A 56,101-nucleotide genomic window follows, 5' to 3' on the forward strand; every position below is an offset into this window, starting at 1 on the left:
CTAGTAGTTTATACTGAGCTGAGTAGAATGTATAGCGCTTTTCAAAGGCCTTTTCACCTGAATATTCATATCGTCTAATCCACTCGCGAAGTAAAACAGGAGTAACTCCTATAGATTTAGCAATTGTTTCTCCACTTTCTGAACCATCTAAATATCGTTTCACCGCTTGGATTTTTTCTTTTGAAGAAAATTTAGCCATAAAAAATGCACCTCCAATTGTTAGACCGTGTCTAACAATTGGGGTGCACTTCACTTTTTATGCTGACTGTTTTTACTTAAATTATTATAAAGACACTTTATTTAGAGAGTGAAATATTAAAAGTTTGCGGTTCTTTAACAGCTTCATTTGTGTCTCCTGCTGCTAAATCATCTGTCGTAAACTTAATATCCTTTACTTTTTCTTTTCCATCATCAAGTATTAAACCGATAATTCCTTCTCGTGTCTCACCAGGCCTATAATCTTCCCTTGAAACACTCTTTGTACCAACGAGCGTATCTTCATCATATAAAAAGTTTTGAGTCGCTACATTAAAATGTTGTTTGTCATTTATAGCAACATCATTCATAGAGAAAAATTGCATGTTCTTATCTCCACTATTCTCTACCTTATATGTAATTTCAACATACCGAATCGTATCGCTAATCTCTGTTCCACTTAACGATGCATATAATTCAGCATCTTCTTGACTCACTTTATCTCCCAATCTACGCTTTACTTCTTCAGGAGTTAATGCAGTATACACTTTCAATGTATTTTTTGCCTCTTTGCTCATTTGTGATAATGAGATAACTTTAACATCTTGTACGTGAATTTTCATTGGGGCTACTTCAAATGTCTGATTCACAGAATGAATCTGTTCTAATTCAAATGTCCCCCACCCTTTTTCTTTCACTTTTTGTCCTACTTTTTTAAGCTCACGCCCACCATACTCTTTTGTTTCTGGAATAGATTCTTTCTTTTTAGGTTCTGCCTTCTTTTCTTCTTGCTGGAAGCAACCACTTAACATAAGAAGAAAACTGCATAAAACAAAAATACTTTTCCATGCTTTCATCATTTAATTTCTCCTAACACTATCATTCATTAATATAAATTAGTCCCTTGATTTGTAAACTATAGAAACAATAAGAAGTCCACAAAACGAACTTGTCAGTCCAGATACTATTATACCTCCTATTTGGAAAATATGAAAATAGGGGTCTAATAACGCGTGAACGATAAATATAATGGCCGCCACAACGATAGATGAAGCCCAATATTTCTTTTTTTCCGCAGTTAAACTAGTATCTTGATCAGTTTCCCTCCTATATTTCCATAGTACTATATTAGTAATAGTAGACCAAAACATGTACTCCCATGCTGTAAAAATTTATAAATTGGAATACTATATACTTCTTGCTGTAACAGCGGCATTTCCATAACAAAATAGCCTGTCTTATGAGTAAAAGCATCCCAAACGACATGAGTCACCATACCGAATAAAGCAGAATAGCAAAATACAAAAAAATTCTTCCAAGTATACAGCCCCCACTTCGCATCTACTACATATTTATAGTAACTAGCAAAAGGCTTAGGTAAATGTGTTATAAACGGTCCTTTTAAAATACGATGATATGCATATGCTAATAAAAAAACGAGTGGTAAATTCAAATAGAAGAAACCAGCCCATGTATGGCCAATAATACCGTATGGCCTAAAATATAAAAAATATTCAAAATCAGGTGCCATACTACCTAATATAAGAGCCGTCACCGAAATATAACTAGAATGTTTCTTAGCAAAAGGGAGAACAGCTGCTGGATGTGCAAATGTAAACGGCATATTTAAACTCCTTTTCATATTTCCAATAGAATACATATTATCATAACGATATGAACAATCTCTATGCAATATTTATTTTCACATTGGAATATGATAGTTTAAATGTTATAATCCACATGAAATATTCAGAAAATAAGGAGGAGTTCCTGTGTCGTTAACACTAGTCTTTTTTCTTGTTCTGTTTATCTTGTTTTTAAGTACATACATCGGCTTCTTTCTATGGAAGCACTTAAAAATTATAAAATATATGCCTGCTCTCGTTGGCTTTATAAGTGTTCTTTTCATTTTTATATGGAAGAGAATTTCTTTCAGTTGGGAAGCCCTTGGTTTTGGTACACTTCAATATACAACTTTATCCCGCTATTTGCGGGCAATAAGACTCCCACCTCAAAATTTGGCTAGAACAAAAAAGTTAGGTGGGAGTCGTGCTGCCCGTAGACGCCCGATTGGTGAAGGCTAATAATCAGTGGGAGATGAACAAAACCCCCACTAATTATTAGCAAGCTATCTTACACTTGTATTCGCTGCTTTTTTAGAAACAAAATCCGTTATGAATTGAGGTTTATATATTGATTGACGTACCCTTTTTAAAAAGTGTCACATTAAAAAAAGAAAATATCCCTAGCTTTTCCGCATATCCATACTGCTTACCGGCTATACGAACATTACAATCACTCCTTTTCCATCCGAATGTAACATTCATTATTGGAGAAAACGGAACGGGGAAATCAACATTACTCGAAGCGATTGCAGTTGCTTTAGGTTTTAATGCAGAAGGTGGAACGAAGAATTTCCGTTTTAGCACCAACGATTCACATTCATCTTTACATGAATATCTTCGAATTTCAAAAAGTTTCAATACACCAAACGACGGCTTCTTTCTTCGTGCTGAATCATTTTATAACGTCGCTTCTTATATTGATGAAATGGATGCTGATCCAGAAGCACGTGGAAATCCAGTTATTGACTCATATGGTGGTATCTCATTACACAAACAATCACACGGCGAATCATTCTTCTCATTATTTATGAACCGCTTTTCAGGACAAGGTTTATATATTTTAGATGAGCCTGAGGCAGCATTATCACCGATGAGGCAACTTTCAATGCTCATTCGCATGCACGAGCTAGCTGAACAAGGTTCACAATTTGTTATCGCGACGCATTCTCCCATTTTAATGGCTTATCCTGAATCTACTATATACTCTTTAACTCAAGAAGGGATTCACGAATCGACATTAGAAGAAACGGAGCATTACCAAACGACGAAACTTTTCTTTGAAAATCGCGATCGATTATTTCATCACTTATTTGAGTCATAAAAAAAGAGGCAGCAATAGCTGCCTCTTTTTTATAATGCTTCTATAAATAAAGCTACTCCAATACCGCCTCCAACGCATAGAGAGGCAATACCTTTCTCTAATCCACGTCTTTTTAATTCGTGAATTAAACTTACAGTAATACGAGCTCCTGTACAACCAATTGGATGTCCAAGTCCTACACCACTACCGTTTACATTCACTTTCTCACGGTCTAACCCTAACTCTTTCTCTACAGCTAAATATTGTGCAGCGAAAGCTTCATTAATTTCAAGTAAATCTGCATCTTCTAATGACCAATCTACTTTTTCTAATCCTTTACGAATTGCTGGTGCTGGTCCAATACCCATAATTTTCGGATCTACACCCGCTACTGAGTATCCAACAATTCGAGCTAACGGTTGTAAGCCCTTTTCTTTTGCTTTTTCTTCGCTCATTAATACTAGAACTGCACTTCCGTCATTAAGACCAGATGAATTCCCTGCAGTTACTGATCCGTCTTTACGGAAAGCTGGTTTTAATCCTGCTAATTTTTCCGCTGTAATATCTGCACGTGGATGTTCATCCTTCGCAAATACAACTTCTTTTCTACGTTCTTTTATTGTAATAGGAACAATTTGATCGTCAAAGTATCCAGACTCCATCGCTTGCAACGCTAATGTATGACTACGAAGCGCAACTTCATCTTGTTCCTCTCTTGTAATTTCATATTGTTCAACTAAATTTTCCGCTGTTTCACCCATCATAATATGGTGAATCGGATCTTCTAAAACTTCCCACACCGTATCACGAATTTCTCCGTGCTGTAGACGTTGTCCCCAGCGGTGTTGTTTTAATGCATAAGGGCTCGAGCTCATTGCTTCTACTCCACCTGCAACAACAATATCACTTACACCTAATTGGATTTGCATTGCAGCAGACATAATTGCTTGCATACCTGAAGAACATTGACGTTGAATTGTATAACCAGTAACTGTGTCAGGAAATCCTGCCGCTAATGCAGCTGTTCTTGCCGTATTTGCTTCATCAGTTCTTTGAATACAATGACCTAAAATTACTTCATCAACTTCATGTGGCTCTACTCCGCCTCTTTTTACAGCTTCCTGAAGTACAGGAACAGCTAATTCTACTGGTGTTATATTTTTTAGTGCTCCTCCGAAAGTTCCAATTGGTGAACGAACTGCAGCTGTAATGACAACATCATGCATTTTGTACTTGCCCCTCTCTTATGTACCCTAGTAAGTTTTTAGGTGAAATTCCATAAGTTGTATGTCTAAAATTATCATACTATAAACATACCAAAAAATCAAAATATTTAATATAATAAAAATAGAAGGAATTAACCTTCTATTCTGTCAATGCGTATAAGAATTTTTGTAATATCTTCTCTGTCGTTTCATTCAATTTTGGTAACTTATCTACTGGAAAATATTGAAGTTCTAACCCTTCATGATCGAGCTTTAATTCTCCGCTTACATGATGTGCCTGATACAGATGAATCACATTAAAAATTTCATCTCCATTTGGATAACGGAAATAAACTTCCTTTCCTGAAAGAACGCCAAGAAATTGCATAATTTTCGCGTTTAGTCCCGTCTCCTCGAATAATTCTCTACGAGCAGTTTCTTCTGTCGTTTCTCCCAGTTCCATTGCCCCACCAGGTACGCCCCAATCATATGTATCTGAACGATATTGAAGCAATACTTCTTGATTATCATTTAATATAATAATTGCTGATCCTACTAAAATAAGTGGTCTTGTACCAACTACTTTGCGTAACTCTTCAATATACCCCAATATGTAAACTCCCCTTTCCTCACCCTTCCTTATCATAACAAAATTCTCTTTCTTTTGTTGCTGTAATTTTCAATAAAAAAGGAAGCTTCCGCTTCCTTTTTTTACCGTTATTTCTTAAAGCTTTCGTATTTTACAACTTCAAAAGCTTCTTCAATTTCCTCATTATGATAATGGACATATGTAAAACGCCCTAATTCTACTAACCTAGCTATTTCTTGCAATGCTTTATGCTGATCATATGTTTCTTCAATTGTAATATGTACATAAAACTTCATTAATGGATGTTCATATAAAGGTTCTCCCACCTCTACATATACATCTTCAACCCCTTGTACAACTCTTACATAGCTCGCAAATTGATACAGAGCTTCTCTGTCTGAAACGATTTTTAATGTATACATATATTCTCCCCCTTTTCTTTACTATATCAAAAAGCAGACCATACTACGTTATAGAACTATGAAATTTTTTCGACTTATAGTCTATATATTCGTGTAATAAACAAGGCGTTTATCCATACATAGGACCTTTCCCCCACATATATTATAGAAAGAATTTTTTCATTTGAGGTGTTCCTTATGAATTCATACGTTAATATATGTGTTTGCATTACTCCAGGCGCCGATATTTCTGACGACCGTATTGCAAAAGATTTAGCAGTTGCAGAATCAATTTGGCATCCCATTACATTTCAAATTAAAGAAGTAATTGTACTAAACGAACTTTTCCGTTTTTCTAATCGGGAAATTAGTTATAAAAACTCCATTCAAAGTCAGGAAAAATTATCATCCTTTTTTCAAACTTGTGTTAACGAAGCTCCTGAATGTGACCTTTATATTTGTTATATTGGCAGTGATTATTTCAAAGAAACCGCAGTAATCGCTTGCGCTTACTCTTTAGCGAAACAACAGCAACTTACTGGTTACATCGTTTTAACAAACTCAGCTGCTCCAATGAAAAATATATACACCCTCGCTCACGAAATTGGTCATATTTTATTTACAAGACGAATTCATGGAAAACTTACGCACGCAGATCCCCACTCTCCAACCGGTTCTGAACATCACCATTCACCATCGAACCTTATGTACCCTATAGTCCCTAGCCCTAATAACGTTCACATCAATTCATTATTAACAAATGAACAAAAAGCGCTCTCTTTACAAAGCTCTTTATTACAAAGAAAAAAACAGTAACGATCTTGTTACTGTTTAAAATAATCTATTCAAATCAACAAACCAAATTTCGGCTGCAAAGAATGCAAATATCCAACTAAACGTAAATGTAATTCCTCTAAAAATCCCTATATAATATTTCTTTGGAAATAATTTTTGCATATCCAGAGCAGCCCTTTTCCTATTAAGCCGAAGAACAAAACATATCCTGATGTGTCATCTAATAAAGTATTAAAATATTCATCATGTATTCTTTTTGCGAAAGCGGTATAGTTAACCTTAGAAAACTACTACTCCATATACATAACTATTCCTCTTTTTTATTCGTATACTTCTCTTTTTTCTAATTTCGTATGAATTTTTAGAAGCATATAAATAACAATGAAAAGAATTACTTGTTGTACATACATTCCAATAATGTTTGATAAATCTATCGTTACAAATACAAATTCTAATGCAATTGGAACTAGTAAATAAGACAAAGTAAACCAACCACCAACTTTAATATTTACAATAGCTGCAAAAATAACTACTACGCCAACAAGAGTGAAGCTTTCTGTTGCAGTAAATTTAATAAATGTTGTACCATAAAATTCATTTAATAATGCAATACTAAAAATTGATAAAAACCATATTGCACCAGTTATATACATAATTAAAAATTCAGTTCTTTTACGTTTAAAGACCGCTGTTCTCATCCCCCATATTAATACACTAATCCCTACAAAAATCATAATTGGATATCCAATTAATTCAATTAAAGAATAAGACAAGCGATGGTCGGCTTCACTAAAGAATACACTCTTCATCATCGTGAATGCTAATAAATTTATAATAAAGTAAAGCAATAAGTTATAATTCCCTGTTTTATCTACTTCCATCTCTTTCGCAAGTTGATTAGCATATTCCTTTGGATCATGACCGAATATATCATTTACACTCTTCCCTCTTTTTTCTCCTTCTACTAAATGAACTTCCGCATCTTCTATAAAAGAAATAATATCCGCTTCTCTAATGCCCCTCGTTCGTAAATACCCTTGGGTATCATCTAAAAATTTTTGTGCTTCATTCGATAACACTTTTATCCCTCCCTTATTTAACCGTTTCTCTTCTATTCGTCTTCATCATAATTTCAAGGAAAATTAAAATAAACAAACTTCCGTATAAACATATAATTTGAAATAACATTGGCACGAGATCTTCTGATGTAAATGTTTTAAACACTAACATAATAGAAAGCGGAATGATTAAATATAAGTTTTTAAACCATCCTTCAAAATACATATTTATCGCTACTGTGATAATAAAAATCCCACCACCTAATATATAACTTTGCACTTGAGTGAATGTAACCATCTTTGTAGGATATAACACATCCAATATCGTAACCGCTCCTAATAAAAACATTGGCGCTATCATGACTAAAAACCACATTGAAAACCATGTTTTTGTAAAGCTTGTTACAAAGGTCATTTTACGAAGTAGAAAATTAGGACCCATTACAGCTACAATCAATGTAAAACTATAGCCAATACATTGAATAAGCGAAATCTGTAAAATCCCATTATTAACTATTAAAATAGAAGCAATAATCCAAAACGAAACGATATTCATAACCGTAAACCCAATTTGCTTCCACGTTTCCTGTCTATCTCTTTCCATCACTTTTACAAGTTCATTGGCATATTCTTTCGGTGAACTTCCGAAAATTTCTTCTACACTTTTTCCGTCACTCTCACCTTCTATTAAATGCAACTCTGCATCTTCTAAAAACCTTTCAATATCGCTTTCTTTCACACTCTTTGCTGTCAAAAATAATCTCATATCTAATAAAAAATTTCGCGCTTCACTTGATAGCATTATTTTCTTCTCCCCTTCCCTTCAAGTAGACGTTCTACACTACTTTGCATCGCTTCCCAGCGACCCATAAATTCATCTAGTTCATCTTCTCCCTTTTCTGTTAACGTATAATACTTCCGTTTCGGGCCAGATGGAGATTCCTTCATTACACTTGTGATTAATCCTTCCTTTTGCATTCGTATTAATAACGGATAAATACTTCCCTCACTCGCCATTGTAAAACCATACTTTGCTAGCTTTTCACTCATTTCGTAACCGTATATTTCACCTTCAGAAATAATAGCAAGTAAGCATCCTTCTAAAATCCCTTTCAGCATTTGACTTGTCGACATAATTGAAATCCTCCTGCTATCTTGTTTTACAAGATAGCTAAGCGTAAGTATCTTGCTTACAAAATAGTATAGCAAACGCTACTTTGCAAAACAAGATAGCTAGCAATATTTTTCCAAATGTTTGCAGGGATTTTATTATCGCCTCTCTAAATAGAGCAATAAGAGAACTTTTATTATGAAGGAGTGTTTTTCATCATGGTTACAAATCGAGTTGTCTTTTTAACAGGTGCTGCAAGTGGTATTGGTTATGAAATGGGAAACACATTTGCAAAAGAAGGTGCAAAAGTTGTCATTAGTGATCGTCTTGAAGAACGTGCGAAAGAAGCTGCTGAACAATTACAAAAAGAAGGCTATCAAGCTATCGGTTTAAAATGTGACGTTACAGCTGAAGAAGAAATTGCAGTAGCAATTTCTCAAACCGTTAGTCATTTCGGTTCATTAGATGTATTAATTAACAACGCAGGAATGCAACATGTTTCACCGATTGAAGATTTTCCAACTGATAAATTCGAGCTTCTTATTAAAATTATGCAAATCGCTCCATTTATCGCCATCAAACATGCTTTTCCTATTATGAAAAAACAAAAATACGGCCGTATTATTAACGTCGCTTCTATTAACGGCCTTGTCGGATTCGCTGGAAAAGCTGCCTACAATAGCGCAAAACATGGCGTAATTGGATTAACAAAAGTTGCCGCTTTAGAAGGTGCTACCCATGGTATTACTGTAAATGCCCTTTGTCCTGGTTATGTCGATACCCCTCTTGTACGTAATCAACTAGAGGATTTAGCTACTACACGAAATGTACCACTTGAAAATGTTTTAGAGGATGTTATTTATCCACTTGTACCACAAAAGCGCTTATTACAAGTACAAGAAATTGCAGATTATGCTATGTTTTTAGCGAGTGAAAAAGCAAAAGGCATAACTGGTCAAGCTGTTGTTATCGATGGTGGATATACTGCTCAATAAAAAATAAAGTTTGCTCACGAAGAGCAAACTTTATTTTACTTTCTATCGCGAGGATCTTCCTACTTTAGTAATTGTTTAGGGAGTTTCTCAATTGCAACAATCACTCCGTCTAATTTACTTTCAATGCGATGTAGTAAATATAGCGTTACAACAATCGGAAATCCCACATTACCTATCATCCTGATCCACTCTTCCATCTTTCTCTCCTCCCTTCATTACATAAATAAGAGGAAAAGAGAATCTTAGGCATAAAAAAACAAGCTATTTGTGATTAGCCTGTTTTTTCAAATAATAATGTAATTTTTTGCTTATAATCTCCACGTAAAATACCTTTCTCAGTAATAATCCCCGTAATTAATTCATGCGGTGTTACATCAAATGCAGGGTTAAATACAGGCGTTCCAAGTGGCGCCACTTGTTTCCCAAAAATTTTCGTAACTTCTGTTTCATCTCTTTCTTCAATGACAATTTCAGCACCTGTTTGTTTCGTAGTATCAAATGTAGATAACGGTGCTGCAACGTAAAATGGGATACCGAAATACTTTGCTAATATAGCTAAATTTAATGTTCCTATTTTATTAGCAGTATCACCGTTTTCAACGATTCGATCTGCCCCTACGATAATCGCATTAATTTCTTTCGTTCGAATTGCATGTGCTGCAGTATTATCCGTAATAAGCGTTACATCAATGTCTGCTTGTTTCAATTCCCATGTCGTTAAACGACCACCTTGTAAAACCGGCCTCGTTTCACACGCATACGCATGTAAACGCACACCCTTCTCTTTCCCAATATAAAATGGGGCTAATGCTGTTCCATATCTAGCAGTTGCAATACTTCCAGCGTTACAAATTGTTAAAATTTTATCACCGCCTTTAAAACATGTTAAAGCATGTTCTCCAATACTTCGGCACACCATTTCATCCTCTTGCTGAATATGAAGCGCTTCTTCTTCTAATATTTTTTGAGCTTCTTTTATTGTAGTAATCTCTCGAATAGATTCTCTCATACGATCGATTGCCCAAAATAAATTGACTGCTGTCGGGCGTGATGTTCCTAAATAGTTACAATCTCTATTAAACTTCTTCTGAAACTCATAGATATTTATAGCATCGTATTTCTTCGCCGCAAGCGCCAAACCAAACGCAGCTACAATTCCAATTGCAGGCGCTCCTCGTACTTCTAACATAATGATACTTTTCCATACCTCTTCAATATTCGTTAATGTTTTGTATTCAGTGACATGCGGCAACTTTGTTTGATTTAATACTGCAATTGCATCGCCTTTCCAACTTACAGATCTCGGAATAGTAATAATTGTACTCATGCTTTTACGCCTCCAACTGTCTGTTGAAATAATGTTCGAAACAGTTGAATATCAGCACACTTGGCTTCATATTTTATTAGTTCTCTACCTAAGGATAACGCTTGTTTTTTAGCTTGAATTCTATTTTCTTTATTTGCTATCCCATCTAAATCCGCTACATGAGCTAAACCAATTGTTCTACGAATCAGTTCACATCCGGCAAATCCGACGGCATCAGTAAAGATATTTTGCAAAATAATTGGTAACCATTGTTTTTCTTTCGTATATGCTTCTACACCTTCTCCAATCCATAACTTCGTAAAGTTTTCTACAAAATAACTCCATGTCTTTTCTATATGGAAAAATAGTACACTTCTCTTTTCTTCTTCTCTAGATACAGCATTTAATAATAGATTTGCAATAAATTGACCGATATCAAATCCAAATGGACCGTACGTTGCAAATTCTGGATCAATCACTTTCGTTTCAGAAGGTGATGAAAAAATACTACCAGTATGTAAATCACCATGAATAAGCGCTTCTTTTCTCGTTAAAAACTTATATTTATATTGTGCTACTTTTAGTTTTAAAGTTTTGTCACTCCAAAGTTCATCAATCACTGACTGTAAATCTGACTCATAATCATTCGTATCATAATGTCCAAATGGATCCGTAAAAACTAAATCTTCTGTAATTTTACTAAGGTCTGGATTTACAAATGTACCTTCTAATACCCTTTTCTCTTCTGACTGTAAACCGAAATCTGAAGTATAAAACAAAACATGTGCTAGAAAACGACCGATATGCTGGGATAAAAGTGGATATCCTTCTCCATCTATTAATCCTTTTCTTGTAATTGTTAGTCTTGATAAGTCTTCTATTACTGTAACTGCTAACTCTTCATCATGACTGTACACTACTGGAACATAATCTGGCACATACTTCGCAAAAATTTGTAATGCTTTACTTTCAATCGTCGCTCTTTTTATAGACAGTGGCCAGCTCTCACCAACTACTTTCGCATATGGCAGTGCTTGTTTTATTATAATAGACTTCTCTCCATCATCTAATTTGAACACGTAATTTAAATTTCCATCTCCAATTTCATGACAAACTACATTTGCTTTCTTTTCAAAATAACCGTGTTCTTTCGCATATTGTATAGCTGTTGTTTCAGTTAATGAATAATATCCCATCGTCTTCTCCTCCTTTTCATTCAGAGGTTTTTCTAAAATAGAAAAACCCCTTTCCACAAAGAAAGAGGTTTGAAGTTTATCTTCTCCCCTCTTATCTGCCAGAAAGTTTACTTTCTGCTGGAATTAGCACCGTGCCTTTTGGCGTCATAAACGCCCCATTTCACAATGGTATTACGGTCGGTTGCTGGGCTTCATCGGGCCAAATCCCTCCACCTGCTCTTGATAAGAGTTTTATAATTTTTAGAATTTTTAACTTTATGATGAAGACTATACCAAGAATAAAAATCACTTGTCAACATTTTATTTGTATAATTCTGGACGACGATCTGCAAAAACTGGAATTCCTTTACGTACCTCTTTAATTTTCTCGAATTTAAGTTCTCCAAATAAAATTGATTCCTCTTCATTTGCCTCTACCACAACTTCACCCCAAGGATCCACAATTAGAGAATGACCTGCAAACTCATTATTCGGATCCTTTCCTGCTCTATTGCACGCAACAACATAACACTGATTTTCAACTGCTCTCGCCTGTAAAAGCAAACGCCAATGTGCTAAACGTACTAATGGCCATTCTGCTACAACAAATAAAACTTTTGCACCTTTAGCAGTATGAACGCGCATCCACTCTGGAAAACGAATATCATAACAAATTGTACCAGCACACTCTACATCATCTAACTTAAATTCACCTGTTTCATTACCAGCAACTAAATATTTATGTTCATCCATCAGCTGAAATAAATGTACTTTACTATATTCATTGACTAGATTCCCTTCATTGTTTACAACATACATTGTATTTGTAACCCCTTGCTCTGTTTGCTTTGCTATGGAACCACCAACAATATGTACACCATATTGCTTCGACCATTCTTTCAACTTTTCTTTCGTTTCTAATCCATCCGTATCTGCAATTTCAGAAASTCTCGTTAAATCATATCCTGTTGTCCATAGTTCTGGTAAGACGATAACATCTGGTCTTTCTTTCATCGCTTCACTTATTTTTTTTTTAGCGTTCTCAATATTTTTTTCTACATCTCCAAAGACAATATCCATTTGAATACATGCGACTTTCATTTTTTCAGCCCCATTCTCATTTTTTTCTTTACAAAATACTGGAAAGATTATATCATTTGTCACTAGAATTGTAACAACTTTCAAAAGAGGTGGAAAGTATGAAATTATTTCAACCTTCTGAGATAGTAACATCATTGCCAACACAATTTTTCGCTTCACTTGTTGCAAAAGTTAACAAATTCGTTGCAGCTGGTCACGATGTTATTAATCTAGGTCAAGGTAATCCAGATCAACCAACACCGCAGCATATCGTTAAAGCTTTACAAGATGCTGCTGAAAAGACCATTCATCATAAATATCCGCCATTTCGCGGACACGAAAGCTTAAAAGAAGCCGTGGCAACATTCTATCAACGTGAATATGATGTAGTAGTAAATCCAAAAACTGAAGTTGCTATTTTGTTTGGCGGAAAGGCTGGATTAGTAGAATTACCAGTTTGTTTTACAAACCCTGGTGATACTATTCTCGTTCCAGATCCAGGCTATCCAGATTATTTATCAGGAGTTGCTTTAGCAAAAGCACAATTTGAAACAATGCCGCTTATTGCAGAAAATAATTTTTTACCGGATTATACAAAAATTGATGACTCTGTTGCGGAGCGAGCAAAGTTAATGTTTTTAAACTATCCAAATAACCCTACCGGTGCTACTGCATCAAAAGATTTTTTTGATGCAACCATTCATTTTGCTAATAAACATAATATATTAGTTGTTCACGATTTTGCTTACGGTGCTATCGGATTCGATGGTCAAAAGCCTGTTAGTTTCTTGCAAGCAGACGGAGCTAAAGATACAGGTATTGAGATTTACACTTTATCGAAAACTTTCAATATGGCTGGATGGCGTATTGCTTTTGCAGTAGGAAATGAAAGTGTCATCGAAACTATTAACCTATTGCAAGATCATATGTATGTTAGTATTTTTGGTGCAGTTCAAGATGCTGCCCGCGAAGCACTATTAGGCTCGCAGTCTTGTGTGGTAGATCTTGTTAATAGTTATGAATCTCGGAGAAATGCTCTTATTTCAGCTTGTCACTCAATTGGTTGGAAAGTAAACATTCCAACAGGATCATTCTTTGCATGGCTTCCTGTTCCAAAAGGATATACATCTGAGCAATTTTCTGACATTTTACTAGAAAAAGCACACGTTGCAGTTGCTCCTGGTGTTGGATTTGGTGAGCACGGCGAAGGGTATGTCCGTGTTGGTCTCTTGCATACGGAAGATAGATTACGAGAAGCAATTAATCGAATTGATAAATTAAATTTTTTCAAAAAGTCATTGACAACATAAAAAATATCTGACAAAATTCAGTTATCTTAAAAATTTAAACATTTCTAAATACTTCTTATCAAGAGCAGGTGGAGGGACGAGCCCGACGAAACCCGGCAACCGATCTACAATTGTAGACACGGTGCTAATTCTCGCAGCATTATGCTGACAGATAAGGAGCTGGTTGTAAAAAAACCTCTCCTTAGCTGAGAGGTTTTTTTATTTAACTAGGAGGGTATAACAATGAGCGGAATTATAGCGACATATTTAATCCACGATGATTCTCACAACTTAGAAAAGAAAGCAGAACAAATTGCAATCGGTTTAACAATTGGTTCATGGACTCATTTACCACACTTATTACAAGAACAATTAAAACAACATAAAGGCAATGTCATTCATATTGAAGCGTTAGACGAACAAGAACATATTAACTCTTACCTTGGCAAAAAAGTATCACGTGGACTCATTAAAATTCATTATCCATCGCTGAACTTTAGCCCTGACTTACCAGCCATTTTGACAACAACATTTGGAAAACTTTCGTTAGATGGAGAAATTAAACTAATTGATTTAACATTCTCAGACGAATTAAAGAAACAGTTCCCTGGACCAAAATTTGGAATTGAAGGCATCCGAAACCTTTTACAAGTTCAAGATCGACCTCTTCTAATGAGTATTTTCAAAGGGATGATAGGACGGAATATTGGATATTTAAAAACTCAACTACGCGATCAGGCAATTGGAGGCGTAGATATTGTAAAAGATGATGAAATTTTATTCGAAAACTCATTAACACCACTTATAAAAAGAATTGAATCTGGTAAAGAAGTTTTACAATCTGTATACGAAACTTACGGGCATAAAACTTTATACGCAGTAAATTTAACAGGTCGAACTTATGATTTAAAAGAAAACGCGAAACGTGCGGTGGTAGCTGGAGCAGACATTCTTTTATTTAATGTATTTTCTTATGGATTAGATGTACTGCAAGCACTTGTAGAAGACGATGAAATCCCAATTCCTATTATGGCACACCCTGCTGTAAGTGGCGCATATTCATCATCGAAACTATACGGTTTCTCTTCTCCATTACTACTTGGAAAATTACTACGTTACGCTGGTGCTGATTTCTCTTTATTCCCATCACCATACGGCAACGTTGCATTAGAAAAAGAGGAAGCTCTTCTCATTACAGCAGCATTAACTGAGGAAGACCACTATTTCAAGAAAAGTTTTTCTGTTCCATCTGCTGGAATTCATCCTGGTTTCGTTCCCTTTATTTTACGAGATTTTGGTAAGGATGTTGTTATTAATGCCGGCGGTGGGATTCATGGGCATCCAAATGGAGCTCAAGGTGGTGGCAAAGCTTTCCGTGCTGCAATTGAAGCTACTTTACAAGGTAAACCACTCCATGAAGTGGATGAAATAAATTTGCATAGCGCACTACAAATATGGGGAAATCCTTCTCATGAGGTGAAATTATGAGTATTCAAGTATTTTGTGATTTCGATGGTACGATTACAAATAACGATAATATCATGTCCATTATGGAAAAATTCGCACCACCAGAAGCAGAGGAAATAAAGCAAAAAATTTTATCGCAAGAACTTTCTATTCAAGAAGGTGTTTCTCAATTATTTCGATTAATACCTATTAATCTACACGATGATATTATTCAGTTTTTACAAGAAACTGCTGAAATCCGTACAGGTTTTCATGAATTCATACAATTCATTAATGAAAATAACATTTCCTTTTACGTTATATCAGGTGGAATGGATTTCTTCGTCTATCCACTCTTACAAGAAATAATCCCTAAAGAACAAATTTATTGTAATGCAACTGACTTTTCAGGAGAATTTGTTGAAGTGAAATGGCCGCACCCTTGTGACGAGCAATGTCAGCATAGTTGTGGTCTCTGTAAATCATCATTAATTCGTAAACTAAGCTCTAAAGATGATTTTCATATTGTGATTGGAGATTCTATTACTGATTTACAAGCAACAAAACAAGCAGATAAAGTATTCGCCCGTGACTTCCTTATTACAAAGTGTGAAGAAAATCGTATTGCTTATACACCGTTTGAAACATTTCACGATGTTCTAGCTGAACTAAAACATTTGTTGGAGGTGAAATTATGAAACAACTTTTTCGTCAATGGTATGACTTAAGTGAAATTAAAAAAGAATTAACAACTCGGAATTGGTTTCCAGCAACGAGTGGAAATATTTCTATAAAAGTCAGTCATGATCCCCTTACTTTTCTTATTACAGCAAGTGGCAAAGATAAAACAAAAACCACTCCAGATGATTTTTTATTAGTAAATCATCAAGGAATTCCCGTTTTAGAAACTGAGTTACGCCCTTCGGCAGAAACAATATTGCATACACATATTTATAACAATACGAACGCCGGGTGCGTACTTCATGTTCATACAACTGATAACAATGTCATCACAAATTTGTATAGTGATGCAGTCACCCTTCAAAATCAAGAGATTATTAAAGCTCTTGATATTTGGGAAGAAGGTGCAACGATTAACATTCCTATTATCGAAAATGATGCTCATATCCCGACGCTTGGAGAGAAATTCCGAAAGCATATACAAGGAGATTCAGGAGCAGTATTAATTCGAAACCATGGCATTACCGTATGGGGCCGTGATAGCTTTGATGCAAAAAAAAGATTAGAAGCTTATGAGTTTTTATTCCAATTTCATATAAAATTATTATCAATTCAAGGAGGCGTTTCTAATGGCGCAAATTCGTATTCATGAGGAAAATACTCGTATTGAAAATGAAGTAGAAGTATCAAACTTTCTACAAGGAGAAGATGTTTTATATGAGAAATGGAATATTTCTAAACTTCCTACTCATTTAAAAGAAAATTACTCCTTAACAGATGAAAACAAAGCTGAAATATTAACGTTGTTTTCAAAAGAAATTGCTGATGTTTCAGAGCGCAGGGGTTATAAAGCATATGATGTGATTTCACTTTCAAATAGCACACCTAACCTTGACGAGTTATTAATTAATTTCCAAAAAGAACACCATCATACTGACGATGAAGTTCGCTTTATTGTCAGCGGTCATGGCATCTTCGCTATTGAAGGAAAAGATGGTCGATTCTTTGACGTTGAACTCGAGCCTGGTGATCTTATATCTGTGCCTGAAAATGCAAGACACTATTTCACCTTACAAGATGATCGCCAAGTTGTAGCTATTCGTATTTTTGTTACAACAGAAGGTTGGGTTCCAATTTATTAAGGTAGCTAGTTGAATAAAAGAACTTGGAACCCCTTTTCCAACCTTTTATTCACTCTACATATATACATCCTCCTATGGAACAGGCTTATTTCATAACATTGAAGTAAGCCTGATTTTTTATTTACTAAAATGATTTGTCCCTTTCGCTTGTTCAAATCAAATATCTCGAATCATAATTCCACTTTATCAAGTACATTCCGGAATATTTTTTGAACATTTATTGAACTTTTTTTGAATTTTTTCTGAAAATTCTGTTTTGTGTATGATATACTACAACTAATAAGAAGGAAATGAATATTGCAAACAGAGGGGGATAATCATGAGTTTACTTATCGCACTTATACTAGGAGTTACATGCGGAGCTATTCCTGTCATTTTAGGAGCTATTATGGAAGAATTAGAAGTTGGTGTTTTAGGTTTTGCTGCATCATGTGTAAGCGCTTTATTTTTTGGTTTATATGGTGCTATTCCTGTTTCTATTCTGTGCGCATTTTATATACTACGCCATGCTCGCGCAAAACAGCTCGGCCCTAATCACATTGCCCAAGTTATTCCATTCCCAATTGAACGATGCCGCCGCGCTTCCAGCCTATAAAGTGAAACTTTAATCAGTGGGAGTTTTACTGCACACAAATAGCGGGATAAATTATCCAACTTAAATATTATGCCTGCCTAAATAAATAAAAAGTCCTCATTTGAGGACTTTTTATTTATTTTCTTCTAGAAATTGAAACAATTCTTGCAAATGAAGTGCATCTTCACTGTAGCTAACGGATACATGACATGTCCCTTCAATCTCAGCATGCATATAAAGGACAATTCCATCCCGATCATATTTCAATGCCAAATAAAACTCCATTTCCTCTAACATCTTTTTCGAGCTTCGGATAACATAATGTCCTTTCTCATCTCTTCCATATTCAAAATCTGGTCCAAAATCGTATTTTTGTTTAAAAGCTTCTTTTTGCTTATCATTAATCTGTACACAAGTTGCTCGCTGCACAGCATCAATCATCTCGTCAAACTTTTGGAGATCCATTCCATTTACCCCCTTATATACTTTTTGTATAATACTTGTGTTCCGCTATTCTCTTTTCCATCTGCGATTAGCTCTTCATACAATTCCTTCGCTAGGGTTAAACCCGGTACTGGTAATTGTAATTTTTCAGCTTCATCTAAAGCAATCTTCATATCTTTCATAAAATGCTTTACATAAAAGCCAGGTTCAAAATCTCCTTTTAACATTCGAGGAGCTAAATTACTTAATGACCAGCTACCTGCTGCTCCTGTCGAAATACTCTCTAATACTTTATCTGCATTAAGTCCAGCCTTTTTCGCATATGCTACCGCTTCACATACTCCTATCATGTTAGAAGCAATTGCTATTTGATTGCACATTTTTGTATGTTGTCCACTCCCAGCAGGGCCTTGCAACTGAATATTTGTTCCTAGTTTTTCAAATAGAGGTAAGCAAATATCATATATTCTGTTCTCTCCACCGACCATAATTGCTAGTCTTGCTTCTTTAGCCCCAATGTCCCCGCCAGATACTGGTGCATCTAATGTATATATATTCTTGCTTTTCGCAACTTCATTAATACGTTTTGCCAATGTTGGTGTAGATGTTGTAAAGTCAATTGCTATCGTACCTTCATTTGCATGTTCTAAAATTCCATCAATCCCAAAGTACACTTCTTCTACATCATGAGGATAACCAACCATCGTCATAACAACATCAACTTGCTTTACTAACGCTTTCGGTGTATCACACCAAGTCGCACCCTCTTGCACTAAAGAATCCGCTTTTTCCTTCGTTCTATTATATACATATACTTTATAACCACTTTGCATTAAATGGTTGACCATACTTTTTCCCATTACACCAATACCAATGAAACCTATTGATAAATTTTTATTTTCCATCTTCTCATCCCCTTTGTTCTAATAAATCATTTACCATCTTTCGGAACTCTTTATTAAAATCATCATCCATACTATTTTTCACATTTGAAAATAAAATAACAAAAGTTCCTTTTTCTTTATTAAAATTATTGAAAGTGTTCCAACCAGATAGTACACCATGGTTATGGAAATAATCTGGATATATGTAAAAGCTAAATGCATATTTTCTTTCTTGTGAAGGTGTAAACATCGCTTGTATACTTTGTTCAGAAAGAAGCTTTCCATTTATAATCGCTTCATCTAATTTTTTCATATCCCCTACTGTCGTATACATCTCACCCGATCCATATAACCAGTCCACCCCTAATTTTTGTGCTAGTACAAGCTCTTGATCTTTCTTCACATACCCCTTCGTGAAGTTTTTATCTCCAGGCACCATATTTCCCATACCTGATTCATGCATCTCGGCCTTTGTAAATATATTTTCTTTTACATAGTCTCCTAAAGGCTTTTTCGTTATATTTTCTATAATATAAGCGAGCACCATATAATTATAATCCGTATACTTCCAACCTGTTCCTGGTGGAAACTCTAATTTTTGACTTCCAATCCAAGTTACTAAATTTATACGTGAAGCTACATTAACCTTCCCTTTCCCACTTTCCGGTAAACCAGATGTATGCGTTAATAAGTGATATAACGTGATGTGTTTATCTACTGGAAATGAAGGAATGTATTTATTTACATTATCTTGGATATTTAACTTCCCTTGTTCTTGTAACTGTAGAATGGATGTAGCAACAACTGTTTTCGTAATAGAACCGATACGATATTTTGTTTGAGGCGTATTTTCTATTTTATTTTGAACATCAGCATATCCATATCCTTTATTCAATATAACATGCTCTTTATCTGTCACCAAAACTGTCCCATTAAATTGCTTTCCTACTAAATACTGATCTAACTTTTGAGATATACTAGCATAATCAATTTTTTGCACTTCTTCTATATTATCCTGTACATCTGACTCAATAGCAGGAGTTACCTTTGTTGTTAATACTGCTTGTTCCTTTGGATCGGGATAGAGAAAATAGTATACTCCGCCGCAAACTACAGCAGACAGTGAAGCCATAACCATTATTTTTTTTATCATATTGTTCCTCCGTAATTACTTCATGTGAACTACCCACCACTTAGTCTCTCTTGCGAGCTTACTTGAAGTGGGAGCTTCTCGGTTAAAATGGTCCCCCATATTCTATTATCAAGTAATAAAAAAAAATCGCAACAATTTGTTGCGAAAAATCACATTTTTTCTTTTCTATATATACATACTTGATTTTTCCCATTTTTTTTCGCTTCATATAACGCAATATCCGCTCTTTGCATTAACTCTTCTCTTGTAATCCCTTGCTCATATAACGCAACTCCAAAACTCGCTGTTAATTTCGAAATTCCAGAGAAATGCTTTGTTTCAATGAAAAATCGCAATGATTCCGCAACTTGAAACGCTTCTTTTTCTACCGTATTTGTCACTAATATTATAAATTCCTCTCCTCCCCATCTTGCAAATACATGTTGAGCTTCAACTTTAGATTTCATAAGATCTGCAAGTTGTACTAATGCTAAATCGCCAAAATCATGACCATATGTGTCATTTACTGATTTAAAATTATCTATATCAAACAAAATAAGTGCAACTTTTTCATCATTACGTAATACATTCTCCCACTCTGTCTCCAATATTTGTTGGAATTTCAAGCGATTATATATTTCTGTCAATGAATCTATCATAGCCAATCTTTCTTGCTCTTGATAGATTTCATCTAATTCTGTAATCTCTGTGCATTTTACTATAAATCGCGATAAGTCTTCTGGTAATGGTGTCGCACGTAATAGAAAAGTAAATGCTTCTCCTTCATAATTATACATTTTAATTCTTCTTCCATTTGATAAAGTATCATCCAGCCATGTTATATCGTGAGTCGTCGAATAATATCCGTTCTCTCTAATAAGATGTTCTGCAAACACTAAATGTTGTTCACGATACGTAAATAAATTATCATGTCCGAAGAATTGTAAAAAATTCGTATTACAATCAACAATCTCATCATCTTCTACTATAAATAATAAATCATTTTGAAAATCAAACATCGTTTGAAGCAATTCTTGTTGTAAACTTACTTGTCGCACTAAAGAAAGCTGATATAAACTCTTATTCACTTCCTCTAGTACTACTTGTGGGGTTACTGGTGCTATAACAATATTACGTATTCCTAACAGTAGTAAATCTGCAAACTGATTGTCTATCTGTTGATCCCAAATGATAATGAATGTGCTCTGTGAATTATATATATTCTTTATATATTTTATTTGAGCAAAATCTGTTACATACATAATTACAATATGTGGTCTAGTTCTATGAAACAATATTTCTCCTTCTTCAAAACTATTTGCTATAAACATACATTTTGGATGGACGTTTTCTATCGTTTGTTGATGTGTACATCCATCTTCTATATAAAGGACATTCAACTGAAGATCTTGTAATACATTTTGGAAAACAGTATTCTCTAATAAAAAATGTAGTATGTTCATCACTAGTCTTCACTCACTTCATATATCTTGTTTTACTGAATTCCTCACAATCATTTTATAAAGAATTGTGAGGAACTCATATTAACAAGCTAATTGAGAATGTTATCTTCGCTTATCTGCTCTGGAAATTCCTTTTTTAGTTTATGATTATATGAATTGTATCGTTTGTATGAATGCCCTGCCTTACTATTTAAAACTTGACAATTAAAATAAAGGTATTATATTCTTAAATTCAATAACTTACAAAATGTAAGTAGAGTATATTACATTTATTTTATATTAAGTTGATATGTAATTTGGAGGATATATAATGACAAACAACGACTTTTTTAACGTTTTATATGAACGCACATCTACACGTGCATTCAACCCTGAAAAAGAAATTTCATCTACAGAGTTACATGAAATTTTAAAAGCAGCTGCGCAAGCACCTTCTGCTTGGAACTTGCAACACTGGAAATTCCTTGTTTTCCAAGGCGAAGATGTACAAAAACGATTACACCCAATTGCTTATAACCAACAACAAATTCTTGATGCTTCTGCCGTAGTCGCTATTTTAGGTGATTTAGAGGCATATAAAAATGTTGAACCTGTTTACGGTCCAATTGTAGAACAAGGATTTATGAAAGCAGACGCAAAAGAGCGCTTAGCTAAAAATATTGAATCTGCATATACTCGTGAGCAATACCCACGAGATGCTGCCTTTTCAAATGCTGCTTTAGCAGCAATGCAACTTATGCTTGCTGCTAAAGCAACTGGCTGGGATACTTGCGCTATTGGTGGCTTCAATCCACAGGCATTAATGGAAGAATTCAATGTTTCATCTCGTTACGTACCAATTATGCTTATTACAATTGGTGAATCAACTTTAAAAGGTCACCCTGCACCGCGCATGAGCGTAGAACAAGTAAGTGAATGGGCGAAATAATAAAAACGAAGGTAATTTCATTACCTTCGCTTTTTTATATTCTGTCACACATCCGTAATATTACAATGTATTATTCGACATCTATACATAGAGAAATTGTAATTTTTACGCTATCACCATAAACAAATATGGCGTTTTGTGTCGAAATTTGTTAAAGCATTGAAATATAACCGTGTATTTTTGTTACAATTGTGATACAATGATAACAAATAGATAACAAGAGAGGGATTTTCATTGAGTTCATACGGAAGCTTTATCGCACTTTTGAGTTACATAGTAACTGTACTACTGCTATATTTTATTGGCGATGCTGCAAACATATCAGTGTTACAATTCCCTAAAGAAGAAGCGTTACAATTAGAAGCAGAAAAACATACTGCACGATCCATTGCACCACTACTCTTAGCTCTTCCTGTATATATCATCGTTTTATATAAAAGTAAAAAAGTGTAAAGGCTACCTAATTCATTCATTTCGGTGGTCTTTACATTTTTTTGTGACATTTCCCCTATTTTAAACATCATTCCATACTAAATACCCATCTAGTCATTTAAAATGAGAAAATCCCCTAGAAAAATTTCCATTATCTGTCCAGTCACTAACTACCGAACTTACATAGATTATAAGTGTGAAGGGGGTGATGAGGATTATGTTTGGATCATTTGGATGCTGTGATAACTTTAGAGACTGTCATCATCGTGAAAGAGAGTGTGACCATCGCGACCATCGCGAGAAAGAGAAAGAAGAAGTTAGACCACAACGACCTGCTGTATGTAACGTACTTGCTAGCATTTCAGTTGGAACAGAGCTTTCTCTTTTAAGCATTAGAGGTAACGGAACATTCAACAATGTAATTTTTGAAGGTTTCGCTAACGGCGTTGCTCTTTTCTCTGCTTTAGCTCGTAATAATAACGACAAAGATAACAATAACAATAAAGACGATAAGAACAATCAAAATCGTAATACTTTTACTGGTATTTTACGTGTATGCCCAACTGATATCGTTGCAATCGCTATCTAATTCTGTTCCTTATCCTCTATAGTAAGAAAACAAGATTTACTTTTCTCATAGAAAAAACCTGAGACCGATTTCAAATCGACTCAGGTTTTTTTACTATTATATGCTTTTAACTAATTCAACAACTTCTTCAGCAGTTGACATTGTTAATGCTTTTTCTGCTAATGTTTCCATTTCTGCTTTTGACAACTTGCTTAGTTGTGTTCTTGCAGGAAGGATAGATGTTGCACTCATACTGAACTCATCTAAGCCTAATCCTAATAATAATGGGATAGCAAGTGAATCTCCCGCCATCTCACCACACATACCAGCCCATTTGCCCTCTTTATGAGCAGCATCGATAACCATTTTTACAAGACGTAAAATAGATGGGTTATATGGTTGGTATAAGTAAGCTACTTGTTCGTTCATACGGTCTGCAGCCATTGTGTATTGGATTAAGTCATTTGTTCCAATAGAGAAGAAATCAACTTCTTTTGCGAACTGATCAGCTAATACTGCTGAAGCTGGAATTTCAACCATCATACCAACTTCAATAGAATCAGAAACAGTTGTACCCGCTTCTACAAGTTTTGCTTTCTCTTCTAATAAGATTGCTTTCGCTTGACGGAACTCATCAAGAGTTGCAATCATTGGGAACATAATTTTCAAGTTACCGTATACGCTAGCACGAAGTAATGCACGAAGTTGTGTACGGAACACATCTTGCTCATCAAGACATAAGCGAATTGCACGGTATCCTAAGAATGGGTTCATTTCTTTTGGTAAATGTAAGTATGGAAGTTCTTTATCTCCACCGATGTCAAGTGTACGAACAACGACTGGTTGATCTTCTTTTACACCTTCAAGAACTGCTTTATACGCTTCGAACTGCTCTTCTTCTGTTGGAAGATTGTCACGGCCCATGTATAAGAATTCTGTACGGTATAAACCAACGCCTTCTCCGCCATTATCGATAATACCTTGTACATCATTTGGTGTTCCGATATTAGCAACAAGCTCAACGTGATGTCCATCACTTGTTACAGTTGCTTGGTCTTTTAATTTTGCCCATACAACTTTTTGCTCTTCAAATTTCGCTTTCTTTTCTTCAAAAGAACGAAGAGTTTCTTCAGATGGGTTTACAATTACTTCTCCATCTAAACCGTCAATGATTACGATATCGCCGTTTTGGATTTTCTCCATAACAACTTTCGTACCAACAACAGCTGGAATTTCCATAGAACGAGCCATAATTGCAGAGTGAGATGTACGTCCACCGATATCAGTTGTGAAACCTTTTGCATACTTACGGTTTAACTGAGCTGTATCAGATGGTGTTAAATCTTCAGCAATGATGATTACTTCTTCAGAAATTGTACCAGGGTTTGAGAAGTTAATTCCTAGTAAATGTGCAAGAACACGTTTTGTTACGTCGCGAATATCCGCAGCACGTTCTTTCATGTATTCGTTATCCATGTTTTCAAACATAGAAATAAACATTGATGCAACTTCATCCATTGCAAATTCAGCATTTACTTTTTCGCCATTTACTTTATCTTTTACTGGATTCACTAATTCTGGATCATTTAATACTAATAAATGTGCTTCAAAGATAGCAGCTTTATCAGCACCTAGCTCAGCAAAAGCATGGTCCTTAATAGCTTCTAGTTCAGATTTTGCTTTCTCAAGCGCAGCGTCTAAGCGTGCAATTTCAGCAGCTTCGTCTGTAATTGATTTCTTTTCAATGTTAAATTCAGGATTCTCAAGTCTGAAAGCCTTTGCAATAGCAATCCCACTTGATGCAGCGATCCCTTGGATGTTAAGAGTCATTATTCTCCTAATCCTTCGTTTTTCATAGTTTCTTCGATAGCTGCTAGTGCTTGAGCTGCATCATCACCATTTGCAGTGACCTTAATTTCCGCGCCTTGTTGAATTCCTAAAGACATAACACCCATGATTGATTTTAAGTTAACGTTTTTTCCGTTATACTCTAAGTTGATGTCAGAACCAAATTTGCTTGCAGTGTTTACAAGTAGAGTTGCTGGACGAGCATGAATTCCTGAGTCGCTAGTTACTTTAAAGATTTTTTCCATGATAATTTATCTCCTTCAAATACAGTATTTTTTTAGTTGTATAGACGTGAGTACTACATCATCTATTGTATATAATAGGCGATGTTCGGTCAACCACATCGCCTATTATAATTATAAACATTTTGCGTCAAATTCCTACTGAATGTCAATAATAGCGTTTTCGCCCTTCTTAACATTTCCATCTTTTTTCAATTCGACTTGTTGCCCTTGTTGTAAATTCGTAAAGACGATTGGTGTAATAATAGATGGTGCATTTTCTTTTACAAATGCAAGATCTACTTTTAATAATGGTTGTCCTTGTTTCACTTTATCACCTTGTGCTACAAGCGCTTCAAAGCCTTCACCATTTAATTTTACAGTATCAATACCGAAGTGGATTAAAATTTCTTTTCCGCCTTCAGACTGAATACCAATCGCATGTTTTGTAGGGAATACATTTACAATCTCACCATTAACCGGAGAAACTACTGTTCCTTCTGTTGGCTCAATCGCAAATCCATCTCCCATCATTTTCCCTGAGAATACTTGGTCAGGTACTTCTGTAATCGGTAAGATTTTCCCTTCAATTGGTGAAACGATTGTTTCATTTTCATCAACCTGTTGAGGAGCTTCTTCCACTTTTACAGGCGCTTCTTTTTCAACATGAGGTGTACGACCTGACATAATATCATGAATTTGTGATTTTAATGTGTCAGATTTCGGTCCGAAAATAGCTTGAATGTTATTTCCAACTTCAAGTACACCGGCTGCTCCAAGCTCTTTTAAGCGGTCTTTATTTACATTTTTTTGTTCGTTAACTTGAACGCGTAAACGAGTAATACAAGCATCTAACGAAGCAATGTTTTCTTTACCACCAAGTGCTACTAATACTTCACGTGGAAGTTCTCCTGCTTCTGTTTTCCCTGCGCCTTCATTAGCATTCGCTACTTCACGACCAGGTGTTTTTAAGTTCCATTTACGGATTGCGAAACGGAATCCGAAGTAGTAAATCACTGCTAGTACAAGACCAACAATAATTACCCACCACCATGCCGTACGACCTGGTAGTACACCGAATAATATGAAGTCAATTAAACCACCAGAGAATGTCATACCAATTTTAACACCTAAAATTTGCATTGTCATAAATGATAGGCCAGCGAATACTGCATGAATTCCGAATAATACTGGTGCTACGAATAAGAATGAAAATTCAAGTGGTTCTGTAATACCTGTTAAGAAAGATGTTAATGCAGCAGATCCTAAAATACCAGCTGCTAATTTTTTATTTTCCGGACGTGCTTCATGGTACATTGCTAAAGCTGCTGCTGGAAGACCGAACATCATGAACGGATACTTACCAGTTGTAAATGTACCTGCTGTTAATTCTACGCCGTCTTTTAACTGTGCCATAAAGATTTTTTGGTCACCACGGATTAATTCGCCAGCTGCATTTGTATACTGACCGAATTCGAACCAGAACGGTGAATAGAAAATATGATGTAATCCAAATGGAATTAACGAACGTTCGATTAAACCGAATATAAATGCTGCTATCGTTCTATTTGCATCAATCATTTGATGTGAGAACGTATTTAAGCCACCCTGAATGTATGGCCAAATGAAGCACATGATAATACCTACCACTAAAGAGAATGTTGCAGTTGCGATTGGTACGAAACGCTTACCTGCAAAGAAACCTAAGTATGATGGTAATTCAATGTTGAAGTATTTATTATAACAATATGCCGCTACTATCCCGACGATAATACCACCAAACACTCCTGTTTGCAGCGTTGGAATTCCTAATACGTTTGCATATGCTGGATCTGAAAATCCAATTTTTACTGGATCTGTTCCAGTGCTTGTTACTTTCACTAGTTTATCTACTTCTAAGAACACACTCATCGTTTTGTTCATAATTAAGTATCCGACGAACGCTGCTAAACCAGCTACTCCGTCTCCACCAGCTAAACCGATCGCTACCCCAACTGCGAATAATAGCGCAAGGTTAGCGAAAATAATATCGCCAGATTGTTCCATAATTTTTGCAACCATTACGAACCAATCTGCTTTTAAAGCAGGGATAACATTTGTTAGTTGTGGATTTTGAAATGCATTACCAAATCCAAGTAAAATACCTGCTGCCGGTAAAATCGCTACTGGAAGCATAAGCGCTTTTCCGACTTTTTGAAGAACACCAAAGATCTTCTTAAACATGGAAACCCTTCCTCTCTTATCTATATTGATACTTTTCGACAAACGCCAAAAAGGCATGAGGAAAAAAAAGATAGAACGATAGCTATACAAAGGGTAGTATGTCCCTTTCTTTAGCTTACATTCCCAACTTTTCTCCACTCATGCCTGATCGAATCAGTAACACGTGTCAAAAATAGGATTACGTATAAGTTCACTATAATTAAAGCAAACGTTTTCGTTATTTACCTTAATGTGTTTGTCGAATTTTGTATAACTTTGCAATAGTTATTATACATAACTATTGTAAGCGATTCAATCATTTTTTTTAACGTTTTCATTTTAGACAAAAATATATGTCTTTTTACACATGTTCTACTTTCACTAATCGTTGTAAATGCATCGTTAAATAAATACTCTCCGCTTCATATACAGGAAGTTGTAATTCTTTCTGCATTACTTTGACTAGTTTCCACGCCAAATTATAACAAACTGGATATTCCAACTTTAATAAATCAGCAAAACTCTGTGCTTCTTCTACTTTTTCTCCTTTTTTCACCCGCTCAATAGCATATTGTAAATGGCGAATAAGGCGTAAATAATGAATGCTTTCTTGGTCTAATGTAATTTGTAGGCTTGTCTCAATTAAAGACACAAGTTGTGCAATAAGACGAGAATTTTGATTAACAGAAGATAAATCAGAGTTTGTAAGCGAGCTGTAAATGTGAAGTGCGATAAAGCCAACTTCCCCTTCTGGCAATGTAATTTGCAAACGAGAATTTAAAAGTTGCACAACGCCTTCAGCAATTTTATATTCCTCTGGATATAGCATTTTCGTTTCAACTAAAAAAGGATTATCTATTGTAAGTCCTTGTTTCAGCCTTTTAATTGCAAAAGAAATATGATCTGTTAAAGCGATATGAATATGTTCATTTAATGGAGACTCCGCTTTTTCTTGAATATATAACATAATATCATTCATCAATTCAATTAGCTTTTCACTCACATGTGGTACTAAAAGTTTGTATTGTTCTCGATCACGTTCATTTTTTAAAACAAACATTTTCTCAATTTGTTCTTGCTCCAACACATCTTCAGCCTTTTTCCCAAATCCGATTCCTTTACCGATCACTACTACTTCCTCGTGTTCAGGATGGCTAGCAATGATGACATTATTATTTAAAACTTTTTTAATTTCTAGATAATTACTCATATAACACCACCCTCGTACTTAAATAGCCTACTTTTATGTTACAGAACATTCTTCTTTTTCGTCAATATAAAACATCTACCATTTAATAAAAATTCATTTTTTAGACATGTTTGTATATGATGCGTATAATGTAAGGGCAACTGTACATAGAAAGGAGATTGCAACATGATTAAAATGTTTGTAAGTGATATTGATGGAACGATGATGCAACACGGAGGTTTTATCGACGAAAAAGATGTTATCGCTTTACGCAGCTTAGCTGAACAAAATGTAATTCTTTGTTTTGCTTCTGGAAGACTTGATAATGAAATTGCAGACCTAATGAGAGCGGTTAATACAAATTTCCATCGCATTAGTGTAAATGGTGTTTTTGTATATACACATGAAAATAAACAGCTATTATCTGCAACTTTCGATTCCAGCATTCTTCCAGATTTGTTAGCTATGACAAATGAAGACCCTTATTTCCGTTATGTAAGTGATGAACATAACTACTACATTGAAGAAAAAACACCGTTTATTCATGAACTTGAACAACAAGTAACGATGACTTCTGTTGAAGAACCTAATCTATTACAGAAAATTGATGATACAATTTTTCCAAATAAAATTTCTATCGGTGGAACGAAGGAAAGCTTACAACTCCTTCAGAACAAAATTGATGAAAAATTTCACGGAAAAGTTAGCACCTTCATTTCAGCAGAACAATGTTTAGATGTAATGCCACCTAATATTAGTAAAGGTTCTGCTATTTCTATTTTATTAAAAGAATTTCAAATACAACCAGAGGAAATTGCTTGCATAGGGGATTCTTATAATGATATTCCAATGTTCTCTTTAACTCCTCACAGTTTTGCTATGTCTCAAGCAGATGACGCAGTAAAAGAGCACGCTCACTATGTAGTAAATACGGTTAAAGATGCTGTTAACCACGTAATTGCTCATAATAAAAATACGACTCACTCCTTATAAGGATGAGTCGTATTTTTATTTCTTTACATGTTGAAAACATCAAAGTTCACTGTACTTCACAAACTGAAATATATTACTTGTTACGTGCGATGTTCGTAATAAACTTGTAACGATCCCCACGATAAATACATTTCACATACTCTAACGGTAACTCACCTTCTGCATATGACCATTGACGCATTACAAGTACAGGCGCCTTTTTAGGAATATGCAGATGTTCAGCTTCATTATCCGTTGCAATTGAAGCTTCAATTGATTGAGTAGCGCGAACAAGCTTAAAGCCCAGTTTTTTCTCTAAATGTTCATATAAAGATTGTTGTAATATTTCTTCGTTAATATCTTTCACAAGAGTTGGCGACAAATATGTCGTCTCAAATGCAATCGGTTCGTCATCAGCTAAGCGCGTACGTCTCACTTCATAAACCGATTCTCCCTCTTGTATTCTCAGCCGGTCTGCTATTTTAGCAGTAGCTGGAACTAGGCGGAAACTTAATAACTGGCTGCTCGGTTTCATACCACGAGATATCATATCTTCTGTGAATCCCGTCATTCCTTGCAACTTTTGCTCCACTTTCGGAAGTTGGACGAACGTTCCAATCCCACGTTTCCGGTATAAATAACCTTGTTCCACTAAGTTATTAATCGCCTGTCTGATTGTCATACGACTCACTTCGAACTTATCACAAAGTTCATTCTCAGATGGAATTTTATCTCCCGGCTTCCATTCGCCTTCCTCAATTAGCTGTTTCACCCACTCTTGAATCTGATAATAAATCGGAAATGGTGAATACTTGTCGATGTTCATCAGCAATCGCCTCACTGCATAAAGATAGAGCTTCTGGATCTGCGATTACGGTTACATTCGGATGACGTTGTAAAACTGTAGCAGGACACGCCTCACTATATTCACCTTGCAATAATTCTTTAATAGCTTCTGCCTTTTTAGATCCCATAGCAACAAGAAGAATTTGTTTCGCTTTCATAATACTTCCAATTCCCATTGTAATCGCATGAGTCGGCACATCTTCTTCATTTTCAAAGAAACGAAGGTTTGCTTGGCGTGTAGATTCTGTTAATTCTACAATGTTAGTTGGAGAATTAAATGGTGTTCCTGGCTCATTAAATCCGATGTGACCGTTTTCACCGATTCCAAGAATCTGTAAGTCAACTGGGTTAGCTACTAGAATGCCTTCATAACGCTTGCACTCTTCCTCTAAATCACTTGCCATCCCATTCGGTACATAAGTTTGTTTAAATGGAAGATGATCAAACAACTGTTCTTGCATGAAATAGTGATAGCTGTTTTTATCTTCGTGTGGTAAATTTACGTACTCATCTAAGTTTACAGTGGTTGCATGACTTGTATCAAGTTTATTTTTTCGCATTTCTGCATAAATACCTAATGGAGAGCTTCCTGTAGCCATTCCTAAAGTTGGATTTTCTTTTGATTTTACAACCTCTTTAATTAACTTATAACCTGCTTCTGCTAATTCTTCTGGAGTTTTTACAACTAGAATATTCATCTAATTACTTCCCTTCCTTCATATGAATTCCTAAACGAACCGTATCATATACATGTAATTCTTCAGTCATAACAACAAAGTCTGCATCTTTACCTACCGCTAACGCACCTTTATTATTTAATCCAAATTCTTCTGCTTGGTTAACTGATGTCATTAACACTGCCTCCTCGATTGAACATCCTGTAAATTCAATTACATTTCGGAAAGCTTGATCCATTTTTAAAATACTACCAGCTAACGTTCCATCTTCTAATCGGGCACTGCCATCTTTTACATGTACTGGCTGTCCGCCAAGCTCATATAATCCTTCTTCAAGACCTTTTGCACGCATTGCATCTGTAATGACACTTACTTTTTTCGGTCCTTTTAATTTATATGCTAATTTCACCATATCAGGGTGAATGTGAATGCCATCTGTAATTACTTCAACCATTACATCTGGATTTAATAACACATGACCAACAACTCCTGGTTCACGATGATGTAATCCACGCATTTGATTGTATAAATGTGTTGCATGTGTAATTTTTCTATTTTTCAGTTGTGCATCAATTGCATCTGTATGCCCCATTGTGCCAACAACACCTGTTTCAGCAAGATACTGTTCAAACTCTAACGCACCTTCTTCTTCCGGTGCATATGTTACCAATTTAATTAGATTACCGCTTGCTTCCTGCCATTGTTTAAATTGCTCGATACTCGCAGGAACAATATGTTCAAGTGGTTGTGCACCCGCACGTTTTTTTGAAACATATGGTCCTTCTAAGTGAATATATTCGAAATGTGCTCCTTTGTCTTTCGCTTCCTTCGCAGCACTTAGCGCCGCTTCAATCGCTTCTGGAGCTTGTGTCATTGTTGTTGGGAAGTAAGTTGTAACTCCTTCTTTTAACATTTCTTTACCAAGAGTTACTAATCCATCGCTATTTGCATCCATCGCATCAATATCGTATCCACCATGAATATGAACATCAATCATACCTGGAATCACAATCTTTCCTGCCACATCTAACACAGTTTCATTTTCTTGTGATACATATTGAGCCATCAAACCAATTTCTTTAACTGTTTCTGTGTAACGAATAAATCCGTTTTCCACTACTTCTTTACCTGTATAAATTTCGGCATTGATGACAACTTGCGTTTTCATTTTCATCGACCCTTTCCCATGAAATACCTACTTATTATTATTACCTTATTCGCCTAATTCCATCTTAATATACACACAAGTAGTTGTCTATACATTCTAATGAAATTTCCTCTTCGTTCAGCGAAAAAAGGAAATTGATTTCTTTTTCATTCTAATATATATTATCCATTTTTACCAAAATGGATAATAACCTCTTATATAATTAGTTACTTAAGTAATGGCATAAGACCGCTTGCCCCCATAGTAATATGTTCACCATCTGTTTCTATTTCCACAGTTCGCTTGTTTGTTCCATATATCATTATACCACGCTGTTTTAATCGTCTTACTACACTCTGATGAGGATGCCCATACGGATTTCTACTCCCGTACGAAAGAATAGCGAATTGTGGATCTACTTTTTTTAAGAATGTTTCACTCGTTGAAGTATACGAGCCATGATGCCCAACTTTTAATACATCTGCATGTACATCAAATTGCTTTAATATTTCATTTTCCGTCCGTATATCAGCATCACCCATTAATAAAAAGTCCGCTTTACCATATCGAATCTTTAACACAATTGAGGACTCGTTATTCTCGTCTTTCGATTTACCATTGTTTAATACTTGTATAGAAACATGTGGATCTAACGGTATATATTGTCCTTCCTTCACTGAAATGAAAGGTATGCCCCTTTTTTTAATATTATTCCGATACGTATGATAAGTAAATGAACTATATGTTTTTCCACTATCTAATACGAGTGAAACCGGCATTTGTTCTACAATTGGAATAAGCCCCCCTATATGGTCCATATCAGGATGAGTACTTACAATCACATCTAAATGATTAATTCCTTTTTCAATTAGTTTTTGAATAATAACCTCTCCTGCTTCATAAGGGCCCCCATCTATTAACATCGTTTGACCATTTGGCAATGTAATAAGTGTCGCATCACCTTGTCCAACTTTTAAAAAACTCACTTTCATTTTACCAAAATGTTGCCGATGCATATGTATAGAAGACGCAGTATGAATAGACATCATATATCTTTTAGCCGATGCGCTGTTTAACGAAAAACATAATAAAACAGAAACCAACAATAGAATACTCCGTACACCTTTCATAACTCGTCTCCTTTTTTCATTTAGTATGGCACGCTCTGTAATTGATATACAAAAAAAGCTTAGCAAAATGCCAAGCTTTTATTTTGATAATTCCTGTAAAGAACCAAAGAATAAATCTGCTTCATTCATTTGTTCATTTTCTTCCGAAAGAGGTGGTAAATCATCTAATGTTTTCAAACCAAACGTATCTAAAAATTCTTTCGTCGTTCCGTATAAAATAGGGCGCCCTGGTCCTTCCGCTCTTCCCGTTTCTTTTATAAGTAAGTGTGAAACTAACGTTTGTAATGCCTTGTCCGTTTTCACACCTCTAATCTCTTCCATTTCTGTCCTTGTAATCGGTTGACGGTACGCAACGATTGCCAACGTTTCAAGAGCTGCTTGAGAAAGTGAAGCCGCGGTTGGAGTATCTATTAATTTTTGATAGTACGAAGCATGTTCTTTCTTTGTTGCAAAACGATACACTTTTGCATATTGTACAATTTGCAAACCGCGATTCGATCCTTCGCATTCTTTTTGCATTTCCTCTATACTGTTTAGTACTTCTTCCACTTCAACTTCCAGAACTTTAGCTATCTGTTCCGGATAAATCCCTTCGTCACCTGCAACAAATAAAAGCCCTTCAATAATCGCTTTTTGTTCTTTTCTATCCATTTTACGAACTCCTTCCTCCTATTTTCCATAAAAAACACACATAAAAAAAACCGAATCACAGTAAATGCGTTCGGTTCAATATTTCTTCTCTCGTTCCAAACGATACATTAAAACCTAACATGAGATAAAATATTTCTATCCCATCTTCACATCAACTCTATACGGATTTATTAGAGCTTGATACGAAAATTTCATCAAAATTATGTTCCTGCTCAATTATGATTTGTTGATTTTTCATTAGCTCAAGAACCGCTAAAAATGTTACAACCATTATTTCACGTTCTTCATCAGCAAACAAATCATAAAAGCTTTGACGACCGCCTCTTACTTCTAACTGTTGTAGAATATCAGTCATTCGCTGTGCAATTGGTATTTCTTGGCGAGTAATTCGCGTTGTTACGGGGGTTTTTGCTTTTTTACGACGCATTAGCTTTTGAAATGCCGCTAACATATCATATAACGTAACATCAAGAGGTAAGCTTGTCTCCTCTTCTTGTTGAAATGATGTAAAATCAATTGGCGGACGTGTATATAGCTGTGCTCTTTCTTGTTCTCTTTCTTTTAACTCAGTAGCAACTTGCTTATATTTCTTATATTCAATTAACCTCTCCATCAATTCTTGACGAGGATCATCTATAAAGTCTTCACCGTTATCAGGTACATCTTCTTCTTGTTTCGGTAACAACATTTTACTTTTAATTTGTAATAACGTTGCAGCCATTACTAAATACTCACTGGCAACATCTAATTGTAATTCTTTCATCGTATGGACATAAGATAGATATTGCTCTGTAATTTTCGCTACAGGAATATTATATATATCAATTTCGTAACGATTTATTAAGTGTAACAATAGATCTAAAGGCCCTTCAAAAGCCTCTACTTTAAAATTATACTGCACAAAGCATCCCACCACATTTTTTCTATAACACCATAAGTATAGAGCATACTCATGTTCTATCCAACCTTTTTAAGAAATTTAATTAAAAATAGACCTATGCCCATGTCATAATGCCCACCGCTTCATATGATAACAATGTAGTAAGAACAATGTAGGAGGTCAAAAAACTATGGGTCACGTTGATTGCGGTTTTAGCGGTGGGTTCGCATTACTTGTTGTACTGTTCATTTTACTAATCATTGTAGGAGCAGCTTGCTTCTGCTAATAGGACGCAATAAAGCGACTAGGGATATTTCCCTAGTCGCTTATTGTTAATATTTCTATGATAAACTGTACATATAACCGTTAGACAGGAGCGAATAAAATGTATCCTACCGAGTACATACAATTTTTAATTCATTTTCACGGAGACTATGATTATTTTGAATGTCATGAAATATTAGAAGAGTATTGGAAATTAAAACCTAGAGGAGAACGCGACAATTACTTAGTCGGTCTCATTCAAATTGCTGTTTCCTTATACCATCACAGACGATCCAATTGGAATGGTGCAGAGAAGATGATAAAAAGCGCAATAACAATTTTAGAAAAGAGCAGCGCGCAATTACATCAATTAGGAATAGATCATAAACAACTTATGTTCTTATTAAATGAAAGATTACACTCTATCCACAAAAAGGAAATTTTTGCGCCGTTATTTTTACCCTTATTAGACGTATCGTTAGAAAAACAATGCATACAGTTATGTAAGAAACAAAACCTCTCTTGGAAAGATGTGAACGTCATTCCTGGTGAATACATCATAAGTAAGCACACATTGCGTGATCGAACAGAAGTCATTTCTGAGCGACACGAGCAACTACAAAAAAGAAAGCAGAGATAATAAACTACTTATCCCTGCTTTCATGAATGTATATTTTGTTCAAGCTCTTTACACTTTTTGCAAAAACTTGCTGTTTGCTCATTTCCGCAAATTGTAAACTCAAGAAATTTACTCTTAAGCTCTTGAACCATCTTCGTCCCAATCCCCATATGACGGTGAGACGGATTCACGCTCAAATGCTGAATTTCCAATACCTGATCTTCTTTTTTTATAATCCCCATTATCCCAACAAAATCTTCATTTTGTTTCCACAAATACAATTGCCAATCCTCTTTCGCTTCATATTCTTTCATTGTCAATTGTAATGTTTTCACATCTTTTTCAGTTGGCATAAATGAAAGAAGCCCCATTGCAATTTTTTCATAACTTTTTTTAAAACGAATTAACATAACCCTTATCCCTTCTTACAAAAGTTACAAACTATTTATCCCCTCAATCACTCTTTTCATATCACATTCATTCTACAATATTTTTACCAGAGTGAGAAGGGGCTGAAACAACTTGATAATCATACAAAGCGTTAAGAAGAAAGTCAAATATATGTTTCCACGCTATTTCTTTCTATTACACCGCTCAAAAAAGAGACAATACTATATAGGAACTAAAAGGAAAATCCCTTTCTCATCACATTTCACTTATTAACCACTTTTGAACAAAGTAGTTCTACCAAAAGCAATATGTTAAGAGAAATACATTTATTGAAGCATATAATTCGTACTCCATCCTATGTATTTTGTTAAAAGTTTGTTCTCATGAACAATATAATTTAACGTTAGTAGCCGTCCTATTTGTGTCATATACTTTAAAATATATACCAATCCCTGTTTATAGGAAATAAAAAAGAGAGCAAAATCGCTCTCTTTTTCTCGTAACTTATTCTTCCCAAACTTTAACTTCTTTCATTGCATCGCCTTGACGCATGTTTAATACCGTTTCAATACCGCTTGTTGCTTTACCGAATACAGTATGTACGCCATCTAAATGCGGTTGTGGCTCATGAACAACAAAAAATTGGCTACCACCTGTATTACGACCAGCATGTGCCATAGAAAGTGATCCAACAAGATGTCTATGAGGATTTCCATCAGTTTCACATGGGATAGAGTAACCTGGGCCACCTGCACCTGTGCCTGTTGGGTCTCCACCTTGGCTTACGAAGCCAGGAATAACGCGGTGGAATGTCACACCATCATAAAATCCTTGCTCTGCTAATTTTTTAAAGTTTTCTACTGTTTTTGGTGCCTCTTCTGGGAAAAATTCTAAATCGATTTTTTCGCCATTTTCCATTAATATGTATCCTAAAGTTTTCATATGTATATGTCTCCTTTCAACTATCTCAGCACTATATTACCATATTCATGACGAGAAACAAAAAGAATCCGACAATCTGCATACTTCTTTTTTGAAATGTGGAAGAAGCTAGGTGACAAATAAGAAAAATATACTATAATAACTGTGTTGCCCGAAAATTTAAGAAAGAGAAAGGGAGCGATTTTTCGTGAAAACGAAATTACTAGCTCTGCTATTAGCTGTAGCCGTATTTATTATGCCAACAGCTTCATTTGCAGACATCATTGAGGGAGAATCAATTGTTACACTAGGAGAAAACTTATCTGAACAACAGAAACAAGATCTTTTGAAAGAAATGAAAGCACCAAAAGATGCACAAATTATTACTGTATCTAATGCGGAAGAACATAAATTTCTAGAGGGCATCGTTCCAAAAGCGCAAATTGGTACGAGAGCAATTTCCTCTTCTATGATTACATACACAAAACCAGGGTCAGGTCTCATTGTACGCTCAAAAAACATTAATTCGATAACAGATGCAATGTACACAAATGCACTTATTACAGCAGGTGTGAAAGATGCAGAGATTCAAATTACTGCACCATTTAAAGTTTCAGGAACTGCTGCTTTAACAGGTTTAATGAAGGCCTATGAAACAACATCAAACAAAGCCATTCCTGAAGAAGTAAAAAAAGTAGCCAATGAAGAAATGGTACAAACAGCCCAGCTTGGTGATAAAATCGGCGAAGAAAAAGCAGTTCAACTTGTTGCAAAAATTAAAGAAGAAATTGCAAAAGAACAGCCAAAAACCACTGAAGATTTACGTTCATTAATTAAAAAAATTGCTGATCAACTTGGCATTACATTAACAGATGAACAGTTGGATAACTTAGTATCGTTATTTGATAAAATGAAAAATCTTAATATCGATTGGAACCAAGTTGGTAGCCAATTAGAAAAAGCAAAAGACCATGTGTCTGCCTTCTTAGGATCTGATGAAGGGCAAAGTTTCCTAGATAAAGTAAAAGATTTCTTCTCTAGTATCATTGATTTCGTTAAATCTTTATTCAAGTAAAAAAGAAGCTCGCCAATGACGAGCTTCTTTTTTATACAAGTAACGGTAATTTCATAATAGCTTCTTCAACCGAACGGACAACATAATTTGCTTTCTCCTTCACATACGGATGAGCATGATGGAGGGTGAAGGAGTGCGGGGTTACTTCAAACATAGAAATATCATTGAAAGAATCTCCAATACATGCAACTTCATTTGCTTCAATTTGTAAATGTTCCATTAATCGCTTCAGAGCGCTTCCTTTACTTACACCTCTTGGCATAATGTCAACATATCGCTTACCCGATATAAAGACTTCCGCTTCGCTATGAAATGTATCTCTCAACTCTTGATCTAATGCTACAATTTTTTCTTCTTCGCCAAAAACAAATAATTTCGCAGGATGTACAGTCTTCCCAAATTCCTCTTCTAACTCTTCGATTTCAGCAATATGCACTCCCATATACTCTTCAAAAGTATGGTGATGTTCATTCTTCCTTTTTGTATATCGCTGCTCATTTGTACAAACAATATCTGCTAGTCCCTTTTTATGTATATATCGATATATTTCCTGGGCAACCCCATCTTCAAAACTCGATTCATGAAATACTTTTCCATCCGGTAGTATCATTGTCGCTCCATTTAAACTAGTTGTGTAATACGGGAACGAAAACCTTTTTACCGCCTCATCAATTCGGTGAGTAAAACGGCCAGAGGCAAAACAAATATTTGTCCCGTTTTCAGCTAGCCAACAAAGCGCTCGTTCATCTTCTTTTTGCATATCATTCATATTGTAAACGAGTGTATCATCTAAATCACTTACAAATAGTTTAATCATGTCCTCTTCCCCTTCCATACACAATATCTACTCTAATTGTACAAAAAAAATGTTTGATTTTTGTTAAAAAAACAATAAATTTTCAATAAAAAATAAGCGGAGCATAATCCCGCTTATTTTTGTCTTCGCACATTTTGAGGTCTTACAATACTTGGACGAACCTTTAAACTAGACATAGTTGGACGAAGTAAAATTTTCGTTAACGCGCCCCAATCAAACGGTAAAAACGGCCATAAATACGGTGTTTGCAAGCTTTTTATAGATGTTAAAAATAGAATCAATATCGTCATTCCAATGACAAATCCCATTTCATGAAATATACCCGTCAAAATAATAACAAATAATTTTCCAATCTTATTCCCAAGCCCCAACTCATAACTTGGCGTAGCAAATGATCCAATCATAGAAACCGCTACATACAAAATAACTTCTGGTACAAACAAACCTACATCAATTGCAATTTGGCCAATTAATATGGCAGAAATTAATCCTGCTGCAGACGACAATGATGTCGGTGTATGAATAGCAGCCATCCTTAAAAATTCGAGTCCGATTTCCGCCATCAAAACTTGTAATAAAATTGGTAAATGTGTCATCTTATTCGGTCCAATGAAAGCAAGGCTTTCAGGCAAAAGAGTTGGATCAAATACAAAGACTAACCAAAACGGCAATAAGAATAACGAAAATATAACACCTAAAAAACGTACCCAACGTAAAAATGTACCTACAGCGGGATTTTGTCTAAACTCCTCTGCATGCTGTAAATGGTGGAAATATGTTGTTGGCGTAATCATAACACTTGGTGATGTATCAACGAGCACTAGCACGTGTCCTTCTAATAGATGATTTGCTGCTACATCCGGCCTTTCTGTATATCGAATAAGCGGGAAGGGATTATAGCTTTGCTTGACTACAAATTCTTCTACTGTTTTATCCGCCATCGTAATCCCGTCTACATCAATGTTATTTAATTCTTGTTTTATAATCTTTACTAAATCTGTGTTTGCAACATCTTGTACATATGTAATACAAATATCCGTTTGCGATCTATCTCCTACTCGAATCATTTCATTTCGAAGACGTGGATCGCGTATCCTTCTACGAATTAACGCTGTATTTACAACGATATTTTCAACAAATCCATCCCTTGCACCACGCACTACCTTTTCTGTATCTGGTTCTGTCGGTGTCCGGCCCGGATAACTACGAACATCTATTGCGAACGCTTCCGTTTCACCTTCCACAAATATAACAATGAGTCCTGATAATACTTGGAGCATTACATCATCCATCGTTTTTACTTTACTTACTTGTTGATGAATTAAACGATTCTCTAAAAGCTTTACTGTATCTTCTTCTACATCCCTTATTTCATTTGTATCCACCGCTTCTTCTAAAATAGGGATAATATAATTCGTATCACAAAGTCCATTTACAAATAACACACCAATTTCTTTATTTAAAATTTGAAATTTACGAATACCAACATCGTATGTAACACCAAGTCCAACTGTTTGCTTTAAATAATTTTCATTATCACTTAAAAAAGATGAAATCGGGATATTCACTTTTTTAGGCTTCGTCATAAAAGCCACTCCTTTCCAAAATTAATTGAATCGCTTTTCTAGTAATAGGTGATCCTCTCTCCCATTCATCATTTCCGCACATCTTGCCAATATCACCGACCCCCACAATGACAGGAACATTCAGATCATCTAAACAATAAATCGTATCCCCACTAATCCTGCCAATGTCACCATCTGGGAGTCCAAATTTATCAACGCCGTATTCTGTCAAATTCCCATTCCGATCTACACTTACATCTACACGTGCCCATTCCCAATGATGTGTATTAGATGCTACTGCTAAAATACCCAGTACATCAACTTGCTTATGTGTTGCGACATACTTTAACGCCTTTTCACCAGATCCTTCTCCTATAAATCCGCTGTCATCAAACATGACAAATACAGGGTCATATGGCGTTTGCATAATAAGCTCAACAACTTTCTTCCCTGTCAATTTGGTCGGATTACTTTGCGATGCTGAAATACACCTCCCCCCAAATTCCTTTGTTAACAGCTCAATTGTCCGCTTTGCATATTCATCTCCATCTGTGACCAAAACAACCCTTCGTCTCATTTGATTTATCCTTTCGGTTTACATATAAGTGCAACAAAAAATGAAAATAATATCGCTGCTGAAATCCCCGCAGACGTTAAGCTAAACATACCGATTCCAATCCCTAAATATCCATGTTTTTCTGCCGCATGCATTGCCCCGTGCAATAGTGAGTGTCCAAAACTTGTAATAGGGACTGTTGCCCCAGCACCTGCAAATTTTATAAGCTTATCGTACAATCCGAATCCGTCTAAAATAGCTCCGGCGACTACAAAAGTTGCCATTAAATGTGCCGGTGTTAACTTTGCGAAATCTAGCAGCACTTGTCCAATTACACAAATAGCTCCTCCTACAAGAAATGCATATACAAAATCCACAATTCACTCTCCTTTAACGCTTTCAAACACAACACCATGCGCAATCGTTGGAATCGTTTCCTTCTGTTGCATCATCATCGGGCTTAATAAAGCTCCAGTTGCAACGACAAAAATTCTTTGTAAATTCCCTTTTTGCATTTCACGCAATAAATGGCCGTATGTTACAACAGCTGAACAAGCACAACCACTGCCCCCTGCAAACACTTCTTCTTGATTTGAATTGTAAATCATTAATCCACAATCATTGTATACATTCCCCAAATCATACCCTTCCTCAAGTAAAAGTTGTTTCGCAATTGGTGTCCCAACAGCCGATAAATCACCAGTAACAATAAGATCATAATCAGCTGCACTTCTTCTCAAATCTTCAAAATGTTGTTGAATTGTATGAGCAGCAGCTGGTGCCATCGCTGATCCCATATCTAAAGGATTAGCAATTCCTAAATCTTGCACTTTACCAATTGTTGCTGCTGTTATTTTAATTGCACTCTCCTCATTGCTAATTAATATTGACCCTGCTCCGGTAACAGTTGAGTTTGCTGTCCCTGGCTTTTGTCCTCCGTATTCTGTTGGGGAACGAAATTGTCTTTCAGCCGTCGCATTATGACTACTTACTGTAGCTAAAATACGATTCGCAAATCCACCATCTATAAAAGCTGATCCAATCGCCAAAGTTTCCATTGACGTCGCACAAGCGCTGAACATCCCTAAAAAAGGAATACCATACTCACGAGCAACATAATTTGCTGTCACTGTTTGGTTTAATAAATCTCCCGCTAAAAAGAAATCAATTTGCGATTTTTTTATATTCCCTTTTTGCATCGCTTGTTGAATTGAGTCTGACATTAACCTTCGTTCAGCAAGTTCCCAGTTTTCCTCTCCGCAATGTAAGTCAGAATATGAAATATCAAAATCCTTTCCAAGAGGGCCTTCAGCTTCTTTCGGACCGACAGCAGTACCAGTTGCATTCACGAAGATATCATTTTGAAATACCCACGTTTGTTTTCCTGTCAATCTCATACCCACCCCTCCTTTAAGACATTAAAATTTGAAATGTATATCTTATTAACCCGATAATGTATGCACCGACGACTCCAAATACAATGACACTTCCTGCAAGCTTAAACATGTTAGTAGCGATTCCTAGAACAATCCCTTCACTCCTATGCTCTAGTGCGGCACTCGCCATAGAATTCGCAAATCCAGTAACTGGTACTGCTGATCCCGCTCCAGAAAACTGCCCGATTTTATCATATACACCACACCCTGTTAAAATCGCTGATAGTAAAACAAGAGTTGCAACTGTAGGGTTTCCTGCCTCTTGTTCACTAAAGTGAAAATAATGTATATAAAATTTCATCAATATTTCTCCGACTGTACAAATGAGCCCACCTACAAGAAATGCCTTCACACAATTTAGCAAATAGTTTGGCTTTGGATGGTACTCCTTCACTTTATTTATGTAATCATCTTTCAGTTTTCGCCTTGTCATATATATTGCCTCCTACTTTACGAAATAAATCCAGTGAAACAATGAGCCTATTACTTTTCCAAGTACAAGAGCAACGAGTAAAACAACAATTTTCCCCTCTACCCCGACTCGTTTCGCTAAAATAGGTAAAACATTTAATACTTCTGTTAATGCCGCAGCAAGCATTCCAATGAATGTGCCACAAAATAACCCTAATATTACAAGCCAATATTGCGATGTTTGAAATGTAATGTTTTTCAAACTACACCAAGCCCCAGTTAAAGTACCCGCAATGACAGCCCACTCAAAATATTGAATATGCTTTCCACTTCTCGTTAATTGAGCTAAGCGCGGGATAATACCGAGAACAGCTAAAAAGGCAACATATCCGCTACCTACTGCAATCCCGCCAGCTAAACCAATTAATATAACAAACCCACATTCAATCATCGGCAAGTTGTTTCGTGTTATCCTTGTTTTCATTAACAATTACATATTGATCAAGCGACTGCTGATATTGAAACATCTCAACTTCTAACGGACTAGGCTCTTCATTAATTCGCTTTTGAAATACATGATTAAAAAATAAAACCATACCTAATCCAAGACCTACTGAATATGGAACTTGAAATAATAGTGGTTGCTCCTTAAACTCTCCAGTAATCATGTAATATAACCGTTGATGTACTTGTTGCATACTTACATCCTCATGGAAATAAATTATTGCAAGGGCCGCTCCAATGAAAAGTAACAACCATACAAGTCCAAAGAAAATTGGGGGTACTTTCTTTTTTTCATATATAATTTCAACAAGAGTTTGTCCAGAACCCAGTAAATTAATTTGTACATGAGATGCTTTTTGTTGAATAATCTCAATCACTTTCATGACATCAATTACAACATGTGTTTTATCATGCGCTGTTATTTTGTAGACTATTTCATTTTGTAACAACTCAACTACAAAAGAATCTCCGGCAAGTTGTGCAACATCGCTCAGCTTTACTTCATACGTAGGAGACACTTTTAAGCGATTGCGCATTTTAATATAAATTGTTCCTTCCAATTTCCATTCACCCCTTCACTCTTCCTCGTAGTTGTAGTATGGTTATTGAATTTTTTTCTAATACAATTTTTTCATAAAAAAACATCTGTACCGCTTCGGTACAGATGTTTTTTAGTTTATGCCTTTTTCTTAAATAAATTTGCAATACTTAATGCAAGTCCTCCCCAAATGACTACCATACCTATAACCATCATCATAATCGCTGATCCACTCATCATGAAACACCTCGGTCCTTCCATTCTTTTTCAAGCTGGACAGAGTCTGAATGTATTTGTGCATTCCATTTCTTCAGACTAATGACTAGTGCAACTATAAGAAACGCTGCCGCTATCGACCAACCATACGTTACAACAAACTCTGTTGGATAACCTCCGTAGTTCTTTTTAATGTTTTGGATTGTACCATCAATTAACATATACCCTAACATAAGTGGAGTAATAACGAGTAAACTCACTCTCCAAAACGTTCCTAACTTTATATCAGATACAAAGTTTGCATGATTTTGATAAACTGGTAAACGGCGCAAGATTAATCCTATTGTAACTACTTCAACGAGTGCAATTGTAATCAATCCAAAATTGTTAGCGAAGTAATCAACAACATCTAGGAACATAAGTCCACCACGTGTTGCAAAAACAAGAGAAACTAATACTAATAGCGTTCCCATAATTCCAATCGTCTTTTGACGACTCAAGCTGAATTTTTCAGATACAGCGGCAAAGCATACTTCTGCAAGTGAAATGAGTGATGTAATTCCAGCAACAGTTAGAGATAAGAAGAATAATACACCAAATAACGGCGACATCGGTAACTCATTAATAATTTGCGGGAATACTACAAATGCAAGTCCTACACCAGCACTAGCTACTTTATCAACCGGTACCCCCATGTTATTCGCCATAAATCCAAGAGCTGCAAAGACACCAATACCTGCCAATAATTCAAATCCTGAATTTGCAAATCCTGTAATAAAAGCATTATTTGTTGTATCTGAGTTTTTCGGTAAATAACTAGAATACGTAATCATAATTCCGAATGCTAAAGATAAACTAAAGAAAATTTGACCGTAAGCAGCAAGCCATACTTTCCCATCAAAAATACGACTCCAATCTGGTTTAAAAAATGCATCTAGCCCCTGCATCGCACCTTCCATCGTCACTGCACGAACAACGATAATAAGGAACATAACAACTAGTAAAGGAATAAAAATACGGTTAACAACTTCGATTCCTTTTTTAACTCCTTTAAACGCAACACCAAGCACAATAATCCAAACGAGAGCTAACGGAATTAATACTTCTGGTACGAGCCCCCCGAATTGTCCTGGCTTATCTGCAACATGTAAATATTCTTTAAATAAAAATGATTGCGTGTCTTTCCCCCATGCTCCAGTAATTGCAAAGTACGTATACGAAATAGACCAAGCAATGATTACAGCGTAATATGTTGAAACAATAAATGTCACACACATTTGCCACCATCCAATAAATTCAGCACGTCGATGAATACGGAAGAATGTAAGTGGCGCCGAACCACGATGACGATGCCCAAGAGCAAACTCGAAAGCTAATAATGAAATACCAGTCGTTAATAATGCAAATAAGTACGGTAAAAAGAATGCGCCTCCCCCGTTTTCATACGCTGTATAAGGAAAACGCCATATATTCCCTAGTCCAACAGCGGAACCGATTGCTGCAAAAATAAATCCAGCCCTCGTTCCCCATTGTTGCCTCGTTTCCATGTTTCCTTCCCCCTTTGTGACAAGTTCATACTTGGATTATAGTTTAAATTAACTAAATTATCAATAAATTCTGTAAATTTTTATCGATAGTTGGAATCTTCTCCTTTTCGTGACAATAAAAAAAATCGAATAGATAGCTATTCATCTATTCGATCTTTCATCTGTTTTAATATTTTCTTTTCAAGTCTTGAAACTTGTACTTGCGAAATGCCTATGCGCTCCGCTACTTCTGATTGGGTTTGGTCTTTATAATAGCGCAAATACACAATTAGCCTTTCTCGTTCATCCAATTCTCTAATTGCTTCTTTTAAAGCAATTTTATCAAACCATTTCGTTTCCGATTGATCTGCAATTTGATCTAAAATAGTAATTGGATCTCCGTCGTTTTCATACACAGTTTCATGTATCGACGAAGGAGCACGACTCGCTTCTTGCGCCAGAACAACTTCTTCCGGCGTTAGTTCAAGAGCCTGTGCTACCTCATTAATCGTTGGAGCCCTTCCAAATTCTTTCGAAAGCTCGTCTCTCATCTTTCGGACTTTGTTTCCTGTTTCTTTTAAAGATCTACTTACTTTCACTGATCCATCGTCACGTAAAAATCGTTGTATTTCACCGATAATCATTGGAACTGCATATGTTGAAAATTTCACGTCGAAAGATAAATCAAATTTATCTACCGATTTTAAGAGTCCAATACATCCAATTTGAAATAAATCGTCTGGTTCGTATCCTCGATTAAGAAATCGCTGTACAACCGACCATACGAGACGCATATTACTTTGAACGATTGTATCTCTCGCTTGTTGATCTCCATCTTGACTTTTTTGAATTAACGCTTTTAGCTCGTGGTCCTTTAACTGAGGTTTCTTCTTCTCATTTCTGACCTCTATGTCCATTGGCTATTCTCCTTAATTGCATAGAGCGTTACTATTTGATAAGTATTTTGTCAAATGGATTGTTGTCCCGAAAGATTCGTTTGAAATAACTTCTACTTCATCCATAAAATTTTCCATGATAGTAAATCCCATTCCGGAACGCTCTAATTCAGGTTTAGTTGTAAAAAGGGGTTGTCTTGCTTCATCTAAGTTAAAGATACCAATCCCTTCATCTCGAATCGTGAGTTTCACCATCGCTTCTTCCAAAATCACTGAAATATAAACAACACCTTCTGCATTTCCTTCATACCCATGAATAATTGCATTTGTAACCGCTTCTGACACAACTGTTTTAATCTCTGTTAGTTCTTCCATTGTCGGGTCTAATTGCGCAATAAAAGCAGCTACCGTAACACGAGCGAATGATTCATTCTGACTTAACGCTGAAAATTGAAGGTTCATTTCATTTCTCATCTACGCCACCCCCAACGTCGCGAGCGCATGCGCTTCACTTTCTTCTAAACGAACAATTTTGAATAGACCTGACATTTCAAATAAACGTTTAACGGGCGGTGAAATTGCACAGACAACCATCTCTCCACCTAATCCCTTTACATGTTTATATCGGCCTAATATAACGCCTAAACCAGAACTATCCATAAATGTTAAGTTCTCTAGGCTCAAAATAATATGATGAACACCATGTGTCTCAATCATATCTGTGACTTTCGTTCGCAACTCTTCAGCAGTATGATGATCTAACTCGCCCTCTAGCCTCACACATAAGACGTCACGTTTTACTTCTAAATGCATGGAAAGACTCACACGATTTCCTCCTTATGCTCAAACTTTACTCATTAACATAAGATTTTCGTGATATAAAATAAGAATCCTTCCTACTGACAAAAGAAGAACTATTTCGTCATAAAGTGAAACCTTTCAGCAATTATTTCAGTAAATACGAACAGAAAAACGTCAAAATTTTTGCCGCTATTTTGATGTTGAAAACATCCCAAAACTTCTTTTAAATAACTCCCACCAGCTCGCTGCCTCAACATCTTCTTTCGCTACAATTGTTTGTTTTAATAAAACATCTTTATCTCTTTTAATAACAAGTGTGCCAAGTGCATCACCTTTTTTAATCGGTGCCTTCACTTTCTTTTCAGCAATCACTTCTTGTTTAACTTTGTCCATATTTTCGCCCTTCTTCATAAGAAGAGACACATTGTCTGACGCAACTAAATCTACTTTTTCTTTCTTACCTTTTCCTACTTGTACAGTCTTAATTTTCTCACCACGTGTATATAATTTCTTTGTCATGTATTGTCCAAATGCATAATCAAGAAGCTTCGTTACTTGATTGTTCCGCTCTTTTGATGTAGGTGCTCCCATTACAACTGAAATAACACGCATACCATTTTTCTCAGCCGATGCCGTTAAACAATATTTCGCTTCTGTCGTAAAGCCTGTTTTCACTCCATCTACTCCAGGATAAAAACGTACTAGCTTATTCGTATTAACAAGCCAAAACTTCTTATCCGTATTTTCACGTAAATAGTCTTCATATTTACCTGTGTATTTTCGAATAAGTGGATACTTCATCAACTCTTTCGCCATAATAGCCATATCATTCGCTGTAGAATAATGATCTTTCGCCGGGAGACCTGTTGGGTTTTGGAAATGCGTATTTTTCAGACCTAAATCTTTCGCTTTTTTGTTCATCATATTTACGAAACCTTCTTCTGAACCAGCGATATGCTCAGCTACTGCAACAGATGCATCATTTCCAGATGCAATTGCAATGCCCTTTAACATTTCATTTACAGTCATCTCTTCCCCAGGTTCTAGAAAAATTTGTGATCCGCCCATTGAAGCTGCGTGTTCACTCGCTCTAACTTTATCGTTTAGTTTTAGTTTTCCTTTTTCAACTTGTTCCATAATTAATAGCATTGTCATAATCTTTGTCATACTAGCAGGTGGTAACTTTTCATTCGGATTTTTATCAAACAAAACTTTACCTGTATCTTGCTCAATTACGATCGCTGACGACGCTTGTTCCGCTAACTTCGGCGTGGTTTCTTCTGTTTTTTCCTGCTTCGTTTTCTCAGATTGTGCGAAACTAACTGAAGTACCAGAAAGCAATAACATGAAACAAACAAGTATTCCAAAAACTCGCTTCATGACTAACCCTCCATTCTATATCAAACTTATTTTTTCCAATTTATACATTTTTAATACCATTTTTTTCTATTATTTTCAGTTGACAAATAAATTCATTACCTATATTGTATTAAGTGTATTACATGCAGTAGTACACTTAATACTCATCAGGAAGGAGACATTGCTCTTGCATATTCAACTTGATCCAAGAAGCAACACTCCGATATGGGAACAAATTGTTCAAAATATAAAAGAGCTCGTACTAAAAAACATGTTAGCTCCAAGTGATAAACTTCCTTCTGTACGCGAGCTTGCTTCTTTGCTCGTTATAAATCCAAATACAGTAAGTAAAGCGTATCAAGAATTAGAGCGACAAGGGATTATTGAAACATTACGAGGAAAAGGAACATTTGTAGCCCAATCGATTACCCCAACATTAGACGAAAGGAAAATCGCTATGGTTGAAAAGCAATTTCATCAATTATTACTAGAAGCCTCTTATCTTGGGATTACGAAAGATAAAATTCATGATTGGATAGATTCATACTATAAAGAGATTGGAGGAAATACAGATGCTGAAAGTGACAAGCTTGAAGAAAACAATTGATAACCAAACGATTTTAGACGATGTTTCTTTCACATTACAAAAAGGTAGTATCGTCGGATTGCTCGGAAGAAATGGCGCAGGGAAAACAACTTTATTACGAACGATGGTCGGCATTTTAGACCCCGATGAAGGAACTGTTACATATGAGGGTACAGATGTTCATATGCATCCTGAAATTAAACAAAGAGTTGTATACGTTCCAGATTCTACTAACATACTGAACGGATATACAGTGAAGGAAATCGTAAAGTTTTATAAAGCGGTTTATACAGCATTTGATGAACAGTATTTTTATGAAATATTAGAACATTTTAATTTACCAAACAAACGTATTCGTAGTTACTCAAAAGGAATGAAAGCACTGCTTGCGATCATTTTAGCTTTCGCTGCAAAAGCAGAATATGTCATTTTAGATGAACCGACAAACGGACTTGATCCTATCGTTAAAAGACAGATTCTACAATTTCTCGTTGAAGAAGTAGCAGAAAAAGAAATTACAATTTTCATCTCCACTCACCATTTAGATGAAGTTGAAAAAATTGCCGATACAATCATTATTTTAAAAGGACATACAGTAGATTCTATTACATCACTAGATGATGCAAAATCACGATTTGCCAAAATACAAGTTGCTTATGAACGTTCATTACCTCAAAAACTAGAAAACTTAAGCAATATTAAAATATTAAACCAAACAGGAAAAGTATATACAATCTTAATTGAGGAAAATGTGGCTACAACACTGGAGAAGTTTTATAAAGAACAACCAATACTCATTGAAGAATTATCAATGTCACTTGAAGATGTCTTCGTTACGACACTTGAGGAGGATGGGTATGTTTCATAAGGCGTTATGGATGTGGAATTGGAAGCGCGGGAAATATGCTGCGTTACTATTTTTCTTTAGTTCACTTTATTTTTTATCTTTCGAATACTATCAAGCAGCTGAAGATCAACAGTCTCTCTTTCTCCATCCAGAAAGCATGGGTGAAAAAAAGTTTTACTATCATTATTCTTTTCATTCTTCTGATAGCTTTTGGTTGGGTATTATTACAATCGCCCTAGCCTGTATATTAATAGGTTGGGAGCGAAGTAATCAAAATGGGAATTTATTTATGACGTTACCATTTAAAAGGCGTGATATGTTCTTATCAAAGTGGATTTTCGGTGCATTTTTCATTGTAATAGCACTTCTTATCAATTGGGGTCTTATGTATTTTATTTATAAATCTACAATCCACTTTGAATATCAATCGTTCGAACCGTTTCATCGATATTTTCTTTATGCAATTTTTTCATATATCGCTATCTATACTGTATCTTTATGTATTGGCACATTTACTGGCAGTATTATTTCACAAAGCATCTTTAGTATTACTTTTTGCGTAATGGGAATGGGAGTCTTTTCACTCTTACTCTTTTTCTTTACGATTCACGCTGATGCAATACAAGGGAATAAAAGTTATGCAAGTTCTGAAAAAATTTATGAACTCAATAGAAAAACCGACATTTCAGGTCCTATATTAAACTTTTCAATTAATTATAATTACCATCCTAGTGCCCAATCGTATGAGGAGCATGGCAAAGTGATACAGAAAGGTCCTACTTCTCATAGTTACTACTCTGCCAAAGCAATTCTTGTTCCTATCTTCTATACAATTTTTTGCTTATTCATCGGTATGTTTCTTTTTACAAGATCACCAAATGAAAATAATACGAAAATCTTCCTTTTTCAAAAATACCGCTCAATCTGGATATGGAGTACTATCTTATATTTCGCATTAATAGGTGGCCAAATGTTAAAACGTTTTGATTTATTATTTAGTTACTATGTTGGATTCTTTTTAGTTGGAATCGTCACTTATTTTGTACTATCACGTCTTACAAACTATAAAGTTTTTTAAAGGAGAGATCCTATGTTTCAAAAAGCATTATGGATGCACACATACAAACAAAGTAAATATATGGTTTGGCTATTTTGGTTAGTAAGTTTCTACATACTATCATATAAATACTATTTGGCAGCCGCAGAACAACTAAACTATTTACATGATAATAACAAATGGAAATATATATTCCGGTACAATTATCATCTTTCACTTACTGACGCTATCATGGTTCAAGGAGCAATCCTCATTGCATTAGCCTGTATCCTTATTGGATGGGAACGTCAAAATCAATCAAGCGACTTTCTATGGTCCATGCCATTTAAACGGAAAGATCTCTTTATAACGAAATGGCTTTTTGGTGTGTGTAATATTGTAGCTATCGTTATATTGAATTGGGGACTTTTTGCTATTATGAAAAAGACAACCTTTCATAATAAGTATCAAGTATTTTCACCATTTCACACTTATTTTTTATACATGCTTATTATCTTAATTGCTATCTATACACTTGCATTATGTATAGGCACAATTGCTGGTAATATTTTCTCACAAGGATTCTTCAGTGTTGCTATACTTGGATTCCCTTTTATTTTTCCGACTCTAATTGTCGGAGTTATTTCTATTCATACGGTTGGACTTATTTCCAATCATACCGTCTATACGGAGAAAAATGTAGATCGTTACGGCTCAGTAATAGAAAAAGTGAGTATTTTAGCGCCCGTTCACGGATTCAATATTGATTTTAATTACGATCCTCAACTCGCTTATACTGATCAACAAGGCGTACGTCATGACGAGCCTAATTTTACGTATATTCCTTCAGCAACAAAACTTATCGGTCCAATCGCAAATATACTTATTCTATTACCTTTAGGAATATACTTATATACAAGATCACCTAATGAACAAAATGGAAACTTTCTATTATATCCGAAGCTCAAAAAACTATGTATGATATGTTGTGTAATCTTTATTGGAATGTTTGGAGGAATGGTAGCAGGAGGAAGTCGCTCTATTTTGAACTATTATATTGGGTTTATAGGGACCAGTACGATAGTCTACCTACTATTATCTCGCTTATTAAAATTAAAATTTTCTTGGCGTGTGAAATAACCCCTCCTTCAAAAGGAGGTTATTTTACATTCTCTCTCCTATCCCCATACACCATCTCTTCCTTCATCCCAAATCCATCACCGTTTTGCACAATTTGCTCTGTCGGCGCGACTACACTTTCAGCAATTTTCCATTCGCCGCGCTCTTTCACAAATACTTGCAGAAAATAGTTCATGCCATTTAATTGATACGCATTTTCTTTTTTCACATTATAGTGCACCGCAATGTAGTGCACTTGAATATTTTCTTTCCCTGCTTTTGATACGTATTGCGATAATCTTGGAATGTACATTGATGCTTTCTTAAATGGTAATTGCTTCGCTTTAACGAGCGATGAACTTGTTACATTACGCAAAGTGTCCTGATTACGAACATTATCGCTATGATGAAATAATACTACGTTTTGCATAGAGCGAACCCATAATTTCGAATATAAGACAGTATTATCGTTTTCAATGTATTTCACTTCTTTTTGCACGACTTGAATTGGAGTATCAGCGTATAAGAATGTATTAAAACAAAAAAAACTTCCTAATAAAATGGTAAGTCCAGCAATATATTTCATAATCTTTCCTCCGATCTGTTTAATTAAAGTATCGGAGTTTCAAAATATTTTTATTCAAAAGAAAAAGGATAGGAAAGCTCTCGCTTCCTATCCTCATTTATTATAATACGCGGCCAAATAGTTCTAAAACCATTTCTATCTCTTGGTCGCTCCAACCTTTAAATTTCTCTTTATAATATTCTTTACGCACAGCTTCAAGCTTTTCAGTTACTTCTCGTCCGTTTTCAGTAATTTCTAAGTATACGATACGACGGTCCGAATTTGAACGTTTTCTTTCAACAAACCCTTTTCGCACGAGACGATCTGTTACAGCTGTAATATGACTGGAGGTTACGTTTACTTCACTCGCAATTTGCGAAGCCATCTGTGGACTTTTTAAAAATAACGCACGTAATACAGAGAATTCATTATATGGCATATGCTCTGAAAAACGTGTATTAATATCATTTTGTAATAAACGTATCATCTTTCGAAATGATGCAGATAAATCTAAAATCAGTGTTTCTCTATTTTCGTTCACTAGCCTCGTCCCTTTTTTATCATATTTACACATATTATAATCTATAAATACCTATATTGTATATGCTTTCTTCCCTCAACATTCTCATTTATGTAACTTTTTTCATAAGATTTTCTTTTTTGTTCACACATATACATATAAAAAAGGATGGTGAGCATAAATGCAAAGTGGAATGAATCCGTATCTACATAATATCCGTACGACAAATACTGGTAAAGAAGCTACTATTACTGTACAAGGAGAAGGCATTATAAAGGCAAAACCAAATGTTGTCATATTAACACTGGGCATTCGAACAGATAGTAAAAATGTAAAACAGGCGCAAGAAGAAAATGCAGTGCAATCGAAACAATTGCTTGATGCACTCAAACAGCTAGGTATTGCCGATAAAGATATAGAAACCATTTCTTATACAATTACTCCTCAATACGAATATGTAAATGATAAAGCATTACTACAAGGCTATCGTGTGGAGCATTTGTATGAAATTACCGTTTTAAATGTACAAAAAGCAGGGGAAGTATATGATATAGCCGTTACAAATGGTGCAAACGTAGCAAAAGGATTACGTTTTCGAATATCTCATCCAAATAAATATTATGAGCAAGCTCTCATTCAAGCTCTGCAACAAGCAGTAGACAAAGCTCGTACAATTGCGAGTACCTACAATTTAAATATTAATCCTGTTCCCCTCTCACTCGTTGAAGAATCTGCCCAATTACCACGGGAGATCTCATCATATGCTACTTTGCATGCGCAAGCAGCTCCGCCCATTCAATCAGGAGAACTAGAAATCATTTCATCTATCCGGGCAATTTTTACGTATTTATAAATAAACTCATTTATAAGTAACCGTTATCATTTTCGTTGTTGTAAAAACATGATGTTCTGATATAATAAAGGACGGTGAGCTCTTACATAAGAGATATCACGGGTGGGAGAGGGATATGAAAAAGAAGGTTTAACATGAAAGGAATACTTGAAAGAACATTTAAATTAGACTTACACCAAACATCACCAAAACAAGAAGTTTTAGCTGGAGTCACGTCATTTTTCACAATTGTTTATATTATGATTGTAAATGCGTCAATCTTATCAGATGCCGGCATTCCTCTTGAGGCAGGAATTTTGGCAACTGTTTTTAGTTCATTTGTCGGATGTCTACTCATGGCATTTTGGGCAAATGCACCTGCTATTCTTGTCCCTGGTATGGGTGTAAATGCATTCTTCACGTACACTGCTGTGCATACGCTCGGTTTAACTTGGCAAGAAGCATTGGCAGCTGTTTTTATCGCCGGTATTATTTTTGCAATTGCTGCTTTTACACCGATTGCTCGCGTGCTTTCGGTATCGATTCCAAAGTCATTAAAGGAAGCGATTACTGTCGGTATCGGGTTGTTTTTAGCTTTCATCGGCTTGCAAAAAGGTGGTTTAGTCGTTTCGCATCCTAATACTGCTGTTGCAATGGGAAAATTAAGTAGTCCTGTCGTTCTTGCCACACTACTTACTCTTATTGTCGCACTTGTACTATTTGCGCGTAACGTACGTGGAAGCTTTTTATGGACGATTGCAATTGGAACTGGTATTGCATGGCTGTTTGGTCTTGTTGATACGAGTCAAATGGGAAATAGTTCGTTTTCATTCGCTAATTATGGCGATGTGTTTGGAGCTATGTCATTTGGGAAACTTTCTTCCTTGCCATTTTGGATTGCAACATTCTCCTTAAGCATGGTGCTTATTTTTGAGAACATGGGACTTTTACATGGTTTATTAGAAGATGATCGTAAATTCCCACGTGCTTACCAAGCAAATGCAATTTCAGCAATGACATGTGGTCTATTTGGCACAAGCCCTACCGTTTCAACAGTAGAGAGTGCCGCAGGTATTACTGCAGGCGGAAAGACAGGTCTGACGTCTATCGTTACAGGGTTG

At 35.5% G+C, this 56,101-nt stretch carries 67 protein-coding genes, 2 pseudogenes and 2 riboswitches (1 of these 71 cut by a window edge); of the genes and pseudogenes, 23 read left to right on the forward strand and 46 right to left on the reverse strand.

Going from position 1 to position 56,101, the window contains the following annotated elements; genetic code table 11:
• From AC1DS7_RS17270 to AC1DS7_RS17280, 3 genes and pseudogenes are all read right to left on the reverse strand, one after another.
• Positions 1 to 199 (reverse strand): transposase (locus AC1DS7_RS17270; protein WP_476999128.1); only part of this gene is annotated, 199 nt, incomplete at its 3' end.
• Positions 200 to 296: 97 nt separating this feature from the next.
• Positions 297 to 1,055: a hypothetical protein gene (locus tag AC1DS7_RS17275; protein ID WP_002066932.1), complete on the reverse strand. Its 759-nt coding sequence runs from the start codon at positions 1,053 to 1,055 to the stop codon at positions 297 to 299.
• Positions 1,056 to 1,091: 36 nt separating this feature from the next.
• Positions 1,092 to 1,819: pseudogene (locus AC1DS7_RS17280) on the reverse strand (DUF4184 family protein).
• 148 nt (positions 1,820 to 1,967) lie between these two features.
• On the opposite strand from AC1DS7_RS17280, the gene AC1DS7_RS17285 reads away from it, so the two are divergent.
• Both AC1DS7_RS17285 and AC1DS7_RS17290 read left to right on the forward strand, forming a co-directional pair.
• Positions 1,968 to 2,279, forward strand: a complete 312-nt coding sequence (locus AC1DS7_RS17285) for a hypothetical protein (protein ID WP_476999129.1) — start codon at positions 1,968 to 1,970, stop codon at positions 2,277 to 2,279.
• Positions 2,280 to 2,388: 109 nt separating this feature from the next.
• On the forward strand, positions 2,389 to 3,141 hold the full coding sequence (locus tag AC1DS7_RS17290; protein WP_012261632.1) for an AAA family ATPase: 753 nt from the start codon (positions 2,389 to 2,391) through the stop codon (positions 3,139 to 3,141).
• Positions 3,142 to 3,170: 29 nt separating this feature from the next.
• Here AC1DS7_RS17290 and AC1DS7_RS17295 read toward each other — a convergent pair whose 3' ends face one another.
• The 3 genes from AC1DS7_RS17295 to AC1DS7_RS17305 form a co-directional block, all read right to left on the reverse strand.
• The gene (locus tag AC1DS7_RS17295) at positions 3,171 to 4,346 is read right to left on the reverse strand and encodes an acetyl-CoA C-acetyltransferase (protein ID WP_476999130.1); all 1,176 of its coding nucleotides are present in this window, start codon (positions 4,344 to 4,346) and stop codon (positions 3,171 to 3,173) included.
• A gap of 139 nt (positions 4,347 to 4,485) precedes the next feature.
• Complete coding sequence (locus tag AC1DS7_RS17300) at positions 4,486 to 4,935, reverse strand: NUDIX hydrolase (protein WP_012261633.1); 450 nt, start codon at positions 4,933 to 4,935, stop codon at positions 4,486 to 4,488.
• Between the two features lie 107 nt (positions 4,936 to 5,042).
• Positions 5,043 to 5,336: a DUF3928 family protein gene (locus tag AC1DS7_RS17305; protein ID WP_002088390.1), complete on the reverse strand. Its 294-nt coding sequence runs from the start codon at positions 5,334 to 5,336 to the stop codon at positions 5,043 to 5,045.
• 177 nt (positions 5,337 to 5,513) lie between these two features.
• Between AC1DS7_RS17305 and AC1DS7_RS17310 the strand changes: the two genes are divergently transcribed.
• A complete protein-coding gene (locus tag AC1DS7_RS17310; protein WP_088040074.1) occupies positions 5,514 to 6,131 on the forward strand; it encodes an ImmA/IrrE family metallo-endopeptidase in 618 nt (205 codons plus the stop codon).
• A 15-nt stretch (positions 6,132 to 6,146) separates the two neighbouring features.
• Here the strand turns inward: AC1DS7_RS17310 and AC1DS7_RS17315 are convergent.
• From AC1DS7_RS17315 to AC1DS7_RS17330, 4 genes and pseudogenes are all read right to left on the reverse strand, one after another.
• Positions 6,147 to 6,361 (reverse strand): annotated as a pseudogene (locus AC1DS7_RS17315) (DNA-binding protein).
• Between the two features lie 69 nt (positions 6,362 to 6,430).
• Positions 6,431 to 7,189 carry a DUF1129 domain-containing protein gene (locus AC1DS7_RS17320; RefSeq protein ID WP_002192627.1) on the reverse strand — a complete coding sequence of 253 codons (759 nt, stop codon included), beginning with the start codon at positions 7,187 to 7,189 and terminating at the stop codon, positions 6,431 to 6,433.
• A 13-nt stretch (positions 7,190 to 7,202) separates the two neighbouring features.
• On the reverse strand, positions 7,203 to 7,970 hold the full coding sequence (locus AC1DS7_RS17325) for a DUF1129 domain-containing protein (RefSeq protein ID WP_088040075.1): 768 nt from the start codon (positions 7,968 to 7,970) through the stop codon (positions 7,203 to 7,205).
• Positions 7,970 to 8,302, reverse strand: coding sequence for a PadR family transcriptional regulator (locus tag AC1DS7_RS17330; protein WP_088040076.1), 333 nt, complete (start codon positions 8,300 to 8,302; stop codon positions 7,970 to 7,972). The genes AC1DS7_RS17325 and AC1DS7_RS17330 overlap by 1 nt, the downstream gene beginning before the upstream one ends.
• A 195-nt stretch (positions 8,303 to 8,497) precedes the next feature.
• Here AC1DS7_RS17330 and AC1DS7_RS17335 point away from each other — a divergent pair, with 195 nt between their 5' ends.
• Positions 8,498 to 9,274: a 3-hydroxybutyrate dehydrogenase gene (locus AC1DS7_RS17335; RefSeq protein WP_372475120.1), complete on the forward strand. Its 777-nt coding sequence runs from the start codon at positions 8,498 to 8,500 to the stop codon at positions 9,272 to 9,274.
• A gap of 59 nt (positions 9,275 to 9,333) precedes the next feature.
• On the opposite strand, the gene AC1DS7_RS17340 is transcribed toward AC1DS7_RS17335, so the two are convergent.
• The 4 genes from AC1DS7_RS17340 to AC1DS7_RS17355 form a co-directional block, all read right to left on the reverse strand.
• A complete protein-coding gene (locus tag AC1DS7_RS17340) occupies positions 9,334 to 9,471 on the reverse strand; it encodes a YvrJ family protein (RefSeq protein ID WP_000393342.1) in 138 nt (45 codons plus the stop codon).
• A 74-nt stretch (positions 9,472 to 9,545) separates the two neighbouring features.
• Positions 9,546 to 10,601, reverse strand: coding sequence for an S-methyl-5-thioribose-1-phosphate isomerase (gene mtnA / locus AC1DS7_RS17345; RefSeq protein WP_201052911.1), 1,056 nt, complete (start codon positions 10,599 to 10,601; stop codon positions 9,546 to 9,548).
• A complete protein-coding gene (gene mtnK, locus AC1DS7_RS17350; protein WP_476999131.1) occupies positions 10,598 to 11,776 on the reverse strand; it encodes an S-methyl-5-thioribose kinase in 1,179 nt (392 codons plus the stop codon). Before mtnK ends, mtnA begins: the two co-directional genes overlap by 4 nt.
• Before the next feature lie 88 nt (positions 11,777 to 11,864).
• Positions 11,865 to 12,005: riboswitch (SAM riboswitch) on the reverse strand.
• A 71-nt stretch (positions 12,006 to 12,076) separates the two neighbouring features.
• Entirely contained in the window at positions 12,077 to 12,940 is an 864-nt protein-coding gene (locus tag AC1DS7_RS17355; protein WP_476999132.1) for a carbon-nitrogen family hydrolase, read from the reverse strand.
• A 14-nt stretch (positions 12,941 to 12,954) separates the two neighbouring features.
• Here AC1DS7_RS17355 and AC1DS7_RS17360 point away from each other — a divergent pair, with 14 nt between their 5' ends.
• The 6 genes from AC1DS7_RS17360 (at position 12,955) to AC1DS7_RS17385 (ending at position 17,988) form a co-directional block, all read left to right on the forward strand.
• Positions 12,955 to 14,145, forward strand: coding sequence for an aminotransferase class I/II-fold pyridoxal phosphate-dependent enzyme (locus AC1DS7_RS17360; RefSeq protein ID WP_476999133.1), 1,191 nt, complete (start codon positions 12,955 to 12,957; stop codon positions 14,143 to 14,145).
• A 52-nt stretch (positions 14,146 to 14,197) separates the two neighbouring features.
• A riboswitch (SAM riboswitch) is annotated at positions 14,198 to 14,303 on the forward strand.
• A gap of 64 nt (positions 14,304 to 14,367) precedes the next feature.
• Positions 14,368 to 15,612 (forward strand): 2,3-diketo-5-methylthiopentyl-1-phosphate enolase, encoded by a 1,245-nt coding sequence (mtnW, locus tag AC1DS7_RS17365; RefSeq protein ID WP_002143008.1) that lies wholly within the window; start codon positions 14,368 to 14,370, stop codon positions 15,610 to 15,612.
• A complete protein-coding gene (locus AC1DS7_RS17370) occupies positions 15,609 to 16,268 on the forward strand; it encodes a 2-hydroxy-3-keto-5-methylthiopentenyl-1-phosphate phosphatase (protein WP_002128925.1) in 660 nt (219 codons plus the stop codon). Before mtnW ends, AC1DS7_RS17370 begins: the two co-directional genes overlap by 4 nt.
• Entirely contained in the window at positions 16,265 to 16,903 is a 639-nt protein-coding gene (locus tag AC1DS7_RS17375) for a methylthioribulose 1-phosphate dehydratase (protein ID WP_012261637.1), read from the forward strand. The genes AC1DS7_RS17370 and AC1DS7_RS17375 overlap by 4 nt, the downstream gene beginning before the upstream one ends.
• Complete coding sequence (locus tag AC1DS7_RS17380) at positions 16,881 to 17,393, forward strand: 1,2-dihydroxy-3-keto-5-methylthiopentene dioxygenase (RefSeq protein WP_002111583.1); 513 nt, start codon at positions 16,881 to 16,883, stop codon at positions 17,391 to 17,393. The genes AC1DS7_RS17375 and AC1DS7_RS17380 overlap by 23 nt, the downstream gene beginning before the upstream one ends.
• Positions 17,394 to 17,712: 319 nt before the next feature.
• Positions 17,713 to 17,988, forward strand: coding sequence for a hypothetical protein (locus AC1DS7_RS17385; RefSeq protein ID WP_002033923.1), 276 nt, complete (start codon positions 17,713 to 17,715; stop codon positions 17,986 to 17,988).
• A gap of 111 nt (positions 17,989 to 18,099) precedes the next feature.
• Here AC1DS7_RS17385 and AC1DS7_RS17390 read toward each other — a convergent pair whose 3' ends face one another.
• From AC1DS7_RS17390 to AC1DS7_RS17405, 4 genes are all read right to left on the reverse strand, one after another.
• A complete protein-coding gene (locus AC1DS7_RS17390; RefSeq protein ID WP_002014892.1) occupies positions 18,100 to 18,432 on the reverse strand; it encodes a DUF3909 family protein in 333 nt (110 codons plus the stop codon).
• Positions 18,433 to 18,437: 5 nt separating this feature from the next.
• Positions 18,438 to 19,316, reverse strand: coding sequence for an NAD(P)-dependent oxidoreductase (locus AC1DS7_RS17395; protein WP_002033921.1), 879 nt, complete (start codon positions 19,314 to 19,316; stop codon positions 18,438 to 18,440).
• A gap of 4 nt (positions 19,317 to 19,320) precedes the next feature.
• Positions 19,321 to 20,448: a serine hydrolase domain-containing protein gene (locus AC1DS7_RS17400; RefSeq protein WP_305926612.1), complete on the reverse strand. Its 1,128-nt coding sequence runs from the start codon at positions 20,446 to 20,448 to the stop codon at positions 19,321 to 19,323.
• Positions 20,449 to 20,597: 149 nt separating this feature from the next.
• Positions 20,598 to 21,890, reverse strand: coding sequence for a GGDEF domain-containing protein (locus AC1DS7_RS17405; RefSeq protein ID WP_201064453.1), 1,293 nt, complete (start codon positions 21,888 to 21,890; stop codon positions 20,598 to 20,600).
• Between the two features lie 310 nt (positions 21,891 to 22,200).
• Between AC1DS7_RS17405 and AC1DS7_RS17410 the strand changes: the two genes are divergently transcribed.
• The 3 genes from AC1DS7_RS17410 (at position 22,201) to AC1DS7_RS17420 (ending at position 23,839) form a co-directional block, all read left to right on the forward strand.
• The gene (locus AC1DS7_RS17410; RefSeq protein WP_002033918.1) at positions 22,201 to 22,818 is read left to right on the forward strand and encodes a nitroreductase family protein; all 618 of its coding nucleotides are present in this window, start codon (positions 22,201 to 22,203) and stop codon (positions 22,816 to 22,818) included.
• Between the two features lie 234 nt (positions 22,819 to 23,052).
• Entirely contained in the window at positions 23,053 to 23,271 is a 219-nt protein-coding gene (locus tag AC1DS7_RS17415) for a hypothetical protein (protein WP_002088422.1), read from the forward strand.
• A 196-nt stretch (positions 23,272 to 23,467) separates the two neighbouring features.
• Positions 23,468 to 23,839: a DUF3915 domain-containing protein gene (locus AC1DS7_RS17420; protein WP_002143013.1), complete on the forward strand. Its 372-nt coding sequence runs from the start codon at positions 23,468 to 23,470 to the stop codon at positions 23,837 to 23,839.
• Between the two features lie 96 nt (positions 23,840 to 23,935).
• On the opposite strand, the gene ptsP is transcribed toward AC1DS7_RS17420, so the two are convergent.
• The 4 genes from ptsP to glcT form a co-directional block, all read right to left on the reverse strand.
• The gene (ptsP, locus tag AC1DS7_RS17425; protein ID WP_002128938.1) at positions 23,936 to 25,648 is read right to left on the reverse strand and encodes a phosphoenolpyruvate--protein phosphotransferase; all 1,713 of its coding nucleotides are present in this window, start codon (positions 25,646 to 25,648) and stop codon (positions 23,936 to 23,938) included.
• A complete protein-coding gene (ptsH, locus tag AC1DS7_RS17430) occupies positions 25,648 to 25,911 on the reverse strand; it encodes a phosphocarrier protein HPr (RefSeq protein ID WP_002033915.1) in 264 nt (87 codons plus the stop codon). The genes ptsP and ptsH overlap by 1 nt, the downstream gene beginning before the upstream one ends.
• A 135-nt stretch (positions 25,912 to 26,046) precedes the next feature.
• Complete coding sequence (gene ptsG / locus AC1DS7_RS17435; protein ID WP_002014901.1) at positions 26,047 to 28,110, reverse strand: PTS glucose transporter subunit IIABC; 2,064 nt, start codon at positions 28,108 to 28,110, stop codon at positions 26,047 to 26,049.
• A gap of 340 nt (positions 28,111 to 28,450) precedes the next feature.
• Positions 28,451 to 29,299, reverse strand: coding sequence for a glucose PTS transporter transcription antiterminator GlcT (gene glcT / locus AC1DS7_RS17440; protein WP_002143016.1), 849 nt, complete (start codon positions 29,297 to 29,299; stop codon positions 28,451 to 28,453).
• 165 nt (positions 29,300 to 29,464) lie between these two features.
• Between glcT and AC1DS7_RS17445 the strand changes: the two genes are divergently transcribed.
• Positions 29,465 to 30,271, forward strand: coding sequence for a Cof-type HAD-IIB family hydrolase (locus AC1DS7_RS17445; RefSeq protein ID WP_012261643.1), 807 nt, complete (start codon positions 29,465 to 29,467; stop codon positions 30,269 to 30,271).
• 73 nt (positions 30,272 to 30,344) lie between these two features.
• On the opposite strand, the gene phnF is transcribed toward AC1DS7_RS17445, so the two are convergent.
• The 6 genes from phnF to AC1DS7_RS17475 all read right to left on the reverse strand — a co-directional run bounded on the left by phnF (position 30,345) and on the right by AC1DS7_RS17475 (position 35,602).
• Complete coding sequence (gene phnF / locus AC1DS7_RS17450) at positions 30,345 to 31,076, reverse strand: phosphonate metabolism transcriptional regulator PhnF (RefSeq protein WP_012261644.1); 732 nt, start codon at positions 31,074 to 31,076, stop codon at positions 30,345 to 30,347.
• A complete protein-coding gene (nagB, locus tag AC1DS7_RS17455; protein WP_002033913.1) occupies positions 31,006 to 31,794 on the reverse strand; it encodes a glucosamine-6-phosphate deaminase in 789 nt (262 codons plus the stop codon). Before nagB ends, phnF begins: the two co-directional genes overlap by 71 nt.
• 4 nt (positions 31,795 to 31,798) lie before the next feature.
• Positions 31,799 to 32,941 (reverse strand): N-acetylglucosamine-6-phosphate deacetylase, encoded by a 1,143-nt coding sequence (nagA, locus tag AC1DS7_RS17460; RefSeq protein ID WP_002088433.1) that lies wholly within the window; start codon positions 32,939 to 32,941, stop codon positions 31,799 to 31,801.
• A gap of 206 nt (positions 32,942 to 33,147) precedes the next feature.
• Entirely contained in the window at positions 33,148 to 34,050 is a 903-nt protein-coding gene (locus AC1DS7_RS17465; RefSeq protein ID WP_002143023.1) for a ComEC/Rec2 family competence protein, read from the reverse strand.
• A 78-nt stretch (positions 34,051 to 34,128) separates the two neighbouring features.
• On the reverse strand, positions 34,129 to 34,701 hold the full coding sequence (scpB, locus tag AC1DS7_RS17470) for an SMC-Scp complex subunit ScpB (RefSeq protein WP_012261645.1): 573 nt from the start codon (positions 34,699 to 34,701) through the stop codon (positions 34,129 to 34,131).
• Between the two features lie 157 nt (positions 34,702 to 34,858).
• The gene (locus AC1DS7_RS17475) at positions 34,859 to 35,602 is read right to left on the reverse strand and encodes a segregation/condensation protein A (RefSeq protein ID WP_002143025.1); all 744 of its coding nucleotides are present in this window, start codon (positions 35,600 to 35,602) and stop codon (positions 34,859 to 34,861) included.
• A 169-nt stretch (positions 35,603 to 35,771) separates the two neighbouring features.
• On the opposite strand from AC1DS7_RS17475, the gene AC1DS7_RS17480 reads away from it, so the two are divergent.
• The gene (locus tag AC1DS7_RS17480; protein ID WP_000510194.1) at positions 35,772 to 35,867 is read left to right on the forward strand and encodes a YjcZ family sporulation protein; all 96 of its coding nucleotides are present in this window, start codon (positions 35,772 to 35,774) and stop codon (positions 35,865 to 35,867) included.
• Between the two features lie 99 nt (positions 35,868 to 35,966).
• Complete coding sequence (locus AC1DS7_RS17485) at positions 35,967 to 36,485, forward strand: DUF309 domain-containing protein (RefSeq protein WP_476999134.1); 519 nt, start codon at positions 35,967 to 35,969, stop codon at positions 36,483 to 36,485.
• A gap of 20 nt (positions 36,486 to 36,505) precedes the next feature.
• On the opposite strand, the gene ribT is transcribed toward AC1DS7_RS17485, so the two are convergent.
• Together ribT and AC1DS7_RS17495 are read right to left on the reverse strand one after the other, a co-directional pair.
• Positions 36,506 to 36,874, reverse strand: a complete 369-nt coding sequence (gene ribT, locus AC1DS7_RS17490) for a GNAT family N-acetyltransferase RibT (RefSeq protein ID WP_000908403.1) — start codon at positions 36,872 to 36,874, stop codon at positions 36,506 to 36,508.
• 484 nt (positions 36,875 to 37,358) lie between these two features.
• Positions 37,359 to 37,796: a peptidylprolyl isomerase gene (locus tag AC1DS7_RS17495; protein ID WP_002190570.1), complete on the reverse strand. Its 438-nt coding sequence runs from the start codon at positions 37,794 to 37,796 to the stop codon at positions 37,359 to 37,361.
• A 187-nt stretch (positions 37,797 to 37,983) separates the two neighbouring features.
• On the opposite strand from AC1DS7_RS17495, the gene AC1DS7_RS17500 reads away from it, so the two are divergent.
• Positions 37,984 to 38,850 (forward strand): DUF1002 domain-containing protein, encoded by an 867-nt coding sequence (locus tag AC1DS7_RS17500; RefSeq protein WP_002143030.1) that lies wholly within the window; start codon positions 37,984 to 37,986, stop codon positions 38,848 to 38,850.
• A gap of 31 nt (positions 38,851 to 38,881) precedes the next feature.
• Here AC1DS7_RS17500 and AC1DS7_RS17505 read toward each other — a convergent pair whose 3' ends face one another.
• The 14 genes from AC1DS7_RS17505 to dacF all read right to left on the reverse strand — a co-directional run bounded on the left by AC1DS7_RS17505 (position 38,882) and on the right by dacF (position 49,496).
• Positions 38,882 to 39,685 (reverse strand): Cof-type HAD-IIB family hydrolase, encoded by an 804-nt coding sequence (locus tag AC1DS7_RS17505; protein WP_429687741.1) that lies wholly within the window; start codon positions 39,683 to 39,685, stop codon positions 38,882 to 38,884.
• Between the two features lie 95 nt (positions 39,686 to 39,780).
• Positions 39,781 to 41,253, reverse strand: coding sequence for a spore germination protein SpoVAF (gene spoVAF, locus AC1DS7_RS17510; RefSeq protein ID WP_429687742.1), 1,473 nt, complete (start codon positions 41,251 to 41,253; stop codon positions 39,781 to 39,783).
• Entirely contained in the window at positions 41,240 to 41,809 is a 570-nt protein-coding gene (spoVAEA, locus tag AC1DS7_RS17515) for a stage V sporulation protein SpoVABEA (protein WP_193645000.1), read from the reverse strand. The genes spoVAF and spoVAEA overlap by 14 nt, the downstream gene beginning before the upstream one ends.
• A gap of 5 nt (positions 41,810 to 41,814) precedes the next feature.
• Positions 41,815 to 42,165, reverse strand: a complete 351-nt coding sequence (gene spoVAE / locus AC1DS7_RS17520; protein ID WP_002192610.1) for a stage V sporulation protein AE — start codon at positions 42,163 to 42,165, stop codon at positions 41,815 to 41,817.
• Positions 42,166 to 42,168: 3 nt separating this feature from the next.
• Entirely contained in the window at positions 42,169 to 43,185 is a 1,017-nt protein-coding gene (gene spoVAD / locus AC1DS7_RS17525; RefSeq protein WP_002088448.1) for a stage V sporulation protein AD, read from the reverse strand.
• Positions 43,186 to 43,198: 13 nt separating this feature from the next.
• Positions 43,199 to 43,657 (reverse strand): stage V sporulation protein AC, encoded by a 459-nt coding sequence (gene spoVAC / locus AC1DS7_RS17530; protein WP_002014918.1) that lies wholly within the window; start codon positions 43,655 to 43,657, stop codon positions 43,199 to 43,201.
• Between the two features lie 12 nt (positions 43,658 to 43,669).
• A complete protein-coding gene (spoVAB, locus tag AC1DS7_RS17535) occupies positions 43,670 to 44,086 on the reverse strand; it encodes a stage V sporulation protein SpoVAB (RefSeq protein WP_000568664.1) in 417 nt (138 codons plus the stop codon).
• Positions 44,079 to 44,699: a stage V sporulation protein AA gene (locus AC1DS7_RS17540; protein WP_113735413.1), complete on the reverse strand. Its 621-nt coding sequence runs from the start codon at positions 44,697 to 44,699 to the stop codon at positions 44,079 to 44,081. The genes spoVAB and AC1DS7_RS17540 overlap by 8 nt, the downstream gene beginning before the upstream one ends.
• Before the next feature lie 116 nt (positions 44,700 to 44,815).
• On the reverse strand, positions 44,816 to 44,914 hold the full coding sequence (locus AC1DS7_RS17545) for a methionine/alanine import family NSS transporter small subunit (RefSeq protein WP_000016829.1): 99 nt from the start codon (positions 44,912 to 44,914) through the stop codon (positions 44,816 to 44,818).
• Entirely contained in the window at positions 44,914 to 46,440 is a 1,527-nt protein-coding gene (locus AC1DS7_RS17550) for a sodium-dependent transporter (RefSeq protein WP_002014921.1), read from the reverse strand. Before AC1DS7_RS17550 ends, AC1DS7_RS17545 begins: the two co-directional genes overlap by 1 nt.
• Positions 46,441 to 46,577: 137 nt before the next feature.
• Positions 46,578 to 47,336 carry an RNA polymerase sporulation sigma factor SigF gene (sigF, locus tag AC1DS7_RS17555; RefSeq protein WP_002014922.1) on the reverse strand — a complete coding sequence of 253 codons (759 nt, stop codon included), beginning with the start codon at positions 47,334 to 47,336 and terminating at the stop codon, positions 46,578 to 46,580.
• Between the two features lie 12 nt (positions 47,337 to 47,348).
• Positions 47,349 to 47,789, reverse strand: a complete 441-nt coding sequence (gene spoIIAB, locus AC1DS7_RS17560) for an anti-sigma F factor (protein WP_001243400.1) — start codon at positions 47,787 to 47,789, stop codon at positions 47,349 to 47,351.
• Positions 47,790 to 48,140 (reverse strand): anti-sigma F factor antagonist, encoded by a 351-nt coding sequence (gene spoIIAA, locus AC1DS7_RS17565; RefSeq protein ID WP_002128957.1) that lies wholly within the window; start codon positions 48,138 to 48,140, stop codon positions 47,790 to 47,792.
• 165 nt (positions 48,141 to 48,305) lie between these two features.
• Positions 48,306 to 49,496: a serine-type D-Ala-D-Ala carboxypeptidase DacF gene (gene dacF, locus AC1DS7_RS17570; RefSeq protein WP_429687745.1), complete on the reverse strand. Its 1,191-nt coding sequence runs from the start codon at positions 49,494 to 49,496 to the stop codon at positions 48,306 to 48,308.
• 166 nt (positions 49,497 to 49,662) lie between these two features.
• Between dacF and AC1DS7_RS17575 the strand changes: the two genes are divergently transcribed.
• Genes AC1DS7_RS17575 through AC1DS7_RS17590 form a run of 4 tightly spaced genes read left to right on the forward strand, consistent with a single transcriptional unit; the run spans position 49,663 to position 53,084 of the window.
• A complete protein-coding gene (locus AC1DS7_RS17575) occupies positions 49,663 to 50,082 on the forward strand; it encodes a GntR family transcriptional regulator (RefSeq protein WP_002145907.1) in 420 nt (139 codons plus the stop codon).
• Positions 50,048 to 50,929, forward strand: coding sequence for an ABC transporter ATP-binding protein (locus AC1DS7_RS17580; RefSeq protein ID WP_429687746.1), 882 nt, complete (start codon positions 50,048 to 50,050; stop codon positions 50,927 to 50,929). The genes AC1DS7_RS17575 and AC1DS7_RS17580 overlap by 35 nt, the downstream gene beginning before the upstream one ends.
• A complete protein-coding gene (locus AC1DS7_RS17585; RefSeq protein ID WP_476999135.1) occupies positions 50,919 to 51,986 on the forward strand; it encodes an ABC transporter permease in 1,068 nt (355 codons plus the stop codon). Before AC1DS7_RS17580 ends, AC1DS7_RS17585 begins: the two co-directional genes overlap by 11 nt.
• 12 nt (positions 51,987 to 51,998) lie before the next feature.
• The gene (locus AC1DS7_RS17590; protein ID WP_476999136.1) at positions 51,999 to 53,084 is read left to right on the forward strand and encodes an ABC-2 transporter permease; all 1,086 of its coding nucleotides are present in this window, start codon (positions 51,999 to 52,001) and stop codon (positions 53,082 to 53,084) included.
• 19 nt (positions 53,085 to 53,103) lie between these two features.
• Here the strand turns inward: AC1DS7_RS17590 and AC1DS7_RS17595 are convergent, their stop codons facing one another.
• Together AC1DS7_RS17595 and AC1DS7_RS17600 are read right to left on the reverse strand one after the other, a co-directional pair.
• Positions 53,104 to 53,649, reverse strand: a complete 546-nt coding sequence (locus AC1DS7_RS17595) for a hypothetical protein (protein ID WP_429687749.1) — start codon at positions 53,647 to 53,649, stop codon at positions 53,104 to 53,106.
• A 100-nt stretch (positions 53,650 to 53,749) separates the two neighbouring features.
• The gene (locus AC1DS7_RS17600) at positions 53,750 to 54,169 is read right to left on the reverse strand and encodes a MarR family winged helix-turn-helix transcriptional regulator (RefSeq protein ID WP_002088468.1); all 420 of its coding nucleotides are present in this window, start codon (positions 54,167 to 54,169) and stop codon (positions 53,750 to 53,752) included.
• Positions 54,170 to 54,329: 160 nt separating this feature from the next.
• On the opposite strand from AC1DS7_RS17600, the gene AC1DS7_RS17605 reads away from it, so the two are divergent.
• Positions 54,330 to 55,001 carry an SIMPL domain-containing protein gene (locus tag AC1DS7_RS17605; RefSeq protein ID WP_002033894.1) on the forward strand — a complete coding sequence of 224 codons (672 nt, stop codon included), beginning with the start codon at positions 54,330 to 54,332 and terminating at the stop codon, positions 54,999 to 55,001.
• Positions 55,002 to 55,135: 134 nt separating this feature from the next.
• Positions 55,136 to 56,101, forward strand: partial view of an NCS2 family permease gene (locus AC1DS7_RS17610; RefSeq protein ID WP_002033892.1) — the 5' portion only. Its footprint extends 324 nt past the window's final position; the window shows 966 of its 1,290 coding nt (coding positions 1–966); the start codon lies at positions 55,136 to 55,138; its stop codon lies beyond the right edge, outside the window.

The sequence above is a fragment of the Bacillus sp. P4_E1 genome, from assembly GCF_056401715.1.

Excerpts from the sequence above, each read along its gene's own strand:
- AC1DS7_RS17275 (WP_002066932.1), bottom strand. The coding sequence starts at position 1,055 with ATGATGAAAGCATGGAAAAGTATTTTTGTTTTATGCAGTTTTCTTCTT.
- AC1DS7_RS17295 (WP_476999130.1), bottom strand. The coding sequence starts at position 4,346 with ATGCATGATGTTGTCATTACAGCTGCAGTTCGTTCACCAATTGGAACT.
- AC1DS7_RS17305 (WP_002088390.1), bottom strand. The coding sequence starts at position 5,336 with ATGTATACATTAAAAATCGTTTCAGACAGAGAAGCTCTGTATCAATTT.
- AC1DS7_RS17310 (WP_088040074.1), top strand. The coding sequence starts at position 5,514 with ATGAATTCATACGTTAATATATGTGTTTGCATTACTCCAGGCGCCGAT.
- AC1DS7_RS17325 (WP_088040075.1), bottom strand. The coding sequence starts at position 7,970 with ATGCTATCAAGTGAAGCGCGAAATTTTTTATTAGATATGAGATTATTT.
- AC1DS7_RS17330 (WP_088040076.1), bottom strand. The coding sequence starts at position 8,302 with ATGTCGACAAGTCAAATGCTGAAAGGGATTTTAGAAGGATGCTTACTT.
- AC1DS7_RS17335 (WP_372475120.1), top strand. The coding sequence starts at position 8,498 with ATGGTTACAAATCGAGTTGTCTTTTTAACAGGTGCTGCAAGTGGTATT.
- AC1DS7_RS17340 (WP_000393342.1), bottom strand. The coding sequence starts at position 9,471 with ATGGAAGAGTGGATCAGGATGATAGGTAATGTGGGATTTCCGATTGTT.
- mtnA (WP_201052911.1), bottom strand. The coding sequence starts at position 10,601 with ATGAGTACAATTATTACTATTCCGAGATCTGTAAGTTGGAAAGGCGAT.
- mtnK (WP_476999131.1), bottom strand. The coding sequence starts at position 11,776 with ATGGGATATTATTCATTAACTGAAACAACAGCTATACAATATGCGAAA.
- AC1DS7_RS17360 (WP_476999133.1), top strand. The coding sequence starts at position 12,955 with ATGAAATTATTTCAACCTTCTGAGATAGTAACATCATTGCCAACACAA.
- mtnW (WP_002143008.1), top strand. The coding sequence starts at position 14,368 with ATGAGCGGAATTATAGCGACATATTTAATCCACGATGATTCTCACAAC.
- AC1DS7_RS17370 (WP_002128925.1), top strand. The coding sequence starts at position 15,609 with ATGAGTATTCAAGTATTTTGTGATTTCGATGGTACGATTACAAATAAC.
- AC1DS7_RS17375 (WP_012261637.1), top strand. The coding sequence starts at position 16,265 with ATGAAACAACTTTTTCGTCAATGGTATGACTTAAGTGAAATTAAAAAA.
- AC1DS7_RS17380 (WP_002111583.1), top strand. The coding sequence starts at position 16,881 with ATGGCGCAAATTCGTATTCATGAGGAAAATACTCGTATTGAAAATGAA.
- AC1DS7_RS17385 (WP_002033923.1), top strand. The coding sequence starts at position 17,713 with ATGAGTTTACTTATCGCACTTATACTAGGAGTTACATGCGGAGCTATT.
- AC1DS7_RS17390 (WP_002014892.1), bottom strand. The coding sequence starts at position 18,432 with ATGGATCTCCAAAAGTTTGACGAGATGATTGATGCTGTGCAGCGAGCA.
- AC1DS7_RS17395 (WP_002033921.1), bottom strand. The coding sequence starts at position 19,316 with ATGGAAAATAAAAATTTATCAATAGGTTTCATTGGTATTGGTGTAATG.
- AC1DS7_RS17400 (WP_305926612.1), bottom strand. The coding sequence starts at position 20,448 with ATGATAAAAAAAATAATGGTTATGGCTTCACTGTCTGCTGTAGTTTGC.
- AC1DS7_RS17405 (WP_201064453.1), bottom strand. The coding sequence starts at position 21,890 with ATGAACATACTACATTTTTTATTAGAGAATACTGTTTTCCAAAATGTA.
- AC1DS7_RS17410 (WP_002033918.1), top strand. The coding sequence starts at position 22,201 with ATGACAAACAACGACTTTTTTAACGTTTTATATGAACGCACATCTACA.
- AC1DS7_RS17420 (WP_002143013.1), top strand. The coding sequence starts at position 23,468 with ATGTTTGGATCATTTGGATGCTGTGATAACTTTAGAGACTGTCATCAT.
- ptsP (WP_002128938.1), bottom strand. The coding sequence starts at position 25,648 with ATGACTCTTAACATCCAAGGGATCGCTGCATCAAGTGGGATTGCTATT.
- ptsH (WP_002033915.1), bottom strand. The coding sequence starts at position 25,911 with ATGGAAAAAATCTTTAAAGTAACTAGCGACTCAGGAATTCATGCTCGT.
- ptsG (WP_002014901.1), bottom strand. The coding sequence starts at position 28,110 with ATGTTTAAGAAGATCTTTGGTGTTCTTCAAAAAGTCGGAAAAGCGCTT.
- glcT (WP_002143016.1), bottom strand. The coding sequence starts at position 29,299 with ATGAGTAATTATCTAGAAATTAAAAAAGTTTTAAATAATAATGTCATC.
- AC1DS7_RS17445 (WP_012261643.1), top strand. The coding sequence starts at position 29,465 with ATGATTAAAATGTTTGTAAGTGATATTGATGGAACGATGATGCAACAC.
- phnF (WP_012261644.1), bottom strand. The coding sequence starts at position 31,076 with ATGAACATCGACAAGTATTCACCATTTCCGATTTATTATCAGATTCAA.
- nagB (WP_002033913.1), bottom strand. The coding sequence starts at position 31,794 with ATGAATATTCTAGTTGTAAAAACTCCAGAAGAATTAGCAGAAGCAGGT.
- nagA (WP_002088433.1), bottom strand. The coding sequence starts at position 32,941 with ATGAAAACGCAAGTTGTCATCAATGCCGAAATTTATACAGGTAAAGAA.
- AC1DS7_RS17465 (WP_002143023.1), bottom strand. The coding sequence starts at position 34,050 with ATGAAAGGTGTACGGAGTATTCTATTGTTGGTTTCTGTTTTATTATGT.
- scpB (WP_012261645.1), bottom strand. The coding sequence starts at position 34,701 with ATGGATAGAAAAGAACAAAAAGCGATTATTGAAGGGCTTTTATTTGTT.
- AC1DS7_RS17480 (WP_000510194.1), top strand. The coding sequence starts at position 35,772 with ATGGGTCACGTTGATTGCGGTTTTAGCGGTGGGTTCGCATTACTTGTT.
- AC1DS7_RS17485 (WP_476999134.1), top strand. The coding sequence starts at position 35,967 with ATGTATCCTACCGAGTACATACAATTTTTAATTCATTTTCACGGAGAC.
- ribT (WP_000908403.1), bottom strand. The coding sequence starts at position 36,874 with ATGTTAATTCGTTTTAAAAAAAGTTATGAAAAAATTGCAATGGGGCTT.
- AC1DS7_RS17495 (WP_002190570.1), bottom strand. The coding sequence starts at position 37,796 with ATGAAAACTTTAGGATACATATTAATGGAAAATGGCGAAAAAATCGAT.
- AC1DS7_RS17505 (WP_429687741.1), bottom strand. The coding sequence starts at position 39,685 with ATGGAAGGGGAAGAGGACATGATTAAACTATTTGTAAGTGATTTAGAT.
- spoVAF (WP_429687742.1), bottom strand. The coding sequence starts at position 41,253 with ATGACGAAGCCTAAAAAAGTGAATATCCCGATTTCATCTTTTTTAAGT.
- spoVAEA (WP_193645000.1), bottom strand. The coding sequence starts at position 41,809 with ATGAGACGAAGGGTTGTTTTGGTCACAGATGGAGATGAATATGCAAAG.
- spoVAD (WP_002088448.1), bottom strand. The coding sequence starts at position 43,185 with ATGAGATTGACAGGAAAACAAACGTGGGTATTTCAAAATGATATCTTC.
- spoVAC (WP_002014918.1), bottom strand. The coding sequence starts at position 43,657 with ATGACAAGGCGAAAACTGAAAGATGATTACATAAATAAAGTGAAGGAG.
- spoVAB (WP_000568664.1), bottom strand. The coding sequence starts at position 44,086 with ATGATTGAATGTGGGTTTGTTATATTAATTGGTTTAGCTGGCGGGATT.
- AC1DS7_RS17545 (WP_000016829.1), bottom strand. The coding sequence starts at position 44,914 with ATGAGTGGATCAGCGATTATGATGATGGTTATAGGTATGGTAGTCATT.
- AC1DS7_RS17550 (WP_002014921.1), bottom strand. The coding sequence starts at position 46,440 with ATGGAAACGAGGCAACAATGGGGAACGAGGGCTGGATTTATTTTTGCA.
- sigF (WP_002014922.1), bottom strand. The coding sequence starts at position 47,336 with ATGGACATAGAGGTCAGAAATGAGAAGAAGAAACCTCAGTTAAAGGAC.
- spoIIAB (WP_001243400.1), bottom strand. The coding sequence starts at position 47,789 with ATGAGAAATGAAATGAACCTTCAATTTTCAGCGTTAAGTCAGAATGAA.
- dacF (WP_429687745.1), bottom strand. The coding sequence starts at position 49,496 with ATGAAGCGAGTTTTTGGAATACTTGTTTGTTTCATGTTATTGCTTTCT.
- AC1DS7_RS17580 (WP_429687746.1), top strand. The coding sequence starts at position 50,048 with ATGCTGAAAGTGACAAGCTTGAAGAAAACAATTGATAACCAAACGATT.
- AC1DS7_RS17585 (WP_476999135.1), top strand. The coding sequence starts at position 50,919 with ATGTTTCATAAGGCGTTATGGATGTGGAATTGGAAGCGCGGGAAATAT.
- AC1DS7_RS17590 (WP_476999136.1), top strand. The coding sequence starts at position 51,999 with ATGTTTCAAAAAGCATTATGGATGCACACATACAAACAAAGTAAATAT.
- AC1DS7_RS17595 (WP_429687749.1), bottom strand. The coding sequence starts at position 53,649 with ATGAAATATATTGCTGGACTTACCATTTTATTAGGAAGTTTTTTTTGT.
- AC1DS7_RS17605 (WP_002033894.1), top strand. The coding sequence starts at position 54,330 with ATGCAAAGTGGAATGAATCCGTATCTACATAATATCCGTACGACAAAT.